General features: G+C 69.2%; 51 protein-coding genes and 4 pseudogenes. 24 read left to right on the forward strand and 31 right to left on the reverse strand.

Features of this window, described 5'->3' with window-relative positions:
- Window positions 1-454 precede the first annotated feature (454 nt).
- Window positions 455-1429 (forward strand): Ku protein, encoded by a 975-nt coding sequence (locus ACIGAN_RS31390; protein WP_399862638.1) that lies wholly within the window; start codon window positions 455-457, stop codon window positions 1427-1429.
- 96 nt (window positions 1430-1525) lie between these two features.
- On the opposite strand, the gene ACIGAN_RS31395 is transcribed toward ACIGAN_RS31390, so the two are convergent.
- From ACIGAN_RS31395 to ACIGAN_RS31425, 7 genes are all read right to left on the reverse strand, one after another.
- Window positions 1526-1735, reverse strand: coding sequence for a DUF6207 family protein (locus ACIGAN_RS31395; protein ID WP_351367698.1), 210 nt, complete (start codon window positions 1733-1735; stop codon window positions 1526-1528).
- A 175-nt stretch (window positions 1736-1910) separates the two neighbouring features.
- The gene (locus tag ACIGAN_RS31400) at window positions 1911-2948 is read right to left on the reverse strand and encodes an LLM class flavin-dependent oxidoreductase (RefSeq protein WP_399862640.1); all 1038 of its coding nucleotides are present in this window, start codon (window positions 2946-2948) and stop codon (window positions 1911-1913) included.
- Window positions 2949-3025: 77 nt separating this feature from the next.
- Window positions 3026-3943, reverse strand: a complete 918-nt coding sequence (locus tag ACIGAN_RS31405) for a hypothetical protein (RefSeq protein ID WP_399862642.1) — start codon at window positions 3941-3943, stop codon at window positions 3026-3028.
- Window positions 3944-3993: 50 nt separating this feature from the next.
- A complete protein-coding gene (locus ACIGAN_RS31410) occupies window positions 3994-4365 on the reverse strand; it encodes a DoxX family protein (RefSeq protein WP_399862644.1) in 372 nt (123 codons plus the stop codon).
- Window positions 4366-4459: 94 nt separating this feature from the next.
- The gene (locus ACIGAN_RS31415; RefSeq protein ID WP_399862646.1) at window positions 4460-5314 is read right to left on the reverse strand and encodes an SDR family oxidoreductase; all 855 of its coding nucleotides are present in this window, start codon (window positions 5312-5314) and stop codon (window positions 4460-4462) included.
- 25 nt (window positions 5315-5339) lie between these two features.
- A complete protein-coding gene (locus ACIGAN_RS31420) occupies window positions 5340-5981 on the reverse strand; it encodes an NAD(P)-dependent oxidoreductase (protein WP_399862648.1) in 642 nt (213 codons plus the stop codon).
- Between the two features lie 98 nt (window positions 5982-6079).
- Window positions 6080-7018, reverse strand: coding sequence for an NADP-dependent oxidoreductase (locus ACIGAN_RS31425; protein ID WP_399862650.1), 939 nt, complete (start codon window positions 7016-7018; stop codon window positions 6080-6082).
- A gap of 101 nt (window positions 7019-7119) precedes the next feature.
- Between ACIGAN_RS31425 and ACIGAN_RS31430 the strand changes: the two genes are divergently transcribed.
- On the forward strand, window positions 7120-7803 hold the full coding sequence (locus tag ACIGAN_RS31430) for a TetR/AcrR family transcriptional regulator (protein ID WP_399862652.1): 684 nt from the start codon (window positions 7120-7122) through the stop codon (window positions 7801-7803).
- A 53-nt stretch (window positions 7804-7856) separates the two neighbouring features.
- Here the strand turns inward: ACIGAN_RS31430 and ACIGAN_RS31435 are convergent, their stop codons facing one another.
- Window positions 7857-8666, reverse strand: coding sequence for a TetR/AcrR family transcriptional regulator (locus tag ACIGAN_RS31435; protein WP_399862654.1), 810 nt, complete (start codon window positions 8664-8666; stop codon window positions 7857-7859).
- Between the two features lie 143 nt (window positions 8667-8809).
- Here ACIGAN_RS31435 and ACIGAN_RS31440 point away from each other — a divergent pair, with 143 nt between their 5' ends.
- Window positions 8810-9844 carry a hypothetical protein gene (locus ACIGAN_RS31440; RefSeq protein ID WP_399862656.1) on the forward strand — a complete coding sequence of 345 codons (1035 nt, stop codon included), beginning with the start codon at window positions 8810-8812 and terminating at the stop codon, window positions 9842-9844.
- A 294-nt stretch (window positions 9845-10138) separates the two neighbouring features.
- Here ACIGAN_RS31440 and ACIGAN_RS31445 read toward each other — a convergent pair whose 3' ends face one another.
- The 14 genes from ACIGAN_RS31445 to ACIGAN_RS31510 all read right to left on the reverse strand — a co-directional run bounded on the left by ACIGAN_RS31445 (window position 10139) and on the right by ACIGAN_RS31510 (window position 23420).
- The gene (locus ACIGAN_RS31445; protein WP_399862658.1) at window positions 10139-10588 is read right to left on the reverse strand and encodes a MarR family winged helix-turn-helix transcriptional regulator; all 450 of its coding nucleotides are present in this window, start codon (window positions 10586-10588) and stop codon (window positions 10139-10141) included.
- A gap of 93 nt (window positions 10589-10681) precedes the next feature.
- A complete protein-coding gene (locus ACIGAN_RS31450; RefSeq protein WP_399862660.1) occupies window positions 10682-11548 on the reverse strand; it encodes a fumarylacetoacetate hydrolase family protein in 867 nt (288 codons plus the stop codon).
- Between the two features lie 32 nt (window positions 11549-11580).
- Window positions 11581-12621, reverse strand: a complete 1041-nt coding sequence (locus tag ACIGAN_RS31455) for a cupin domain-containing protein (RefSeq protein WP_399862662.1) — start codon at window positions 12619-12621, stop codon at window positions 11581-11583.
- 23 nt (window positions 12622-12644) lie between these two features.
- Window positions 12645-13859 (reverse strand): FAD-dependent monooxygenase, encoded by a 1215-nt coding sequence (locus tag ACIGAN_RS31460; protein WP_399862664.1) that lies wholly within the window; start codon window positions 13857-13859, stop codon window positions 12645-12647.
- A gap of 156 nt (window positions 13860-14015) precedes the next feature.
- Window positions 14016-14666, reverse strand: coding sequence for a CoA transferase subunit B (locus ACIGAN_RS31465; protein ID WP_399862666.1), 651 nt, complete (start codon window positions 14664-14666; stop codon window positions 14016-14018).
- Window positions 14663-15421 (reverse strand): CoA transferase subunit A, encoded by a 759-nt coding sequence (locus ACIGAN_RS31470; protein WP_399862668.1) that lies wholly within the window; start codon window positions 15419-15421, stop codon window positions 14663-14665. The genes ACIGAN_RS31465 and ACIGAN_RS31470 overlap by 4 nt, the downstream gene beginning before the upstream one ends.
- On the reverse strand, window positions 15418-16242 hold the full coding sequence (locus ACIGAN_RS31475; RefSeq protein ID WP_399862670.1) for an SDR family NAD(P)-dependent oxidoreductase: 825 nt from the start codon (window positions 16240-16242) through the stop codon (window positions 15418-15420). The genes ACIGAN_RS31470 and ACIGAN_RS31475 overlap by 4 nt, the downstream gene beginning before the upstream one ends.
- Window positions 16239-17000 (reverse strand): SDR family NAD(P)-dependent oxidoreductase, encoded by a 762-nt coding sequence (locus tag ACIGAN_RS31480; protein WP_399862672.1) that lies wholly within the window; start codon window positions 16998-17000, stop codon window positions 16239-16241. Before ACIGAN_RS31480 ends, ACIGAN_RS31475 begins: the two co-directional genes overlap by 4 nt.
- The gene (locus ACIGAN_RS31485) at window positions 16997-17968 is read right to left on the reverse strand and encodes a fumarylacetoacetate hydrolase family protein (RefSeq protein ID WP_399862674.1); all 972 of its coding nucleotides are present in this window, start codon (window positions 17966-17968) and stop codon (window positions 16997-16999) included. Before ACIGAN_RS31485 ends, ACIGAN_RS31480 begins: the two co-directional genes overlap by 4 nt.
- A gap of 405 nt (window positions 17969-18373) precedes the next feature.
- Entirely contained in the window at window positions 18374-19306 is a 933-nt protein-coding gene (locus tag ACIGAN_RS31490; protein ID WP_399862676.1) for a VOC family protein, read from the reverse strand.
- A 5-nt stretch (window positions 19307-19311) separates the two neighbouring features.
- Entirely contained in the window at window positions 19312-20310 is a 999-nt protein-coding gene (locus ACIGAN_RS31495) for an amidohydrolase family protein (RefSeq protein ID WP_399862678.1), read from the reverse strand.
- On the reverse strand, window positions 20307-21437 hold the full coding sequence (locus ACIGAN_RS31500; RefSeq protein ID WP_399862680.1) for an FAD-dependent oxidoreductase: 1131 nt from the start codon (window positions 21435-21437) through the stop codon (window positions 20307-20309). Before ACIGAN_RS31500 ends, ACIGAN_RS31495 begins: the two co-directional genes overlap by 4 nt.
- Window positions 21438-21459: 22 nt before the next feature.
- Window positions 21460-22422: a cyclase family protein gene (locus tag ACIGAN_RS31505; RefSeq protein WP_399862682.1), complete on the reverse strand. Its 963-nt coding sequence runs from the start codon at window positions 22420-22422 to the stop codon at window positions 21460-21462.
- Window positions 22419-23420, reverse strand: a complete 1002-nt coding sequence (locus ACIGAN_RS31510) for a fumarylacetoacetate hydrolase family protein (protein WP_399862684.1) — start codon at window positions 23418-23420, stop codon at window positions 22419-22421. Before ACIGAN_RS31510 ends, ACIGAN_RS31505 begins: the two co-directional genes overlap by 4 nt.
- 127 nt (window positions 23421-23547) lie before the next feature.
- On the opposite strand from ACIGAN_RS31510, the gene ACIGAN_RS31515 reads away from it, so the two are divergent.
- Window positions 23548-24477: a LysR family transcriptional regulator gene (locus tag ACIGAN_RS31515; protein ID WP_399862686.1), complete on the forward strand. Its 930-nt coding sequence runs from the start codon at window positions 23548-23550 to the stop codon at window positions 24475-24477.
- 426 nt (window positions 24478-24903) lie between these two features.
- Here the strand turns inward: ACIGAN_RS31515 and ACIGAN_RS31520 are convergent, their stop codons facing one another.
- A complete protein-coding gene (locus tag ACIGAN_RS31520; RefSeq protein ID WP_399862688.1) occupies window positions 24904-26013 on the reverse strand; it encodes a LacI family DNA-binding transcriptional regulator in 1110 nt (369 codons plus the stop codon).
- A 3-nt stretch (window positions 26014-26016) separates the two neighbouring features.
- Entirely contained in the window at window positions 26017-27030 is a 1014-nt protein-coding gene (locus ACIGAN_RS31525; RefSeq protein ID WP_399862690.1) for a LacI family DNA-binding transcriptional regulator, read from the reverse strand.
- Window positions 27031-27326: 296 nt separating this feature from the next.
- On the opposite strand from ACIGAN_RS31525, the gene ACIGAN_RS31530 reads away from it, so the two are divergent.
- The 4 genes from ACIGAN_RS31530 (at window position 27327) to ACIGAN_RS31545 (ending at window position 33188) form a co-directional block, all read left to right on the forward strand.
- Window positions 27327-28643, forward strand: a complete 1317-nt coding sequence (locus ACIGAN_RS31530; protein WP_399862692.1) for an ABC transporter substrate-binding protein — start codon at window positions 27327-27329, stop codon at window positions 28641-28643.
- 101 nt (window positions 28644-28744) lie between these two features.
- Window positions 28745-29629, forward strand: coding sequence for a carbohydrate ABC transporter permease (locus ACIGAN_RS31535; protein ID WP_399862694.1), 885 nt, complete (start codon window positions 28745-28747; stop codon window positions 29627-29629).
- A 110-nt stretch (window positions 29630-29739) separates the two neighbouring features.
- Window positions 29740-30543, forward strand: coding sequence for a carbohydrate ABC transporter permease (locus ACIGAN_RS31540; protein ID WP_399862696.1), 804 nt, complete (start codon window positions 29740-29742; stop codon window positions 30541-30543).
- Window positions 30544-30668: 125 nt separating this feature from the next.
- Complete coding sequence (locus ACIGAN_RS31545; RefSeq protein WP_399862698.1) at window positions 30669-33188, forward strand: family 78 glycoside hydrolase catalytic domain; 2520 nt, start codon at window positions 30669-30671, stop codon at window positions 33186-33188.
- 16 nt (window positions 33189-33204) lie between these two features.
- Here the strand turns inward: ACIGAN_RS31545 and ACIGAN_RS31550 are convergent, their stop codons facing one another.
- Window positions 33205-33381, reverse strand: coding sequence for a hypothetical protein (locus ACIGAN_RS31550; protein WP_399862700.1), 177 nt, complete (start codon window positions 33379-33381; stop codon window positions 33205-33207).
- Between the two features lie 350 nt (window positions 33382-33731).
- Between ACIGAN_RS31550 and ACIGAN_RS31555 the strand changes: the two genes are divergently transcribed.
- Together ACIGAN_RS31555 and ACIGAN_RS31560 are read left to right on the forward strand one after the other, a co-directional pair.
- Complete coding sequence (locus tag ACIGAN_RS31555) at window positions 33732-36143, forward strand: glycoside hydrolase family 3 protein (protein ID WP_399862701.1); 2412 nt, start codon at window positions 33732-33734, stop codon at window positions 36141-36143.
- 129 nt (window positions 36144-36272) lie between these two features.
- Window positions 36273-37538 carry an ABC transporter substrate-binding protein gene (locus tag ACIGAN_RS31560; protein ID WP_399862703.1) on the forward strand — a complete coding sequence of 422 codons (1266 nt, stop codon included), beginning with the start codon at window positions 36273-36275 and terminating at the stop codon, window positions 37536-37538.
- Here ACIGAN_RS31560 and ACIGAN_RS31565 read toward each other — a convergent pair.
- Together ACIGAN_RS31565 and ACIGAN_RS31570 are read right to left on the reverse strand one after the other, a co-directional pair.
- Entirely contained in the window at window positions 37520-37918 is a 399-nt protein-coding gene (locus ACIGAN_RS31565; protein ID WP_399862705.1) for a hypothetical protein, read from the reverse strand. The two genes, ACIGAN_RS31560 and ACIGAN_RS31565, sit on opposite strands and share 19 nt — an antisense overlap.
- A gap of 627 nt (window positions 37919-38545) precedes the next feature.
- The gene (locus tag ACIGAN_RS31570) at window positions 38546-39358 is read right to left on the reverse strand and encodes a helix-turn-helix domain-containing protein (RefSeq protein ID WP_399862707.1); all 813 of its coding nucleotides are present in this window, start codon (window positions 39356-39358) and stop codon (window positions 38546-38548) included.
- Between the two features lie 308 nt (window positions 39359-39666).
- On the opposite strand from ACIGAN_RS31570, the gene ACIGAN_RS31575 reads away from it, so the two are divergent.
- Window positions 39667-40641: an alpha/beta hydrolase family protein gene (locus tag ACIGAN_RS31575; RefSeq protein WP_399862709.1), complete on the forward strand. Its 975-nt coding sequence runs from the start codon at window positions 39667-39669 to the stop codon at window positions 40639-40641.
- Window positions 40642-41007: 366 nt separating this feature from the next.
- Here ACIGAN_RS31575 and ACIGAN_RS31580 read toward each other — a convergent pair whose 3' ends face one another.
- On the reverse strand, window positions 41008-42750 hold the full coding sequence (locus tag ACIGAN_RS31580) for an endo-1,4-beta-xylanase (RefSeq protein WP_399862838.1): 1743 nt from the start codon (window positions 42748-42750) through the stop codon (window positions 41008-41010).
- Window positions 42751-43294: 544 nt separating this feature from the next.
- Between ACIGAN_RS31580 and ACIGAN_RS31585 the strand changes: the two are divergent.
- Both ACIGAN_RS31585 and ACIGAN_RS31590 read left to right on the forward strand, forming a co-directional pair.
- Window positions 43295-43550, forward strand: a pseudogene (locus ACIGAN_RS31585) (transcriptional regulator); the annotation flags it as partial.
- 39 nt (window positions 43551-43589) lie between these two features.
- Window positions 43590-43802: pseudogene (locus ACIGAN_RS31590) on the forward strand (hypothetical protein); the annotation flags it as partial.
- Between the two features lie 88 nt (window positions 43803-43890).
- Here the strand turns inward: ACIGAN_RS31590 and ACIGAN_RS31595 are convergent.
- A complete protein-coding gene (locus tag ACIGAN_RS31595) occupies window positions 43891-44925 on the reverse strand; it encodes an SDR family oxidoreductase (RefSeq protein WP_399862711.1) in 1035 nt (344 codons plus the stop codon).
- 100 nt (window positions 44926-45025) lie between these two features.
- Here ACIGAN_RS31595 and ACIGAN_RS31600 point away from each other — a divergent pair, with 100 nt between their 5' ends.
- Window positions 45026-45892, forward strand: a complete 867-nt coding sequence (locus tag ACIGAN_RS31600) for a helix-turn-helix domain-containing protein (RefSeq protein ID WP_399862713.1) — start codon at window positions 45026-45028, stop codon at window positions 45890-45892.
- Between the two features lie 235 nt (window positions 45893-46127).
- Here ACIGAN_RS31600 and ACIGAN_RS31605 read toward each other — a convergent pair.
- Both ACIGAN_RS31605 and ACIGAN_RS31610 read right to left on the reverse strand, forming a co-directional pair.
- Window positions 46128-46549, reverse strand: a pseudogene (locus ACIGAN_RS31605) (transposase); the annotation flags it as partial.
- A 29-nt stretch (window positions 46550-46578) separates the two neighbouring features.
- Window positions 46579-46983 (reverse strand): winged helix-turn-helix transcriptional regulator, encoded by a 405-nt coding sequence (locus ACIGAN_RS31610; protein ID WP_399862715.1) that lies wholly within the window; start codon window positions 46981-46983, stop codon window positions 46579-46581.
- 42 nt (window positions 46984-47025) lie between these two features.
- On the opposite strand from ACIGAN_RS31610, the gene ACIGAN_RS31615 reads away from it, so the two are divergent.
- The 10 genes and pseudogenes from ACIGAN_RS31615 to ACIGAN_RS31660 all read left to right on the forward strand — a co-directional run bounded on the left by ACIGAN_RS31615 (window position 47026) and on the right by ACIGAN_RS31660 (window position 56355).
- Entirely contained in the window at window positions 47026-47877 is an 852-nt protein-coding gene (locus ACIGAN_RS31615) for an enoyl-CoA hydratase/isomerase family protein (RefSeq protein WP_399862717.1), read from the forward strand.
- Between the two features lie 64 nt (window positions 47878-47941).
- A pseudogene (locus ACIGAN_RS31620) lies at window positions 47942-48169 on the forward strand (IS5/IS1182 family transposase); the annotation flags it as partial.
- A gap of 620 nt (window positions 48170-48789) precedes the next feature.
- Window positions 48790-48915 carry a hypothetical protein gene (locus tag ACIGAN_RS31625; protein ID WP_399862719.1) on the forward strand — a complete coding sequence of 42 codons (126 nt, stop codon included), beginning with the start codon at window positions 48790-48792 and terminating at the stop codon, window positions 48913-48915.
- 247 nt (window positions 48916-49162) lie between these two features.
- On the forward strand, window positions 49163-49855 hold the full coding sequence (locus ACIGAN_RS31630; protein WP_399862721.1) for a restriction endonuclease: 693 nt from the start codon (window positions 49163-49165) through the stop codon (window positions 49853-49855).
- Between the two features lie 217 nt (window positions 49856-50072).
- The gene (locus tag ACIGAN_RS31635; protein ID WP_399862723.1) at window positions 50073-50843 is read left to right on the forward strand and encodes an AraC family transcriptional regulator; all 771 of its coding nucleotides are present in this window, start codon (window positions 50073-50075) and stop codon (window positions 50841-50843) included.
- Between the two features lie 233 nt (window positions 50844-51076).
- A complete protein-coding gene (locus ACIGAN_RS31640) occupies window positions 51077-52120 on the forward strand; it encodes an iron-siderophore ABC transporter substrate-binding protein (protein WP_399862725.1) in 1044 nt (347 codons plus the stop codon).
- Window positions 52117-53160, forward strand: coding sequence for a FecCD family ABC transporter permease (locus ACIGAN_RS31645; RefSeq protein ID WP_399862726.1), 1044 nt, complete (start codon window positions 52117-52119; stop codon window positions 53158-53160). Before ACIGAN_RS31640 ends, ACIGAN_RS31645 begins: the two co-directional genes overlap by 4 nt.
- On the forward strand, window positions 53157-54209 hold the full coding sequence (locus ACIGAN_RS31650; RefSeq protein ID WP_399862728.1) for a FecCD family ABC transporter permease: 1053 nt from the start codon (window positions 53157-53159) through the stop codon (window positions 54207-54209). The genes ACIGAN_RS31645 and ACIGAN_RS31650 overlap by 4 nt, the downstream gene beginning before the upstream one ends.
- A complete protein-coding gene (locus ACIGAN_RS31655) occupies window positions 54206-55054 on the forward strand; it encodes an ABC transporter ATP-binding protein (RefSeq protein WP_399862730.1) in 849 nt (282 codons plus the stop codon). The genes ACIGAN_RS31650 and ACIGAN_RS31655 overlap by 4 nt, the downstream gene beginning before the upstream one ends.
- 2 nt (window positions 55055-55056) lie before the next feature.
- Window positions 55057-56355 carry an MFS transporter gene (locus ACIGAN_RS31660; protein ID WP_399862732.1) on the forward strand — a complete coding sequence of 433 codons (1299 nt, stop codon included), beginning with the start codon at window positions 55057-55059 and terminating at the stop codon, window positions 56353-56355.
- Window positions 56356-56581 lie beyond the last annotated feature (226 nt).

Below are 56581 nucleotides of genomic sequence, written 5' to 3' on the forward strand. Positions count from 1 at the left end.
CGGGGGGGGGGGGGGGGGGGGGGGGGGCGGCGCCGGCGGGGGGGGGGGGCGCGCGGGCGCCCCCCCCCCCCCCCCCCCCCCCCCCCCCCCCCCCCCCCGGCCGGGGCGGCCGAGGGTGGTGTGTGGTTCACCCGTGTCCAGGTGAACAGGGGCAAGCCGAAAGTGATTGGTGTGTCGAACGGGGATCGGCCTGATGCACTTGCTGGAGCCGTGGCGGGGCACCCCCCACTGTGACGGCGAACGCTGGCGCCTGATCACCTGGACCGATGAAACAGGCCTCGCTCCTGCCCGGCGCCGCGCCGCACAGCGTGGGGCGCGGCAAGTGGCTGTTTACGATCCCCGGTTCTGCATAGCCTCGGGACCTATGCTGGCCGGGTGTCCGACGGCGCTGGGCAAGCCGGCGAGCGGGTCTGTGACGGCTGCGGTGAACGGATGAAGCCGGGAACATGGCCGGATGCCTTGTACTGCTCGGCTGCGTGTCGTGCCGCTAACCGACGGCATCCGGAAGATCAGCGTCTTCGGTGTCAGCCACCAGTTCACAAAGCTGGATGAAGCACTCGCGCTGAGACAGACGCCCATTGACGCGAACGAAGTACGACCGCTCCGAGCACCTGAACACCTCTCGCCGGACTACCTTCGAGACGCCACGGTCATAGGTGTTCCCCGCTTTTCGAAGCGCGGTCATCGCCGCCTCAAGGCTGCCGTCCAGTTCAGCAAGAGTGCGATAGCTGGATACTTCCCCATCGAGCCGCGAGGCGAGCACTATCCATCGAGTCATAGACGGGCCATCCCCCTCGGTTTACTGGTCAGGACTTGGGATGATCCTGACACTCCAGCAGCGACAAGCGGGACGCATTACGGCTACTACCTCCAGCCGTCCGGACAGGTCGCCCACAAGCCCTACAAGCTCCTCGCCCAGGCCCTCGGGCGCTCCGCCAAGGTCGCCGTCGCCAAGTACGCCTGGAGCGGGCGGGAACGCCTGAGCCTGCTGCGGGTGCGCGACGACGTGATCGTGCTGCACGCCATGCGCTGGCCCGACGAGATCCGTGACCCCGGCGAACTGCTGCCGCCGCCGGTGGAACTGTCCGACGAGGAGATCGAGGGCGCCCTGGCGCTGATGGACAGCATGACCCGCGAGGACCTCGAAGGCGCAGAGTTCCAGGACACCTACACCGAGGCCCTGGAGCAGATCATCGAGGCCAAGCGGGAGCACCGTGAGCCGCCGGCTCTGCCGGAGCCGGAGGGGGAGCCGGGCCAGATCGTCGACCTCATGGCCGCCCTGACCCAGTCCGTGCAGAAGGCGCGGGCGGACCGCGGCGAGGACGCCGACGTCCACGACATGCCGAAGAAGACGACGGCGAAGAAGCAGCCGGTCAAGAAGTCCGCAGCAAAGAAGACATCAGGGCGAAAACCGCGCAAGAGTGCGTGAACTCGATCGCCCCCGGGTCGTCCGGCCCGGCGAGCCCGGTGCGCCAACTGTGGGAGAAGCCCGGCTGGGCCGCGCGGAATGATCGCCCCCGCAGTGCTACGCGTCAGGCTCCTGACGCAGGTCCAGGAAGCAGCGCAGCCGGACACCGGGCTCGCCGGGTGCCCGGGTCGTATGGTCCGCTGGCGCGATGGCGCATCGCGCGCCGAGCAGCTCTTGGACGGCAAAGGCTGTGTCGTCATCGGCGGCCGCGACCTCCACGACCGCCAGGCCCGGCACTGCCACATGTGACTCGTTGATCTGCTTCATGCCTGGCACTACACCTGGGCGCCCCCGCAGGTTCTCCCGAGAGGGGGTCTTCACCCAACCGGGTACGCCGCCCTGCCCGGCAAGAGGGGCGCGTTGACGAAGCGCCCGCCCGGGCCCACCGCTCCATCACCGATGCCATGCGCTGACGCCGAGGACGCCTGTCGATCGCCTGGGCTCAGGTGTCCAGCTCGGCCCGGATCTGGGGCAGCACCTTGGTGCCCAGGAGTTCGATGGCGTGCAGAAAATGGCGGTGGGGCATGCCGCCGATGTCCATCTGGAGGATTTGGCGGGTGTGACCTAGCAGGCTGTGGAGGTTCAGGATGCGGTCGGCGATTTCGTTGGGGCTGCCGACGAAGACCATGCCGTTGGGGCCGAAGGCGGCGGCGCGGTCGGTGCGCGGGGGTGCGGGACGGCCGAGTTCGGCCATGCCCTCGGCCATCATGCGGTGTTCGTACTCCAGGTAAGTGGCGCGGGCGTCGTCGCCGGTGTCGGCGACGAACCCGTGGACGGCGACGGCAATGTTGGCCTGGTCAGCGGGGTGTCCGGCCTGGTCCCAGACGGCGCGGTACGCCCGGCCGTACTGGGCCCAGTGTTCGGGCGTGCCGCCGAGGATGCCGAGGAACATCGGCAGGCCGAGTTCGACCGCACGGTAGACGGAGTCGGGGCTCCCGCCGGTGCCCAGCCAGATCTTCAACGGCTGTTCGGGGCGCGGAAAGACAGTCGCGTTCTGCAGGGGGCGCTTGCGGTGGGGGCCGTCGAAGGTGACGTTCTCGCCGGCGTTGACGGCCATCAGCAGTTCGAGTTTGGAGACGTAGAGCATGTCGTAGTCGCGCTCGTCGTAATCGAACAGCGGGAAGGTGATGGTCGAGGACCCTCGTCCGGCGATCGCCTCAACACGTCCCGGTGCGATCGCAGCGGCGGTGGAGAGCTGCTGGAAGACGCGGATCGGGTCGTCGGTCGACAGGACGCTGACCGCGGTGCTGAGCTTGATCCGGCTCGTGGACGCTGCGGCGGCGTTGACGACGGAGGTGGGCGACGACAGCGGCATCGCGCGCATGTGATGCTCCCCGACACCAAAGAAGTCCAGTCCGACCTCGTCGGCGAGCTTGATAGCCTCCAGCACGTCCCTGATGGCCTGAGCGGTCGGGCCGCGGCGGCCACCGGGTATGCGGGGGGTGTTACCGAAGGAGTAGACGCCGAGTTCGAAGGTCATGGCCGGGTCCTGCGCTTTCGTTGCTGATGAAGGGGGCCGCCGGGGATGCGCGGCTCGGCGCGTCCCCGGCGGGTGGGTCAGGGGGTGTAGGGGCGGACGGTGGGGGCCCAGCCGTCGGCGACGAATTTGTGCCCCCACGCTTCCGAGGTGGAAGGGCTGGTCTGTACGAAATCGTCAGGCAGAAGTTCGCCGCCAGCACCGAACTCGATGTCGAAGCCGGTGGGCGAGCGCATGTAGAAGGAGATGAGGGTGTCGGACATGTGCCGGCCCAAGGTGACGGTGACGTCGATGTCGTCGCGTTCCTGCACCAGGTCCCAGGCGCGGCCGACGTCGTCGAGGTGGGTGGACTCGATCTCGATGTGCTGCACGCCGCGCATGCCGGGGACGCCGACATAACCGAGGGCGTGGGTGCGTGGGTTGCAGCGGTAGAACTGCGGACCCGCGATGCTGCCGTCGGGGGTGGCGGAGGTCCAGCCACCGAACAGCTCCAGGCCGAGCACGCCGGTGGCGAACTCCTCCAGCTCCGGGGTGATCTCGGGGACGACGAAGACGAGGTGACCGACGCCGTCGGTGCCGGCGACGAACTTCCCGGCCATCGGCTTGCCGGGCAGGAACGACCCGGCGGTGAACACGGGCCCGTAGAAGATCTCGTGTGGGAAGCCGAATGGGTCCTCGAACTTCGCGACGCCCTGCACCTGACGCTCGGCGCACTCGGCGCGGCCGCCGACTCGGGGCTTGTAGCCCTTGTCCGTAAGTTCGGTGACGGCCTCGTCGAAGGTGGCCTTGCCCGCCAGTTCCCAGCCCACGTACGACAGGCGTTCCTCCGTGCCGGGGTGTATGGACAGGCGGCGGTGGCGGTCGTCCATTCGCAGGTGCACCGCGCCGTCGGCGCCGCGCTCGCCGACCTGCAGCCCCAGGACCTCGGGCCCGAAGGTCAGCCATTTCTCGTAGCGGGGGGATTCGAAGCCGAGGTAGCCCAGCGCGTGGATCTTCACGTCATCTCTCCTAGCGGCAGCAGTGTGTGGGGATCGGACTGCGTTCGAGGTCAGAAGCTGTACGGGCCGAAGCGGCCCCAGGCCACGAGGGCGGCCAGGACGAGCAGGACGGTGTTGAAGGCGATCGCCGGGGTTTCCTTGCGGCGGGCGTGGGTGATCGCGGCCAGCAGCATGACGACGGCGAGTCCGGTGGCGGCCAGCGGGGTCAGGACGGGGGCTATGCCGGTGGCGGCGGGCAGGATCAGGCCGAGGGCGGCGGCGAGCTCGACGATGCCGATGAGGCGGACGGTGGCCGGGGAGAAGTCGGCCACCCACGGCAGCTTCTCGGCGAGTTTCGCCTTGGGCTGGGTCGACTTCATCACGCCGGCCATCGCGAACATGGCGGCGAGTACGGCCTGCACGATCCACAGGAAGACGTTCACAGGGCGGGGATCCTTCGGGGAGGCGAGGGGATGGTCATTGAGAGGGCGGAGGAGGCGTTGCGGGCCTCCTCCGCCGGTGTTGCGGGCTGGTTGGTCAGACCCAGGTCTTGAGGGTGGTGGCCAGCGGTTCGGTCGGGCGGCCGATGAGCCGGGACAGGTCACCGGGGGTGGGGGCCATGGCGCCGTCGCGCATGTTGGCGTTGAGCGTGACCAGGAAGCCGGCGGTGGCCTCGTCGAGGCCGACGGCCAGGAGCTGCTCGCGCTCCTGCTCGGAGGTGAGCGCCTGGTAGGTGACCGGGGTGCCGAGGACCTCGGCCGCGGTGTGGGCGAACTCCTCGAACGACCAGGCCACGTCACCGGACAGTTCGTAGGCCTTGCCCTCGTGGCCAGGGGTGGAGAGGACGACGGCGGCGGCTTCGGCGTAGTCCTTGCGCGGGGCGGTGGCGATACGGCCGTCGCCGATGCTGTTGGCGATGACGCCGCGCTCGCGGGCACCGGCGAAGTCCTGCAGGTGGTTCTCGGTGTACCAGCCGTTGCGCAGGAACGTGGCGGGGATGCCGGAGGCGGTGACGAGGTCCTCGGTGGCCTTGTGGTCGGCGGCCAGCTGAAGGATCGTCGTCGGCGCCTGGAGGCCCGAGGTGTAGATCAGGTGCGGCACGCCGGCCCGGCGGGCGGCCTCGATGGCTTGGCCGTGCTGGGCGACGCGGTTGCCGAGGTCGCCGAAGGAGACCAGGAGCAGCTTGTCGGCGCCGTCCAGCGTCTTGGCGGTGCCAGCGACGTCGTCCAGGTCGACGACGGCCGTGCGCAGGCCGCGGTCGGCCAGTTCGGCGAGGCGGTCGGCGTTGCGGCCGAGCGCGAGGATGTTGCCGGCGGGGACGCCGCGGTTGAGAAGGGCATCGATGGTGAGGGCGCCGAGCTTGCCGGTGGCGCCGATGATCGCGAGGGTCACGGGGTTTCTCTTCCGTCGTGGGGAGTTAGTTGCTGATGGCGGGGGCGCGGCCGATGTAGGTGGCGTCGTCGACCTGGGCGGCGGTGAACGCGGCGATGTCGGCGCGGCTGACGGCAAAGCCGAGCTTGTCCGTGCCGAAGAACCCGGTGCGCACCCTGGGCTGCTTGGGGGTGTCCTTCGGGGCGATGAAGCGCACGATGGTCCAGTCCAGGCCCGAGGCCATGATCTGGCGGCTCATGCCGGTGATCTCCTCGTAGGCACGCGGCATGAAGGTGCGCGGCATGAAGGCGATCAACCGGGTGACCGGAGTGGGCTTCTCCTGCGGATCCAGGATCGCGGGGGTGGCGTGGCCGATGTAGCGGCGCACGTTGTGGCGCTTCATGGCGGCGAGGATGTGGCCGGTGCCGGCGACGAGCGGCAGGCCGGTGACCTTGCGGTCCATGCTCGGCCCCAGCGCGCTGACGACGGCGTCCGCGCCGGCGACGGCCGAGTCGATGGCGTCCGCGTCGGACATCTCGCCGATCACGACGTGGACGCGGTCGCCCCAGGCGGCGGGGATCTTCTGCGGGTTGCGGGCGTAGGCGGTGACCTGGTGGCCGCGCTGGAGGAGCTCGGTGACGGTCAGGGAGCCGATCGCGCCGGTGGCACCGAAGACGGTGACGTTCATGCGATTTCGTTCCTTCGAAGGGGGCAGCGGGTGAGCGGCGGTGGCGGCCTGTCGGCGCGTCCGTGTTTGGGGGCGCCCGGCGCGGGACGGCGTGGTGGTCAGGCGCAGGTGACGGTGATCTTGCCGAGGGTCCCGTTCCGGAAGGCGTCGAACGCCTCCGGCGCCTGCTCCAGCGGGAACGTCGCGTTGACCGGGACGCGCAGCGCGCCGGTGGCGGCCTGGTCCGCCAGCGTCATGAGCGTCTGGGGGTTGGGGTCGGCCATGATCGAGTGGACGGTGACGTCGATGCCTTCGACGGCGTCCTGGGTCAGGCCGAGGGTGGAGGCAAGCCGTCCCCCGGGCCGCAGCAGTCCGGCGAGCGTGGCGCCATCTCCCGCCAGGTGCAGCACCGAGTCCACACCGCCGGGGGCGAGGGCGCGGACCTGGGCGACCAGGTCGCCGGTGAAGTCCACGACCGCGACGTCCGCGTCGGTCAGGCCGGTGACGAAGTCGGCCTCCTCGCCGGGGCGGGCGGTGGCGATCACGCGGGCGCCGCGGGCGGCGGCCAGCTGTACGGCCAGCGCGCCCACGCCGCCGGTGGCGCCGGAGACCAGCACCGTCTCGCCCTTCTCCGGGGCGACGGCATCCACACTGTTCAGGGCCGCGGTGCCGGCCAGACCGAGGGCGCCGGCGTCCTTGACGTCCAGACCGTCGGGGATGCGGGCGAGACCGTAGGCGGCGTTGACGGTGACGTACTCGGCCAGCGCTCCGCCGCCGAGGTACGGCTTCATCGCCACGCCGAAGACCGCGTCCCCAGGCGCGAAGCCCTCCACGCCCTCACCGAGCGCCTCGACGGTGCCGGCGAAGTCCATGCCCACCACGAGCGGGAACCGGTGCTCCATCATGCCCTGCAGGCGGCCGGACGTGACCGACAGGTCGAAGCCGTTGACCGACGACACGGCGACCCGGACCAGCAGTTCACCGGCCTCCGGGCGGGGGGTGTCCGTCTCGGCCACCGTGGGAGCAGACGGAACCTCGTTCAGCGTGACTGCACGCATCGCACTAACCTCTCATCAAATGGAACGGCCTTCCCAGTTCCACGTACGCCAAGCGTAACAACACAAGTGGGCCTCCTGTTCCACTTCGGTAGGATGAATGCATGACTTCTTCCGCAGCCTCCGACGCGACCCCGGATCAGCGGCCCGGAACGGGGCTGCGCGTCGACGCCGAGCGCAACCGCGACCGCATCCTCGCCGCCGCCCGCCGCCTCTACGCGCGCGAGGGCCTCGGCGTTTCCATGGCCTCCGTCGCCCGCGAGGCCGGTGTCGGCAAGGCCACCCTCTCCCGCCGCTTCGCCACCCGGGAGGAACTGATCAACGCGGTCTTCGCCGACCGGATGGACGCCTACGCGTCAGCCGTCACCGTCGCCCTCGACGACCCCGACCCCTGGCACGGCTTCACCGGCTACCTCCACGCCATCTGCGCCATGCAGGCCGCCGACCGCGGCTTCGCCGACGTCCTGACCATGACCTTCCCTGCCGCCAAGGCCCTGGAAGCCCGCCGCGCCGAGGCGTACAACGGCGTGCTGGAACTCATCTCCCGCGCCAAGGAGACGGGACACCTGCGCGAGGACGTCACCGACCGGGACCTGCCCATCCTGCTCATGGCCAACGCCGGCGTCGTCGGCGCCGCGGGCGACGCCGCCCCCGACGCCTGGCGCCGTCTGGTCGCCCACATGATCCGCTCCTACGCCGCCCCCGGCGCCCCGCTACCGCCGCTGCCGGACGCGCCGACCCCCAGCGCCCTCTACCGCGCCATGGTCCGCCTCGGCCGAACCGACTGACACGAAGGGGCCAGCGCCCGCCGACGCCGCTTCGGTCCGGCTGCACCCATGCGTCAGGGGCACCCGACAGCCCGAAGGAACATCTCAGCGAAGATCTCGACCGTTTCCTCCGTGGTGGGCAGGTCGGCGCCACCCGGATGCTCGGCGACGGGGCGCAGGAGGAGGTGGAACACCAGGGGACCGATCATCTGCTGGAGCAGGGGCACCACCGGCAGGTCACGGATGCGTCCGGCCTCGATCTCGCTGGTCAGCCAACGTCCGACACCGTCCAGCATGCGAGGGAAGTAGCGCTCGTGCAGCGCCTGGACGAGCGGGTCGCCGGGACGGGCAAGAGCGTCGGCGAGCATGGCCGGCAGCACCCGCGGTTCACGCTCAAGGGCGTCGGCCGTGAGGCGGTAGACGGTGCGGACGGTCTCGGGCAGATCCGCTTGCGGGCCGGCGAGCATGGTCTCGATGTCCAGCACAGGGCTGTAGCGCTCATACACGGCGAACAGCAGTTCGTTACGGCCGCCGAAGACGGCGTACAGGCTGGGCACGGAGCACTGAGCCTCGGCGGCGACCCGTTCCAGCGTGGCGGCGGCGAGACCGTACGCGCTGATGAGCGTCGCCGCCGCCTCCACCGCCCGCTCACGGACCGGCCGCTGCCCGCCCGGGTCCACACCGGCGGCCCGCACCGCCTCGTCCAGCGCCTGACGGGTGCCCCCCAGGCGCCGCAGCAAGGTGCTCCGGGAGATACCGGCCTCCGTCGCCACCACACTCACGGGGATGTCGGCGACGGGAACGCCTCGCTCCTCGGAGGCACGCAGCGCCGCGCGCACCACGTCGTCCAGGCCGGGCCCGGACCGAGAATCAGCATTTGACACAGGAATAACAGTACCCTGTAATCAAGTTTCACGCAGTGACACGGTACGCCGCGCCGACGCGCTGCCACCGCACTTCCCGTTCTGGCCCGCCCCGCCCGCTTCCCAGCGGCGAGTGAGCACGGCCGAAGGAGATCACGAACCACATGTCCGAACCTCTCACCCCCGCGCCCAGGGCCGCCGGCCGACAGCCCAGCGACACGCGCAAGCTCGTCGCCGTCCTGCTGGGACTGACCGCCTTGGTCACCCTGATGCTGTGCGCCTTCGCCCTGCCCAGCGTCAACAGCGGCCCGCACCAGATGCCGGTCGGCGTCACCGGCCCACGTGCCACCGCCCAGGAACTCGAGCACAAGCTGGACGGCTCCGAGTGGGACGTCACCTTCTACGACAACACCGACGCCCTCACCTCGGCCATCAAGGAGCGGGACATCACCGGCGGCATCGCAATGGCCGCAGGTCAGGTCGACGTCTACACCGCCACCGCCGGCTCCCCCATGGGCAGCAGCGCCCTGACCACCCTGGGCAACACCCTCGCCGCACAGCAGAACACCAAGGCCACCGTCCACGACCTGGTGTCCTTCCCCGACGACGACCCGCGAGGCGCCGGACTCGCCGCCGCCGCACTCCCGCTGATCTTCGGCGGCATGGTCCCCGCCGCCCTGCTCAGCCGCATCTTCCCCGGCCACGCCGGACTGCGCACCCGCCTCGCCGGCGCCGTACTGTTCTCGCTCCTCGCCGGCGCCGCCGTCACCGCGTTCCTGCAATACGGCACCAGGTCGCTCAGCGGCACCTACTGGCTCACCGCCCTCGGCGTCAGCCTCAACATGGCCGCCCTGTCCATGACTTTCATCGGACTCGAAGCCCTCATAGGCATTCCCGGCCTGGGGATCGGCGCCGTCGTCATGATGTTCATCGGCAATCCCCTGTCCGGGCTGAGTACCGGCCCGCACTGGCTGCCCGACGGCTGGTCCACCCTCGGCCAGCTCCTGCCACCCGGCGCCTCCGGCAGCCTCCTGCGCGCCAACGCCTACTTCGACGGAACCGGCGCCATGACCCCGGCCCTCGCCCTCACCACCTGGGTCGCCTTCGGACTCCTCCTCAACTTCACCGCCGACCGACGTGGCCCCAGGACAGCCGGCCAGGACACCTCGCCAGCACAGGCACAGCCCGTCGCGAGCTGACCGCATACGACAGGGCGTCACCTGCGCCCGCTCGGTCAGGTAGGGGCCGGGCACGTTTTCGACTTTCCGCTCACCGACAACCAGATCCAGGCCGCCACCGATTCCCCGGAGAACTGCTCGACTACCCATGTCTGAGCCGGCGTTACGGCGGAGGGGTGGGTGGCAGCGGACGGCAGTCGTGTATGAAACGGGCGCGATGCCAGCGCTGGTCGAGGGCGGCATCGGCAGCACGCATTGAGCCGGGCACGCACTGAACCATGCGGGGTACGGTTGCCCCGACCGGGCCCCTCCCGCTCACGGGCCGCCGTGGAGTGACTCGTCATCCAGCGAGGCTATTTTGCGGAGGATGTCGATGGCCTGCTGACGCTCCGTATAGGTCAGCGCATCGAGGAGTTGCTCGTTGATGTTCTTGGCCGGGCCGATGAGGGAGTCGAGTAGTTCGGCTCCCTGAACGGTGAGGCTCAGCAGGGTGCGTCGGCGGTCCTCCTCGTCGCGTACCTGATTGACGTAGTGCTGGTCGGTCAGCCGACGGACGATGTGGTTGACCGTCGAGCGGTCCAGTGAGGTGAAGCGCGCCAGGGTGCGCTGGTCGATGCCGGGGTCACGGCTGAGGGCGTTGAGGACGGCGAATTGCTGGGAGGTGATCTCCCTGGACACGTGTCGGTACCACAGGGCGGTGTGCACCTGTTCCGCGCGCCGGATCAGGTGCCCGACGTAGTTCTGCAGTTCCAGTGCTTGCGCCACAGTGCTCCGTCCGTCTGCCGCCGAGGTGGTACCGGCCGCAGCATGGCCGGTACGGGGAGTGTACGAGCGGACACCACCTGACGGCGGCCGCGGTCAGCGGCCGCGATGGCCGGGGCGCTGGTCGTAGGGGAGGGCACAGGAGCCGTCTACACCGACCTCCAGACGACCGATCTTCTCGATGTCCAGGATTACGCGGTCTCCGTGGCTGAGCGGTCCCACTCCGGCCGGGGTGCCGGTCGCGATCACGTCGCCCGGGTACAGGGTCATGACGGAGGAGGTGTACGCGATCAGCTCGCGGACGCCGAAAATGAGGTCCGCGGTGTTGGTGCGCTGCCGGGTGGTGCCGCCGACGTCGCAGCGCAGATCGAGCGTGTCCGGATCCGGGATCTCGTCGGCGGTCACGATCCAGGGGCCGAGCGGCGTGAAGGTGTCAAAGGACTTGCGGGTGGAGCGGTCCTCGCCGGAGCGGACGGTGATGTCCAGGACACAGGTGTAACCGAACACGTAGTCCAAGGCGTCGTCTGAGCTGACGTGCGATGCGGTGTGGCCGACGACGACGCCCAGTTCGCCTTCCTGATCGGTGCGCTTGTCGGAGTAGGGAAGGAGGATGTCCTCGCCCGGACCGATGACGGAGGAGTTCGCCTTGAGGAAGACGCCGAGGTCCGCGACCGAGGTGGTGTACTCCATCTCGGCCTTGTGGTCCAGATAGTTGACCGGCGCGCCGATGATCTTTCCGGGGCGGGGCAGCGGGGCCTGCAGGGCGGCCTCGGCCAGCGGGATCCGGGGCCGGCCGGTGAGGTCGAAGCGGACGGCACCCTCCTCGGCGACCGTCTCAATGTGACGTTGGAGTGCACCGGCGGGGCCGGCGGTGTCGGCTCCGCCGACCTGGTCGGTCACGTCGATGAGGTCGTCGCCGTCGACGAGTCCGAGGCGTCCCTTGTTGAACAGTGCCAGACGCATGCTGGCCTCCTTGTGCGTGTCGGGTGGGCGGATCAGGCGCCAGGGTCGGCGTCTTCGGTGCGGTAGAGGCCGAGGGAGCGCATGACCGGCTCGTCGCTGTAAGAGAACAGGACGGCGTCCCCGGAGGCCGAGGTGTTGACGTGGCGGTAGGAGGTCCAGCCGGGGACGGCGAAGGTGTCGTGCTCGGACCACTCCAGTCGCTCGCCGTCGACGATCGTGGCGCCCTCGCCGCGGACGACGTTGAAGATGGTTGAGGCCATGTGGCGGCGGCCGGCTCCCTCGAAGCCGGGGCGCAGCCGCTGGACGCGGCAGCCGATGGTGGGCATGACCGGTCCGCCGGTCCAGGGGTTGGTGTACTCCAGGACGATGCCGTCGACGTCGCTGCCGTCAGCGGTGTCGGCGATGGCGTCCAGGGCGCGCTCGGTCTCTCGCCAGGTGTAACGGGTGACAGGGGAGTTGGGCCCACTCTGGGTGAGCCAGGTGGGGGTGAGGCGGCCGTGCAGGAATTGGCGGCTGCCCGCGTCGTCGGGCTTGGTGACGGGCTGGAGGCGCTGGGGGTACTTCTCGTAGAAGCCGGCCTCCAGGGCGTTGACCAGGGGGTAGTCGAGGGCGTCGAGCCAGATCATCGGCGCGTCGCCCTCGTGGGTATGGTCGTGCCAGTGCCAGCCGGGGGTGAGGAGCAGGTCGCCGGGGGTCATGAAGACTCGCTCGCCGTTGACCGTGGTCCAGGCACCGTCGCCTTCCAGGATGAAGCGGAAGGCGTTGGCGGTGTGCCGGTGCGCCTGAGCCGTCTCACCGGGCAGGATGATCTGCAGACCCGCGTAGAGGGTGTTGACCGTGGCCGGCGGATCGGCGAGGCCGGGGTTGACGAGCATGAGGACCCGTCGTTCTGCCTCCTCCAGGGACAGGGTCTTGGAGAAGTGCAGGAGGTGGGGACGGAGTTCGCTCCAGCTCCAGCGGTAGGGGACGGCGCGGCTCTTGGGCTGGGCGGGGAACAGGTTGCCGTAGAAGCGCCACAGAGGAGCGGCGCCCAGGCCCTCCAGGGCCTTGTAGGCGAGTTCGTCGGTTGTCATGGTGTCCTCCTTGGCGAAGCGGGTCACAGGGCGGGAACAGGGGCGGGGTCGGGGGTCCAGACCCACGAGATGTCATCGAACGCCTCGGGGCCGCGTGACGAGAGGAGCATGTTGCGCAGGGTGGCTCCCATGCCTTCCAGGTGGCATATCTCGCCGAAGCGGCGGGCGTTGATCTGGATACGGGCCGCCCGTTCCCGGCGCCGGTCCGCGTACGCGGCGAAGGCGGCGACGGGGTCGGTGTGCTGGCCGAGGGCCTGGCCGAGCGCCACGGCGTCCTCCAGTGCCTGGCAGGCGCCCTGGGCGAGGTACTGGAGCATGGGGTGGGCGGCGTCTCCGAGGAGGGCGATCCGGCCGTGCACCCAGCTGGTGATCGGGGCGCGGTCGTACAGCGGCCAGCGACGGTCGCGGGAGACGAGCGGCAGCGCGTCGCGCACGGCCTCGCAGGCGCCTGCGAAGCGCTCCTCCAGCTCGGCCTCGGTCCCCCAGGCTTCGGAGTCCGGTGTGTAGTGGTCGCTCTCGAACACGGCGACCTGGTTGTACAACTCGCCGCGGCGTACGGGGTACTGCACCAGGTGCATGCGCGGCCCCGCCCACACCATGACCGCTTCCGAGGCGGCGTGCTGGGACATCCGGCCGGTCATCCTCTCGGTGGGCAGGGCGCCGCGGAAGGCGACGTAGCGAGAGCAGACCGGTTCACCGTCGCCGACCAGCGCCTGGCGCAGCCGGGAGTGCAGTCCGTCCGCGGCGACGACCGCGTCGGCGGTCAAGCGAACGTGGCGCTCCGCGAAGTGCAGGTGGACCCCGGAGCCGTCCTGCTCGGCCTCGGTGACGGTGTGTCCGGTGCGCAGTGTGACGGCGGGGTGCTCCTGGCAGGCGGCCAGCAGTGCAGCGTGCAGGTCCGTGCGGTGGGTGACCAGGTACGGGTGGGCGAAGCGGTCGGTGTAGGCCGGGCTGCGCAGGTCGAGGGAGGTGACCTCCTCCCCGGTGAGAGCGTCCATCATGACCAGCCGGGGCGGGGCCACCGCAGACGTCCGCACGGCCGGCAGTACGCCGAGTTCCTCCAGGGCGAGGGATGCGTTGGGGGCGAGCTGCAAACCGGCTCCGATCTCGCCGAAGCGGGCGGCTCGTTCCACGAGTGTCACGCGGTGGCCGGCGCGGGCAGTTGCCAGCGCGGCGGCCAGTCCGCCGATGCCGCCTCCGACTACGGCGATGTGGAGCGGAAAGGTGGTGACGGGCATCTGGCCTCCAAAAGTCGGCTCGGGAGGGCACCGGGAGCGGAGACGGTCGGGCCCGGCCTCCGATGATCCGTACACCAATCGTTGGTGTACGGATCATATTGTGAGGGTGTCTCCTCCGTGTCAATGGTTCGGTGCTAAAGCGTTTTCGGCAGCCGGTCAGCAAGCAGCGGAGACGCTGTCCAGTCGCAGGGCGGTGCCGGTGCGGGCGATGATGTCCTCGACGGTGACGCCGGGGGCGGTTTCGACCAGGGCGAGGCCGCCGGGGGTGACGTCGAGGACGCCGAGGTCGGTGATGACCCTGTGCACGCACGCCTCGCCGGTGAGGGGGAGGGTGCACTCGTCGAGGACCTTGGGACTGCCGTCCTTGGCGGTGTGCTCCATCAGCACGATGACGCGGCGGGCGCCGTGTACCAGGTCCATGGCGCCGCCCATGCCCTTGACCATCTTGCCGGGGATCATCCAGTTGGCCAGGTCGCCGCGGGCGGACACCTGCAGGGCGCCGAGGACGGCCGTGTCGATGTGCCCGCCGCGGATCATGCCGAAGGAGAGCGCCGAGTCGAAGAAGGCGGCGCCCGGCAGCACGGTGACGGTCTCCTTGCCGGCGTTGATCAGGTCGGGGTCGACCTGCCCCTCAGTGGGGTAGGGCCCGGTGCCCAGGATCCCGTTCTCGGAGTGCAGCACCACGTGGACGCCGGGCGGGAGATGGCCGGGTATCCGGGTGGGCAAGCCGATGCCCAGGTTGACGTACGAGCCGTCGGTGAGTTCGGCCGCGGCGCGAGCGGCCATCTGGTCTCGGGTCCAGCTCATGGACGTACGGTCCTCTTCTCGATGGGCTTGTCGGCGGCCTGTCCGGCGGTGAGTACGACGACTCGCTGCACGTAGACGCCGGGCAGGTGGATCTCCTCGGGGGCCAGCTCGCCGGGCTCGACGAGTTCCTCGACCTCGGCGACAGTGACGCGACCGGCCATGGCCGCGAGGGGGTTGAAGTTGGCGGCGGCGCGGCGGAAGACCAGGTTGCCGTGCCGGTCGCCGCGCCAGGCCCGGACGAGGGCGAAGTCGGTGGTGATGCCGTGCTCCAGGACGTACGTGCGGCCCCCGAACTCCCGGCTTTCCTTGGCCGGAGAGGCGACGGCCACCTGCCCCCCGCCGGGCGCGTACCGCCAGGGCAGTCCACCCTGCGCCACCTGGGTGCCGACGCCGGCCCGGGTGTAGAAGGCGGGGATGCCGGCCCCGCCGGCGCGCAGCCGTTCGGCGAGGGTGCCCTGCGGGGTCAGCTCCACCTCCAGCTCGCCGCCCAGGTACTGACGAGCGAACTCCTTGTTCTCGCCGACGTAGGAGCCGGTGACGCGGGCGATGCGGCCTGCGGCGAGGAGGACGCCGAGGCCGCGGCCGTCCACGCCGCAATTGTTGGACACGACTTCCAGACCGGTCGTGCCCTGCGCGTACACGGCGTCGATGAGGGCGACGGGAACGCCGCAGAGGCCGAAGCCTCCGACGGCGAGCGAAGCGCTGTCACGTATGTCGGCCACTGCCTCGGCGGCGCTGCCGCGGACCTTGTTCACGTGCTGTGTTCCTTCCGGGAGACGTGCCGGGGATAGGGGGGGCAGGCGAGGGCGCCGGGCAGGACAGCGGACCACCCGCCGTCGACGACGAGGTGGGCGCCGGTGATGTATGCGGCTTCGCCGGAGGTCAGGAACACGGCGGTGTTCACGACGTCGTCCGTGGACCCCACCCGGCCCAGCGGGACGTGGCAGGCGATGCCGCGCATCGGGTGGTCGTCGGCGAGCAGGTTCTCGCGCGAGCCCTCGGTGTCGATCGGTCCGGGACTGAGGCAGTTGACCCGGACACCGTGCGGGGCGCCCTCCGCGGCGAGCTGCCGGGTCAGCGCGATCACCGCCCCTTTGGCGGCCGAGTGCGCGGTGCGCGGGTTGGTGAGGGAGCCGGCCACACCGGCGGTCGAACCCACCGTCAGCACGCAGCCGCGACTGCGGAGCAGGTGCGGCCAGGCCGCCCGGACCGTCAGCCACACCGAGTCCAGCTCTGCACGCACAGTGAACGCGAAGTCCTCGTAGGGCTGCGAGCCGATGGTTCCGAAGCGGACGGCGCCGGCGTTGGCGTAGACGATGTCGACACCACCGAACGCGTCCACCGCCTCCTTGGTCCAGGACCGCACGGAGTCCTCGTCGGTGACATCCAGCGCGCCCGGAGTGAGAATCGTGCCGCCCTCGCGGGCCACCAGGCGCTGGGTCTGCAGTGCCTCCTCGTGCAGCAGGTCGCCGCCGACGACCAGCGCACCCTCGGCGGCGAAGCGCAGGGCCGCAGCCCGGCCCAGTCCTCGGGCGGTGCCGGTGATCAGGGCCACCTTGCCGTCGAGTCGCCTCATCCGCCAGCCTCGGCGGCGAGTAGCGCGTCGGAGACGGACTTGACCCCGCCGTGTGCGGTCAGGCCGCCGTCCACGGGGATCTCCGCACCGGTGATGAACGACGACTCGTCCGACAGCAGGAACACGACTAGCGGTGCCACCTCGTCCACGGTTCCGGTGCGCCCGAGCGGCGTTTCCCGGAGGTTGGCCGCGCGGAACGCGGACGCGGCGGAGGCCGTCATCTCGGTCTCGATGTAGCCGGGGTGGATGGTGTTGACGCGGATACCGCGGGGGCCCAGTTCCAGCGCGGCGGTCTTCGACAGACCCCGCAGTCCCCATTTGCTCGCGGTGTACGCGACTGGGTAGTGGGCGGTGAGCGCGGCTGAGGACCCGACGTTGACGATCGAGGAGCCGGGCGGCATCAGTGGGCTCAGGTGCTGGATGCCCAGCAGCGGACCGGTGACGTTGACCGAGTGCACCCGCTCGAAGTCCTCGGCCCGCACGTCACCGATTCGGGCTCGCCAGGTCACGCCCGCGTTGTTCACCAGGCCGTGTACCTTCCCGTACGTATCCCGCAACTCGGCGGCGAGCTCCGCCCACTCCTTGCTGCTGCTGACGTCCAGGCGGCGGCAGCCGGCGCTGGGCGTCACGTCGGTGGCGATGACCCGGGCGCCCTCGCGAGTGAGGGCCTCGGCCTCGGCGGCGCCCTGACCGCGGGCGGCGCCCGTGACGACGACGACCCTGCCGAGCAGCCGTTTCGGGCGCAGGTCGTCGTTCACGGCCGCTCCCGGCTGCGCCGGCGGCCGGCCGGCAGAGACACGGGTTCGATGCCGGGCACGACGGTGTTCACCAGGGTTCCCAGGCCCTCCACCGTGAGGGCGACGGTGTCGCCCGGTTTCAGCGGCGGCGGCGTCTGCTCGCCGCGCCGGCCCCACAGTTCGGCGAGACAGCCGCCGTTGCCGCAGGTGCCCGACCCGAGGACGTCACCGGGTACGACGCGGGTGCCGCGCGAGGCGTAGGCGATCATCTCCTCGAAGGTCCAGCTCATGTTGGACAGCAGGTCCTCGCCGACCTTCTCGCCGTTGACCTCGGCGGTCAACGCCAGGCGCAGGAAGCCGTCGGCGTCCCGGTAGCGCTCCAGCTCGTCGGCGGTAACCAGGTACGGGCCGAGGGTGGTGGCAGTGTCCTTGCCCTTGCAGGGGCCAAGGCCCACCTTCATCTCGGCGCCCTGGAGGTCGCGGGCGGACCAGTCGTTGAAGACGGTGTAGCCGACGATGTGGTCCCGCGCCTGCTCCGGGGTGAGGTTACGGCCCTCCCGGCCGATGACCGCTCCCACTTCCAGCTCGAAGTCCAGTGCGGCCGAACCGGGCGGTACCGGGATGTCGTCCCGGTGACCGTAGATTGCGTGCGGGTTGGTGAAGTAGAAGGTGGGCGCCGCGTACCACTGCTCGGGGACCCCGGCGACGCCGTCGACCGCGCGGCGTACGCCTTCGACGTGCTCCTCGAAAGTGACGAAGTCCCGTACCGACGCCGGCCGCAGCGGAGGCAGCAGCCGTACGTCGGAAACGTGAGGGCCCGGTGGGACGTCGAGGGCGGCCCGGCCGGCGGCGAGCAGTCCGGGCAGTCCGTCGGCCTGTGCGAGCAGATCGTTGAGCGAGGTGACGCCGGGCAGCGGGTAGAGGGTGCCGTCGTCCTCCACGATGGCCACCTGACGGCGGTGGCGGCGTTCGTAGGCGGCGAAACGCATGGTGCGGCTCCTGGGGAGGATGGTCAGTCGAGGGAAATGCGCATGAGGTCGTGGCCTACGGCGAGGTCCCCGGCCGTCGGCTGCGCGGGCGGAGGCGCGGGCCGCCGCAGCCCGCTGGCGTTCGGAGAGTCGGGCCGGGTGGGCCGGCGCGAGGTGAGTGATGACCACCCGGCGCGCCCTGGCGGCGGTGGTCCTGCCGTCCCCGGCGATGTCGGTGTGCACCTCGTGTATGCCCTTCTCGGTGGTCGTCTCGAGGAGGATCGCCACTGTGCCGGGCCGCGCCGACAGCTCGGTCACGTCAAGCAGGGTGATGCGGGAGCAGTGGGGGCGAGGGCGAGCGGGACCTGGGACGCGGCGGCGGGCGTCAGGGCGGGGCCGTGCCCCCGCGTCCCAGGAATCGGCGGTCTAGACCGGCGGGGCGATGAAGACGCCGCGGTCGGGGTCGTTGAAGGACTCCTTGGCGACGAGTTCGTTCATCGGGTTGGCCGTGCCCCACTGGTCGGTGACCTCGGGCTGGGAGAAGTCGTAGACGTGCGGGTGCCAGGTGTCCTCGTCCAGGCACTCCAGCTCGGTGGTGTACTCAACGGTGTTGCCGTGCGGGTCGAGGAAATAGGTGAACGTGTTGTCCCCGGCCATGTGCCGTCCCGGACCCCAGAGCTTCTTGAAGCCCGCCCGGATGACACGTCCCGAGCCGCGCATGTACTCGTCGATTCCCCGCATCTCGAAGGAGACGTGGTGCAGGGAGGTGTGCGGGCCCTTGGCGAGCGCCATGGAGTGGTGCTGGCTGCTGATCCGCATGAAGTGCATGACCTCGCCCATGTGCGGCGAGGACAGAGTGTCGGAGAGCGCGAAGCCGAGGTGCCGTTCGTACCACTCCCGCGTGCGGTTCAGGTCGGGGGAGTTGAGCACGACGTGGGAGAGCTTGACCGGGATGGACTCCTTCTCCTCGATCTTCCGGTGCCGGCGGACCTCTACGTCGGCGGAGACCTCGATGGTGCGGCCGTCCACGTCGAAGAACCGGAACCCGTAGCCGCCGCCGGGGGTGTCGACCTTGCCGGGTCGGGTGATCAGCTGCACGCCTCCGGCGAGGAGCCGCTCGGCGAGGGTGTCGACGTCGGCGCTGGTCGCGGCGCCGTAGGAGACGAGGTCGAGTCGCTTGTCCTCGGCCTTGCGCAGCCGGATCACGTACTGCTCGGGGGAGCCCTCGGCGGCCAGGAAGGAGATCCCCGAGTCCTCGGCGACCTTGGTCAGGCCCCAGACACCGGCGTAGAAGTCGAGCTGCTTGTCGTAGTCGGGCACGGCGAGGTCGACGTGCCGCAGGTGGGTCAGCAGGCGCATATCGGTCAGTCCTTCCGGAAGAGGGCGGCGGCGTTGCCGCCTCGTACGGCGTGGAAGTCGGAGTCGGTGAGGCCGGCCGCGCGCAGCGCGCCGACCGGGTCCTCGTTACCCATGTCGAAGGGGAAGTCGGATCCGAGCAGGACCCGGTCGGCGCCGGCCACCCGGACCAGCTCCCGCAGGACGTGCGGGTCGTGCACGAGCGAGTCGAACCACAGCCGCCGCAGATAGCTGCTGGGCAGATGCGCGCAGCCGCTGCCGGCGTCGGCGCGCACCGACCAGGCGTGGTCGGAGCGGCCGATGTGGGTGGGCAGGTAGCCACCGCCGTGCGCCGCGATCAGCTTCAGCCCGGGATGCCGGTCAAGGACCCCTGAGAAGATCAGGTGGGAGAGCGCGATGGCGTTCTCGGTGGGCTGCCCGACGGTGTTGGACAGGTACCAGCGGTCCAGCCGCTCATCGAGGGTGCAGCCGAAGGGGTGCAGGAACAGGATCGCCCCGGTCTCCTCGGCCCGCGCCCACAGGGGGGCGTAGTCGGGGTCGGACAGCTCCCGGCCCGCGGCGTGGCTGGAGATCTCCACGCCGAGCAGCCCTTGCTCCAGGGCGTGGTCGAGCGCTCGCACCGCCATTTCGGGGTCTTGGAGCGGCACAAGGCCCAAGCCGCGCAGCCGGTCCGGGGCGGTCGAACAGTGCGCGGCGGTCGCCTCGTTGGCGAGCCGGTACACCTTCTCGGCCGTCCGCTCGTCCGCCCAGTAGTGGTAGTGCGACGGCGAAGGGCTGACCAGTTGCACGTCCACGCCCTGCGCGTCCATCGCCGCCAGCCGGGCGGTGACGTCGGTGAGCAGCGGGATCCGTTCGCGTACCATCGGCCCGCTCACGGCGAGGGCCTCGGGGCCGTTACGGCGGGCGTCCAGGGCCCGTGCCTCGGCGTGCCCGGGCAGGCCGTCGACAAGTGCGTCGACCTCGGGCAGCAGGACGTGGGCGTGGACATCGACGGTGGGGACGGTCACGGCAGCTCCCGGAGCATCGTCATCGTGCGGCCCATCAGGCCGGGCACGTCGGCGTCGCGCACGCCGTCCAGTTGCCACTGCCCGATCTGCACCGACGCCTCGACCACCGGCCGGACGCGGGCGATCCGCCGCTCGTAGTACGTCTCGAACAGTGCGTCGTCCCAGGCGTCGCCGCCGGTGAGGAGCTGTGCCAGCACCCAGGCGTCCTCCAGGGACATCGCGGCGCCCTGCGCGAGGGTGGGCGGGCAGCAGTGCGCGGCGTCACCGACCAGCACGACCCGGCCGCGGTGCCAGGAGTCCTCGACGAGCATCCGGTCGAACCAGGTGTAGTTGACCTTCGCCGGGTCGGTGATGTGCGCGGTGATCTCCGGCCAGAACCCGCCGTAGTGCCGGGTGAGGCGGCGCATCTCGTCGGCGTACGACTCCGTGGGGATCGAAGCCCGGTCCCGGTTGGCCTCGACGACGTACGCGTAGAGGGTGGTGTCGCTCGTCGGGCAGTACCCGGCGATGTAGGCCGGGCCGCCGTAGGCCAGGTCGGTGCGGGTGACGCCGGCCGGGCGGGGCGCGGCGATTCGCCAGATGGCCATGCCGGTCGGCTCGGGTTTGTCCGTGATGCCGATCGCGGCGCGGGTTGTGGAGCCGAGGCCGTCGGCGGCGACCACCAGGTCGTAGCGGTCCTCGGTGCCGTTGCTCAGCCGGACGCAGACGCCGTCGGCGTCCTGGCGCACGATCTCGGCGGTGGTGCCGAGCTGCACGGCGGTGCCACTGGCGCGCACGGCGTCGATGAGGATCTGCTGAAGCCGCGGCCGCTGCATGCCGACGGTGGCGGGCAGGTCGTCGCCGCCGGTGCGCAGGTCGTCTTGAACGTGCAGGACGGTACCGTCCGCAGCGGTGATGCCGACCGATCCGAAGCCGAACCCGGACGCCTGAACCTGTTCCCAGACACCCAGTTCGCGCAGGACGCGCAGGGCGTTGCCCTGGAGGGTGATGCCGGAGCCGGCGGTGGCGTTCCAGTCGTCCTTGGCCTCGACCAGGTGCACCGTGCACCCGGCGCGGCGCAGCAGGATCGTTACGGCGTTGCCGGCGGCACCGCCACCGATGACGAGGATCTTGTGGGGTTGAGGCATGGGAACTCCCTCGTTCCTGCGATTACTTGACGGCGACCGGGTTGACGGGGGAGCCGACCGCACCGGTGATGGGCAGGGGAGCGGCGGTGAGCCAGAAGGCGTACTCGCCATCGGCGGCGCAGTCCGCGGCGAGAGCATCCAAGTCCCACATCTCGCCGATCAGCAGCCCGATGTGCGGGATGGCGATCTGGTGCAGCGGCTGGAAGGCGTGCTCGAACTCGTTCGGGCGGACCTCGAAGCCCCAGGTGTCGGTGGCGATCGCGGCGATCTCGCTGCCGTGCAGCCAGCCGGCCGTGGTGAACGAAAGGCCCGGCGCGGGTCCTCCGGCGTAGTCGCCCCAGCCGTCGCGGCGTGCCCGGGCGAGCTGGCCGGTGCGGACGAGGACGATGTCGCCGCGCCCCACCGCTACGCCGTGCGCCTCGGCGGTCGCGGCCAAGTGCTCCTGCGTGATGGCGAAGCCGTCGGGCAGTTCACCGTCCGCGCCGACGACCCGGCCGACATCCAGCAGTACGCCCCGGCCGGCGACGTGCGGGGCCATGTGCTCGATGCCGGTGACCAGGTCGCCCTCGGAGGTCACCACCTGCTCGGCGGGACGACCGTTCCACGCCTTGCCGTGGTCGAAGATGTGGCCGAGCCCGTCCCACTGGGTGGAGCACTGCAGCGGCATCGCGATCACGTCGTCGGCACCGCCGATCCCGTGCGGGAAGCCCTGAGTGCCGAGGGCGGCGTCGGTGCCGGTGTCCAGCATGGTGTGCACCGGGTTGGTGCGCCGCCGCCAGCCCTTTTGCGGGCCGTTCATGTCGAACCGCTGGGAGAGCGAGAAGCTGGCACCCCGTCGCACCAGCGCTGCCCCTTCGCGGCGCTTGCCCTCGTCCAGGAAGTTGAGGGTGCCGAGCACGTCATCCTCTCCCCACCGGCCCCAGTTGGAACACGCCTCGGCAGTCCGCGCTATCGCGCTCTCGGGGTCGGTGCGGTCCAGGGTCATCCGGCCGCCTCTGCCACACAGCGGGTGCGCTGCGCGCCGAGCCCGGTGATCGAGGCGTCCATGACGTCGCCGTCGCGCAGCAGACGGCCCCAGTGCATGCCGTTGCCGGCCGGTGAGCCGGTCAGGACCAGGTCGCCCGGAAGGAGCCGGGCTGTCTGTGAGGCGTAGGAGACCATCCGCGCCACATCGAAGATCATGTCCCGGGTGGACTCGTCCTGCATGGTCTCGCCGTTCAGCTTCAAGGTGAGGCGCAGGTCGCCGGGGTGGGCGACCGAGCCGGTGGGCACGATCCACGGGCCGAGCGGAGTGAAGCCGGGGGCGTTCTTGCTGCGCAGCCAGTCGGTGCCGATCTGCGGCATGTCCCGGCGGAAGACGGTGGCCCGGTCGGTGAGGTCGTTGGCGATGGTGTAGCCGGCGACGTACTCCAAGGCCTCCGCTACGGGCACCCGGTGCGCCGGACGGCCGATCACCGCCGCCAGCTCCAGTTCCCAGTCCGGCTTCTCGGCCCACGCGGGCAGCACGACGTCGTCGTACGGCCCGGTGATCGCGCTCGGCAGACCGATGAAGACGTACGGCAGGTCCTCCGCGGCCCGCCGGTCCATGATCTCCGCCGCCTCGGCGCGCCGCTCCGCCTCCGGACGGTCGTCCCCCGGAGCCGAGTGCGCCACGTGCAGGTCAATGACGTGCTGCCGGTAGTTCGCGCCAGACTGGAACACCTGACGCGGCTCGACCGGCGCGTGCACCCGGAAGGCCGAGAGCGGCTCGCGATCATCCGAGTCGCCTTCTGCCAGAGCGCGCATCCGAGGAAGAACGGCCCCCCAGTTCTCCAGCAGCGTCCGGACGGACAACCCGTCATCACCGAGGGCAACACGCAGATCGACCACCCGCGCGTCGGGGGTGACCAGGGCGGGGAACGCGGGCCCGTCCGGGAGCGAGAGCGTGGCGAGTGCGAACGGTCCGGCGAAGGGGGCGGACTCAGGTTCAGGTTTCACGGACATGTCCTCCTGATTGCAGTGCGACTAATCTGGCCCCCCCGCCTGCAATCAGGGAAATTTCTTCTATGGATGACTTTCATCCATGAAGTGGATTTTCACTGGTCAGCGCCTTACCGCAAAGGGAAACCTCGTGAATCTGGCTCGCCTCGACCTCAACCTCGTCGTCGCCCTGCGCGCCCTGCTGGAGGAACGCAACGTCACCCGCGCCGGACAGCGCGTCGGTCTCAGTCAGCCCGCCATGAGCGCCGCCCTGGCTCGGCTCCGCCGTCACTTCGACGACGACCTGCTCGCCCGGGTCGGCGGCCACTACGAACTCACCGCCCTCGGACAGGTCCTCCTCGACCGCACCTCCACCGCCTACGACGTCCTGGAACGCCTCTTCGCCAGCCAGGCCGCCTTCGACCCGGCCAAGGAGAGCCGCGAGTTCAAGCTGATCGCATCCGACTACGCCGTCTCCGTCTTCGGCACCGAACTGGCGCGCGTCGTGCACGAGGAGGCTCCGGGAGTCCGGCTGCGCTTCGCGCAGACCCCCACCACGGTGGTGGACGACACCGCCACCCTGCTCAGTACCACCGACGGCCTGTTCATGCCGCATGGGGTCATCAGTGACTTCCCCGCCACAGACCTCTTCAGCGACCGCTGGGTCTTCCTCGTCTCCCACGACCACCCCAGCGTCGACGGCCACCTCACCCGCCATGACCTCGCTCGCCTGCCCTGGGTCACCTATCAGCGCACCTACGACGCCCCCGCCGTACGCCAGCTCGGCATGCTCGGCATCGAACCGCGTGTCGAGGTCTCCGTCGACAGCTTCCAGCTCCTGCCCCTGCTGGTGGCCGGTACTCGCCGTATCGCCCTCATCCAGGCCCGCCTCGCCCGCCTCCTCGCACCGCTCGCCGCCGTCCGGGCTGTGGAGCCTCCTTATGAAGCGGTGCCGTTGCGCGAGGCGCTGTGGTGGCATCCGGTGCACACCCATGACGCGGGTCACGTCTGGCTGCGCGAGACGGCTGCCCGGGTCGGTCGGCGCATGGCCGAAACGGGGTACATCGCGCCGTCATCCTGATCCATGTCGCCCAGCCGGGCACCTCTTGCCGGCAGTGCTGCGAGCGCGTTTGAAGCCTTGCCCGAGGCGCGACATCCATGCGGTGGATGGACAGCATCTGCGATATGGATCACGCAAAGGGTGTGCGGCTTCGGACCGGGGACGCATAGTCGAAAAGCGCCCCCGCTGGCGCGCCTGAAGGGACCTCCCCGTCCCCCCGCCGGTTCCCTGCCTGCACATGCTCCGGAGTACCGTCATGCCCACACCACCTTTGCCATGCCTGGGCAACGAGGCTGTCATCCCGGTCCGTAGCGCATGCCGCTCCGTCTCGCGCCGCCTCGAATCGGTCCTCCGACACCCGGCAGGCCGGTACCCACAGGAGTGCGCCGGGTGCTGCTGCCCCGCCTGCGGGATGCGCCGGAGCGGCCATCCGCGGTGGCGCCGGAGTCAACGGGCAGGCGCTGCCAAGGTGGACTGGCGGACCACGAGCTCCGGCTGGAGAACGACGTGAGCGTGTTCGTGGGCGATGTCACGGGCGGTGTCCTCGATGAGCAAACGACCCGCCCGCAGCCCCATCGAGGCGGCCGGGCGTCTCACCGAGGTGAGCGGGACGACGGCGGACGCGGCGAATTCGATGTCGTCGTAGCCGATCACGGCGATGTCCTGCGGGACTCGCAAGCCGGCCACATACAGGGCCTGCATGACGCCCAAGGCGAGCAGGTCGTTGGCACAGAACAGCGCGGTCGGTCGGTCGGACAGCCCCAGAATACGGTGACCCGCGTCCCGCCCGGCGCTCACGGTGAGGGCCGGCCCTGTCACCTCGCGCAGCGAGCTCTTCGGCAGTCCGGCTTCCTCGATGGCGGCGAGGGCTCCCCGGTGGCGGTCGCGGACCTGCTGAAGGCGGTCAGGACCGCTCACGTAGGCAAGGTGCCGATGCCCCTGCTCGATCAGGTGACGGACCGCGGCGTGACCTCCTGCGATGTCGTCTATGCCAACCGAGCAGGCGCCGGGCTGCGGGGCGTTCTGGTCGGCGATGACGAAGGGGACCGAGTGACGGCGGAAGGCTGCCACGGTGCGCCCGGCTCCGTCCCCGGCGGTCAGCACCGCCCCCCGGACCTGGTGGGAGGTGATGAGGGCGAGATGACGGGCGGCTTCCGCGGGGTCGCGGGCCCCGGTCCCGACCATCACACCGAGATCCGCCTCGCGCGCCGCCTGTTCCACGCCGGTGGCCAAGGCGGTGAAGAAGGGATTGGCCAGATCATGGACGAGCACGGTGATGACGCGGGAGGTCCAGCCGCGCAGTTGCCGCGCCCCTTCGGCACGTATGTACCCCAGGGAGTCGATCACGGACAGGACGCGCTCCCGGGTGGCCTCCGCCACGATCTCGGGCCGGTTGAGCACATTGGAGACGGTACCGAGCGACACACCGGCCACCCGTGCGACATCCTTGATGCCCACCCTTCGAGGTGCCCGGCTGTTGTGTACCGCCGCGGTGTGCCGGCCACGGTCCGACGTGCGGTGCACCGTCGAATCCGTGGTGAACCCTTGCCGGTCCATGGGTCAACGGCTCCTCGGCGCTGCGGTACTGGAGCGCTCCACCAGCCGGGGTGCCATGGTCGTGCGCATGGCACGGTCCCGCTTGCCCTCCACCCGTTCGATGAGCATCCGGGCGGCTGTGGAGCCCATGGTGTGGCCGGCCTGGTCCACACTGGTGAGCTGGACAGGCGCCAGCGCGGCGAGCGCGGTGTTGTTGTACCCGACCAACGACACGTCGTCCGGGATGCGCAGTCCCAGTTCGTGGGCAGCCCGATACATACCGAGGGCGGCCACGTCCGCGCCGGTCATGACGGCGGTCGGCGGTCGGCTGGAGGTCAGCAGTGTCATCCCCGCCTTGAAGCCACCCTCGTCGGAGTACGCGGCGTGGTGCACTCGCGCATACTCGGCCAGGCCGTGCCGTTCCATGGCTTGGAGAAAGCCGTCGGTCAGCACGATCTCGGGGGTGCGCTTCCACCGGTTTGCCTTGGTGCCCGGGGCAGCGACGAGGGCGATGTCGCGGTGCCCGAGGGCGACGAGGTGGTCCACGACCAGGCCGGCTCCCAGATCGTCGGCGTCGACGACCGAATCGTAGGTGTCGGACGTGTCGTGGTGGCCGATGACGACAGTCGGAGTTGCCGCGGCGGTGGCAAGTACCTCATCACGCGAGGTCCCCGGTGCGATGAGGATCAGGCCATCCATCTGACGGTCCACCATGGACCGAATCGTTCTGGCCTGTTCCTCGGGTTCGAAACCGGCCGCGCCGATCAGAACGGTGTACTCGCTCTGCCTCAGCTCCTCCCGTACACCGTCGAGGATGTCTGCGAAGAAGGCGTTGCGGACGTTGTCCAGCAGCACGCCGATCGTGTACGTCCGGCCACGCATGCCGCGCGCGGCCGCGTGCGGACGGTAACCCAGGTCGGTTATGGCTGCGGTCACCTTCTCCTTCATCGCCGGGCTCACGCCATAGGCGTTGCGCAGCACCTTGGAGACGGCGGCGACGGAAACGCCAGCGTGCCGGGCGACATCCGTGATGGTCACACGTCTGTTCTGCCTGGGTGCCGCAGCCCCATCCGATGTCGCCACGTCGATCCTCCTGGGTTCAGGTGTAACGGTCTACACCGTAGCCCACTCGGGCGCTCAAGCCCTCCTCCTGATGAATTCAACGTTACACGGCTGTGTCTTGACGCGCTCGGTGTCGAGGTGCAGGGTGTTGCCCACTCACAGTAGAGAACGTTTTACACACTCTGTTCGTGCCGTCGTCGGGCCCACTCACTGCCCCAGGCACCCGCACCTGCTCTCCTCTCGCTTCCTCTGAGATCCTTCCGGGAGTTCCCGTGTCCGTACGCCTGCCCCGTACCCGTCACACACGCCTGAGCCTGCTCACCGCCGGCACCGCTTCCCTCGCGCTGCTCGCCACCGCCTGCGGCGGCAGTGGCGGGGGCGCCTCCGCGGCGCCCAAGGACTTCAGCTACCTGAGCGTCACCGAGAACACCACGGTGAAGACGGCTCTGACGACCATGTCCAAGGGCGCATGCCGGATGGCGAACGAGGCGCTGCCGCTGAAGGTGGAGACCGTGCCGCAGGCGAGCCTGGACCAGAAGCTGCAGCTGCTGGCCGGACAGAACGCGCTGCCGGTGCAGTTCGCGGCCGGCAATGCTCCGACGCTGACCCAGCAGCTCGCGAAGTCGGGCAAGGTCGCCGACCTGGAGGCGAAGCTGAAGCAGCTGGGCGTCGAGAACCAGCTCGAACCGGCCGCCGTGTCCACGATCAAAGCCCTCTACGGCGGCAAGCTCCTGGTACTGCCCTACGAGTACAACATCGAGGGCGTCTTCTACAACAAGAAGATCTTCGCCGACCACGGTCTGAAGGTGCCCGGCAGCTGGGACGAGCTGACGAAGGCGGCAGCGAAGCTCCAGGCGAAGGGCGTCCAGCCGTTCTCCGCCTCCGGTCAGCAGGGCTGGCCGCTGACCCGACTGATCAGCGGCTACCTCTACCGCAGCCTCGGCCCCGACGCGCTGCAGAAGGTGGCCGACGGCAAGGCGAAGCTGACCGACCCCGAGTACGTCAAGGCAGCCGAGGAGATCGCCGCACTCGGCAAGAAGGGCTACTTCGGCAAGGGCGTCGGCTCCATCGACTACGACACCGCGATGAACCAGTTCCTGACCGGCAAGGCCGCCATGTTCTACATGGGCAGCTGGGCGCTGGCCAACATCTCCGACAGTAAGCAGAACAAGGTGGGTGCCGACAACGTCGGCTTCATGCCCTTCCCCGCCGTCGCCGGGGGCAAGGGCTCGATCGACCAGTACCCCTCCAACGTCGGCCTGGGCATCACCCTCGGTGCCAAGTCCTTCGACGAGAAGACGGGGGACTGGGTCGCCTGCATCGCCAAGAACTACGGCAGCACCGCGCTGAAGGACCATGGCTCCATCTCGGGGTTCAAGGTCAACACCGAGGTGAAGGACGCCAACGAGGTCACCACCCAGGTCCGCGACACGATCAGCTCCTCGAAGCAGAACGTGCTGTGGTTCGAAGCCCTGTTCAGCACGAAGGCCACCACCGTGTCCCAGACCAACGCGGCCAGCCTGGTCGGCGGAAGCATGAAGCCCGAGCAGTTCATGCAGACGGTGCAGGGCGCGCTGGCCACCCAGTGACCGGCCGGGGGCGGCCCACCCCGGCAAGCCCCGCGTGAGCGGTGCGCCGCCCCCGGCCCCATCGGCAGGTCTCTTCAACGGAAACGAAGTGGACACCATCCATGCACCGCGTACTCGGTGACCGCAGGGCCGTCGCGATCCTGCTCGGTCCCGCCCTCCTCGTCTACTCACTGATCATGCTGGTCCCGATGGTGTGGTCGCTCGGGTACTCCTTCACCAAGGGCAACACCATCGACGGCTTTACCGGCAACGGCGTCGCCAACTTCTCCCGGCTCCTGGACGACCCGGCCGTCCACGACGCCCTGTGGTTCACCTTGAAGTACGCAGTCGTCGTCACGGTCGGGCAGGTCGTCGCCGGCTACCTGCTGGCGCTGCTGTACGTCTTCTTCCTCAAGCGCGCCTCGGCGCTCATCCGCACCCTGGTCTTCTTTCCCGTGGTCCTTCCCACGGTGGCGGTCGGACTGCTCTTCCAGAAGTTCTTCCAGGTCGCCCCGCAGACCGGCCCGGTCAACTCCCTGCTCAACGCGGTCGGTCTGGATTCGATCGACTTCTTCGGAGGTGCCGGCAGCGCGTTCTGGGTGCTGGTCGTGATGGACATTTGGCGCTCCATGGGCTTCTACGCCGTCCTGTTGTTCGCCGGTCTCGTCGACATCCCCGACGAGACCCTGGAGTCTGCCCGCCTGGATGGCGCTACCGGCCTGAAGCTGATCCGCCACATCGTGCTGCCGCTGTCCCTGCCGGTGCTGATGTCGTCGCTGATCTTCAGCATCAACGGCACGCTGAAGGTCTTCGACTCGATCGTCGCCCTGACCAACGGCGGCCCCGGCAACGACACGACCCCGCTGACCCTGTACATGTTCCAGACGTCGTTCACCTACAGCGACTACGGCTACGGCAGCACCATCGCGCTGCTGCTGACCGTGGTGTGCCTGCTGGTGAGCCTGGTCGTCTACCGCGTCTCGCGGCGCGACCTCACGGAGGGCTGACACACATGGCCACCATCGACACACCCGTGAAGACCTCCGCACCCGGCTCCGGACGCGCGCTCGCACGGGCTCCCCGCCCCCGGCGCGGCCGTCGAGGAAGCCGCCTCTGGGTGAAAATCGTCGTCGCCGGTCTGCTGGTCGTCGAGATCTACCCGCTGGTCTGGATGTTCCTGACCTCGCTGAAGTCCAACGACGACTACCTCAACAACTCCACCTGGAGCCTGCCCACCACGTGGGAGTGGGGCAACTACACCGAAGCCTGGACCACCGGCAACATCGGCCTGTACGTGCAGAACAGCCTGCTCGCCGTCATCCCCGCCCTCGCGCTCATGCTGCTGCTGGGCACCGCCGCCGGGTTCGCCCTCCAGATCATGGTGTGGAAGGGCCGCAGCCTCACCCTGCTGGTCTTCCTCGCCGGCATGATGGTCCCGCCGCAGATGATCCTGCTGCCGCTGTTCACCGTCTACTTCCAGGCGGGCCTGTCCGGCACCCTGTGGCCGCTGATCCTCACCTACACCGGCACCGGCCTTCCGCTGACCGTCTTCATGATGGCCACCTACTACCGCACCGTCCCGCGCGAGCTGTTCGAGGCGGCCACCATCGACGGCGCCGGCATCCTGCGCGCCTTCTGGACGATCAGCGTCCCGCTGGTCCGCAACGCCCTCCTCACCGTCGGCCTGGTGCAGTTCTTCTTCATCTGGAACGACCTGCTCATCGCCCTGACGTTCACCAACGACCAGGACCTGCGCACCATCCAGGTCGGCCTGCTCAACTTCACCGGCGACTTCGGCGCCACCCAGTACGGCCCCCTGTTCGCCGCCATCTGCATCAACGTCTTCGGCACCCTCCTGATCTACCTGTTCCTCAACCAGAAGGTCATGAAGGGGCTCACCTCGGGAGCGGTCAAGGGCTGACCCTCCCGATCCCGCCGACCCATCCGCGCCTCGACGAAAGGTTCCCTTTGCACCCCCCTCAGCCCTCCCCGGTGACCTTCGAGCACCTCCCGGACGCTCTGGGTATCGGCGTCTGCACACCCCGTTTGACGTGGACGCTGCCGCCCGGCTGCGGCTTCCAGGAGGCCTACGAACTGCGACTCGACCGTGACGCCGGAACAGTTCTGCGCACGGGACGCGTACAAGGGCCCGACCACGTCCTCGTCGCATGGCCGGGCGAACCGCTCATCTCCCGCGAACGCGTCACCGTCCGCGTCCGGGTCTGGTCAGCGGGCGCTGAGGAGCCCTCGGCATGGAGTGAACCCAGCGTCGTCGAAGCCGGCCTTCTGGAGCCGGCTCACTGGCAGGCCGTCCCCGTCGGCGCCGATTGGGACGAGGACCCGCAGGCCGAGCGCCGCCCGGCCCGGGTCCGCAAGGACTTCCGCCTCGACCGACCGGTGGCGCACGCCCGCCTGTACGTCTCGGCCCACGGACTGTACGAGGTGGAGATCAATGGCCGGCGCGTCGGAGACGAGGCCCTGGCGCCGGGGTGGACGGTCTACCCCCACCGGCTGCGCTACCGCACCCATGACGTCACCGGCCACCTCGCCCAGGGAGCCAACACCATCGGAGCGTGGCTCGGCGACGGCTGGTACCGCGGCGTGTACGGCTTCGACGGCGGTACCCGCAACATCTACGGCACCGACCAATCTTTGATCGCTCAACTGGAGGTGGTGTACGACGACGGCACCACCCTGGTCCTCGCCACCGACGGAACATGGACCGCCGGCCCGGGCCCCATCCTCACCAGCGGCCTGTACGCAGGGGAGACCTACGACGCACGGCTCCACGACCCCGACTGGTCCACGCCGAGCCATGCAGACTCCGCCGACTGGACGCCCGTACGCACCCATACCCGCGACCCGGCGACACTCGTGGCGCCCTCAGGCCCACCGGTGCGCTGCACCGAGGAAGTCCCCCCGGCCACCGTGACCCGTCTCGACGACGGCCGCCACCTGCTCGACTTCGGGCAGAACCTGGTCGGCCGACTCCGCCTCACCGTCGACGGACCGGAAGGTGCGAAGATCACGATCCGGCACGCGGAAGTCCTCCAGGGCGGGGAGCTCGCCACCCGGCCCCTGCGTGAGGCCTCTGCCACGGACACCCTCATCCTCTCCGGACAGGGACCGCTCACGTGGGAACCCCGCTTCACCCTCCACGGGTTCCGGTACGCCGAGATCACAGGCTGGCCGGGCAAGATGACGCCGGATTCGGTCACGGCCCGGGTGTACCACACCGACATGCGCCGCACAGGCTGGTTCGAGTGCAGCAACCCGCTGATCAACCGCCTGCACGAGAACGTCGTCTGGAGCATGCGCGGCAACTTCGTCGACATCCCCACCGACTGCCCCCAGCGCGACGAACGCCTCGGCTGGACCGGCGACCTCCAGGTCTTCGCCCCGACCGCGAGCTACCTCTACGACTGCGTCGGCATGCTTGACTCCTGGCTCACCGATGTCGCCCTGGAACAACTCCCCGACGGCACCATTCCCTGGTACGTACCCGTCATCCCCGGAGAACCGATGTGGACTCCGATCCAGCCCGGGGCCGCCTGGGGCGACGTCGCCACCCTCACCCCCTGGACGCTCTACCAGCGCTTCGGCGATCCCGGCCTGCTGCGCCGCCACTACCCCATGGCCAAGGCATGGGTCGACCTGGTCGAACGCCTCGCCGGTCCGAGCCGACTGTGGGACACCGGCTTCCAACTGGGGGACTGGCTCGACCCGGCGGCACCGCCGGACGACCCGGCAGCCGGCCGCACTGACCGCTACCTGGTCGCCACCGCCTACTTCGCGCACTCCGCACACCACCTCGCCCTGACCGCAGCGGAGTTGGGCGAAGCGCGGGACGCCGAGCACTACCGTGTGCTGGCACAAGAAACAGCCGACGCCTTCCGCCGCCGCTACGTCACCGCTTCCGGCCACATGACCAGCGACAGCCCCACCGCATACGCCCTCGCACTCGCCTTCGGCTTGCTGACGCAGCAACAACGCCAGGCAGCCGGTGACCGCCTGGCCCAGCTGGTCCTCGACGACGACGCCCGCATCGCCACCGGTTTCGTCGGCACACCGCTGATCTGCGACGCGCTGACCGAATCCGGCCATCTCGACGTCGCCTACCGCCTGCTGACCCAGACCGAGTGCCCCTCTTGGCTCTACCCCGTGACGATGGGAGCCACGACCATCTGGGAACGCTGGGACAGCATGCGACCCGACGGCACGCTCAACCCCGGCGGCATGACCTCCTTCAACCACTACGCGCTCGGCGCGGTCGCCGACTGGCTGCACCGGGTCGTCGGCGGCATCACCGCCACCGCTCCCGGCTACCGCGAAGTGGCCCTGCGCCCACGCCCCGGAGGAGGGATCACCTGGGCTCGTACCCGGCACGACACGCCCTACGGAACAGTCTCACTGGCGTGGGAGACGACCGATTCAGGACTGACCGTGCACGCCGAAGTACCCGAGGGCTGCCGTGCCACGGCCGAGCTGCCCGGCTGTCCCCCGGTCCTCCTGGGGCCCGGTCACCACGTCCTGGACTCCACGGAACTCGCCGCGCGCGCCGCCTGACAGGCGCGAAGGTCAGTCAAACAGAAAGCCCGCCGTATTTCCTCCCGGGGAAAACGGCGGGCTTTCCTGTTGCCTGTTCCTGGTTTGTGTATCCAGCGCGTGGATGCATGTCATTCATCACCTCGATGGCGGATCGTTCTTCGCCGTTTTTCAATTGAAATTTCAGCGGCCGTTTCAAACCCGCGAACTGCATCCTGGCTGTTCGTGGAGGGTTTCCCGAGAAAATGCTGCAGGCGGGTTGACCCGACTGAGAACAACACCTAGCTTTATCGTTCATTGAATTGTGCGCTTCTTCTAATCCCCGGTCTTCTCCGGCTTGGCATTCGCTCGCCTCGGGACGTGTCCAGCGAATGCTTCGGAAAAGCGGCAATTCCCCCATTGCTGGGGCCGGCCGTGAACCTGACCCCTCGGCCGGTCCCCTCCCCACTCGCGGCAGCCCTTCACCGGGCAGCCGCCCCATCCGCCCGGAGAGCCGCTGTGAACAGACGCAACTTCCTCTCGGCCGCCACTTTCACCGCCCTGGCCATGACTATGGCTCCGGCCATGAGCGACCAGGCAGCCGCTGCCTCCGGCACCACCCCGCGGCAGCGAGCCGACGCCCTGCTCGCAAAGATGACGGCGGCGGAGAAGGAGGCCCTCGTCCGGTGCGACTTCCCAGCCGTCGCCCACCTGGGCATCCCGGCGCTCGCCATGGTCGACGCCTCAGCCGGGCTCCGGGGCGAGAAGGGCGTCACCGCCTTCCCCGTGCCCGTCGCTCAGGCCGCTTCCTTCGACGAGGACCTGGCATCCCGTATCGGTCGCGCCATCGGCGCGGAAGGACGCGCCAAGGGCTACAACAACCTGCTCGGCCCCACCGTCGACCTCACCCGCACCTGGCACTTCGGGCGCCAGGCCGAGGCGATGGGTGAGGACCCACTGCTGGCCGGCCGCCTCGGCGCGGCCCTCACCGTCGGCATGCAGAGCCGGAACGTGACGGCCACCGTCAAGCACTTCGCCGCCTACACGCAGGAAACGAACCGCTTCTTCACCGACACCAAGGTGTCCGACCGCGCTCTGCACGAGATCTACCAGGCGCCCTTCCGCCGCGTCATCGCAGCCGCACCGGCCACCTCCGTGATGCTGGCCTACCCGAAGATCAACGGCACCTTCGCGACCGAACACCCCGCCCTGTTCAACGACGTCAAGAACCGGATCGGTCTGCAGGGCTACACCGTGCCCGACTTCTGGGCCGGCGCCGACCAGATCGCCGCCGCCCGAGCCGGCATGGACCTCGCCGGACTGGGCCCCGGTGCCGTCAAGATCCCCGCGGGGGCCCTCACCGGAGGTGCGATACCCAGCTCGCGCCTCGACGACGCGGCCCGCCGCATCCTGGTCACGATGTTCGCCAACGGACTGTTCGACCATCCCGTGCCCGCCCCGGCTGCGGACGCCAGCACCCCGGAGCACCGAAGCCTCGCCCACGAAGCCGCGATCGCCTCCACGGTGCTGCTCCACAACCGCTCCGCGGCGCTTCCCCTGCCCGCGGCGCTGACCTCGCTGGCCGTCATCGGCCCCGCCGGCACAGACGCCTTCCCCGGCGTCTCCGGCTCCACCTACGTCGACCCCGGCACCTGGACCACCCCCCTGCAAGCGATCCGTGCCCGTGCCGGCGGCTCCGTCAAGGTCACGCACGCACAAGGCACCAAGGGCGATGTCCCCCTGACCACCATCCCATCGTCAGCCCTGCGCACGGCCAACGAGACAGCCGGCCTGACGGGAACCTACTTCGCAGGCGCCGACGCCACCGGCACGGTCCTCACCACCCGCACCGACGCGACGGTCGACTTCACCACCACTCCCGTTGACGGCCTGCCCGGCGTCTGGTCCGCGAAATGGACCGGCACCCTCACTCCGACCGTCACCGGCCTGCACCGCTTCTCCCTGCTCCCCGCAGGAACCGCCACGCTCAAGATCAACGGCACGACCGTCGTCTCCGGCACCCGGCAGATGCGCCGCTTCTTCCTCGGCCCCTACGACTATCCCCTCCACGGCACCGCCGAACTGACCGCCGGGCGCCCCGTCCCCGTCGAACTGACCTACACCAACGCCACCGCCGAACCCGGCACCTGCGGCCTCACCCTCGGCTGGCAACCCGACTCCCTCATCCCCGCAGCGGTGGCGGCAGCCCGCACCGCCGACGCCGCGGTCGTCTTCGTCAACCGAGTCGCCGGCGAGGCGATGGATCACGAGCGCCTCGAACTGCCCGGAGACCAGAACCGACTCGTCTCCGCTGTCGCCGCCGTCAATCCACGCACGATCGTCGTCCTCAACACCGACGGACCTGTCGCCACGCCCTGGCTGGATGACGTGGAAGCCGTCATCCAGGCCTGGTACGGAGGCCGCGCCATGGGTACCGCCCTCGCCGCCGTCCTCTTCGGCGACGCCGACCCCTCCGGCCGCCTGCCCGTCACCTTCCCCGCCGACGCCGGCCAGGGACCGGGCACCACCCCCGCGACGTACCCCGGGACGAACGGCGCCGTCTCCTACGACGAGGGCATCGCCATCGGATACCGCTACTACGACGCCAAGGGCCAGCAGCCGCGCTTCCCCTTCGGTCACGGCCTGTCCTACACCACCTTCACCCACGGCTCACTCGAAGCCACCTACGACCGGACGGCCAAGCACCTCACCCTCAGCGTCACAGTCACCAACACGGGCCGCCGTCAGGGAACCGACGTCGTCCAGGTCTACGCCACCCTGCCGGCAACGGCGGACGCCGAACCCCGCCGCCTCGTCGCCTTCCACAAGATCACACTGCCCCCTGCCGCATCCCAGCGGATCACCCTCACCATCCCCGCGCAGGACCTCACGGTCTGGAAGGCGGGTACCTGGACGCTCGTGCCCGGCTCCTACACGCTCGCGACCGCCCGCTCCTCCCGCGACCTGACCGCGCAGCGAACCGTGACCATCGGCTGACCACAACCAGGCCCCTCCGCGTCACGCCCCCGCACCCGCGCGGGCGTGACGCACAGTCACACCCTCATTCCCCGTACTCCCTCGGCTCCCGCCGGCCGTGAGCCGCGCTCATCCCATCGGAGTCCACCCGTGTCAGTCACCGCCTACCTCTGCCGTTCCGCACTCGCAGTCACCGGCGCAACCGCACTGCTGGCCGGTTGCACCTTCGCGGACACAACCGACCACGACACGGCCGTCACCATCATGGCCAGCAACACCGACAAAGCCGCTATGACCAGCGTCATCGCTGCCTTCCAGCGCCACAACCCTGACATCCGCATCAAGGTCAGCTTCGCTGACATCAACACCCTCCAGAAAGCCATTCCCCACAAACTCCGAACCGACAAGGCACCCGACATCTTCACCGTCTGGCCCGGCAGCGGAAATCCGGCCTCCGTCGCCACTCTCGAACGGGACAACCTGCTGGAGGAACTGAACCTGCGCCCGTTCAGCCGAACCGTCCCACAAGGCGTCAAACCCGTGACCGACGTCCTCGGAATCACCTACGTGGTGCCCATGAGTTTCAGCGCAATCGGTGCCATCTACTCCCAGCGGACGCTCGACAAGATCGGCGGCTCCGCACCCACCACCTGGAGCGAACTCCTCCACCTGTGTGACACCGCTGAACAGCATGGCAAGGTGCTCTTCGCACTCGGCAACGCCACACCGTGGGTCACGCAACTCGTCGCCTACGCCCTCGTGGCCACGACCGTCTATTCCGACCAGCCCGACTTCGACGAACAGATGGCCCTGGGCAAACAGACCTTCGCCGAATCCGGCTGGCGCACCGCTCTGGAGAAATACCTTCAGATGAACGATCGCGGCTGCTTCAGCCGCCAGCCCTTGGACACCACGTACGAGGATGCTGTGGAACAGGTGGCGGAAGGCCGGGCAGTCGGTATGGTGCAGGTCGCCAGTACGCTCTCCGTTCTCCAGGCCACTGCGCCTAACCTGCATTTGCGCATGGACGCGCTGCCGGCCACCGACGATCCAGGGCAGACCCGGATGCCCGGCGCTGTGTCGGCCGCCTACGGGCTGAACACCAACACACCGCACCGCGAGGCCGCGATGAAATTCATCGACTTCCTGGGCTCGCTTGAAGGGCAAAACCTCTACAACCGCACCGGGGCCACCATCCCCGCCCTTCCGAATGACTCCTTCGACGTCAGCCGTGTGGTCAAGGAAGTCGCCGAACGTCAGAAGGCCGCCACCACCGTTCCCTTCATGGATCAACGCTGGCCCAATTCCGGCGTCCAGCAGACCCACTTCGAGCAGATCGAGAAACTGTTCGCCAAGAAGGCGAACATCGACGAGGCTCTAAAGGCACTGGATCTCAGCTACCAGGAAGAAAACTGACCAGGAAAGCCCGGGAGCAGGTTGTCGGCCGCGTCGGCGTGCTCGCGACGCTCCTGCCCGCCACCATCCAGCCCCAGCTCCACGGGCAAACCGGCATGCCTGCGGAGGCCCTGGAGCAGATCATTGAGGCCAAGCGGGAGCACCGCGAGCCACCAGCCCTGCCGGAGCCGGAGGCGGAGGGGGAGCCGGGCCAGATCGTCGACCTCATGGCTGCCCTGACTCAGTCCGTGCAGAAGGCACGAGCGGACCGTGGCGAGGACGCCGACGTCCACGACATGCCCCAGAAGAAGACGGCGAAGAAGCAACCCGCCAAGAAAACCGCAACGAAAAAGACGCCAGGGCGCAAACCGTGCAAGAGCGACGCCCGCATCCACGGTCATGCCTCGCTGCCCTACAGCGACTGGCGACGAGCGTCGTGTCGGGCTGGAGGCGAAGGGTCTCGCCCCGGAAGGACCGTGCCTCCAGCCAGCTAGACGGAAAACCTTGAACTTCGGTGACGGCCGGTAGAGTGACGGCTGGATGCCATATCCCGCTGTTGACCTGCGCTTCGACCATGTCCTTCGCTGACGTGCTTTCCGTTCTGACCAACTGAATCGACCTGGCTGTCTCTACCGCGGAGGGCCAGAGCCGGTGAACCTTCTCGGTCACGGCACTACCAGCCGTCATCGTCTTCGGCTTCAGCGAGCCGCTCCTCCTCTGCGAGCCGCCGCATGTCCTCGTCGATGCGCGTCGGTGCGGGCTGATTCGAGCGAGTCACCTTCGCCAGCCACATCGGATCAGGGCGGAGCGGCCGATGTGGCGCACCCGCTGGTGGGTGCCCGACGGCCATCAGCCCCCGCCGCTCCTGCTGACGACCCGGCCCTGCCCACCGAACGCACCGCATAGCCTCGGACCGAGATCACCGAGCGGCCGTCGATGCACCACTTCAGCGGACGTGACCCGGCCCACCGGTCAGTGCTGCCCCATGGGGGCCGGCAAGGTGGCAGTTGAGCCAAGACATCGCAGATTTACCGCACGGTCCTGGCATAGCCACCTGCACTCATGCCGAACTCCCGCCGAAAGTGCCGGTTGAGCTGGCTCTGGTCACAGTAACCAAGCTCGGCGGCGGTCTCTGCCACGGATCGTCCCGCTGCCAGCATGGACTTAGCGCCGGCCAAGCGCAACAGGGTCCGGTAATGGTGCGGTGGAACCCCGTAGGCCTGCCGGAAACTCCTGATCAAATGGCGTTTGCTGCAACCGGCGACTGCCGCGAGGTCGTCGAGTCTGATGTTGGAGTTCAGTTGGCTGTGGAGCATCTCTCGTACCTGACGAAGCGCTCGAGGACGAAGCGTAGGACTCACTGCGCCGGGAGCATCCGCATGCCTGGCGAGCAGAACGTTCAGCAAGCGAATCAGCGACGACTCGAGATCCAACTCGTCCTCGCCGTGCGCCAAACCCCTGTGTAGCGCAGCAATGCCATTGAAGAGGCCGGGGTCTGCATAGGTCGTCTTGTGAAAGCGCGGCCGATCTGTGCCGACTGGCATCAGATCGGCGTCAAGGAACATCAGGTGCAGGATGGCCTGGCCGTCAGCGGCGGCTTTGTGCTGATTGAGGCAGCTCACGACCTCATGGGGCTCGACCACCGTCACCGTGCCAGGAACAGGGGGGCCCTGGGTCCGCCCGAGGTACTGAAAAGGGGGCGCAGAACCGCCATGCGTGATCTTGATGGTGAACCCGCCGTGCACAGCGGTCGGGAAGTCATGATCGGCAACGCGTACAACCAGGCTCTCGACTCCGAACCGCACTCTCCTGCGGCGCGCATCGACTGCGGACTCAATCATGTCATTTTCGCCCTAGTTCGGTTCGTTCAGTTGATCTTACAGTTCCCGGCAAGACAAGTGCAGCCGTCGGGCTAGGGAGACATGACAGTCGACGGTTGAGCCAGTCGCCCTCCCCCTGCCGTCAGACCACGGGACGAACACCTGACGAGATCTGTGCACCGTTGCGGAGATCACCGTCCACACCACCCCAGGTGCCGGGCGGCCGTTGCTGGCCATGGTCCCTCAGGCTCGCGGCCACGACCGCCAGTTCCATGCCTACCGCCAGTGACGACAGGCGCCATGTCAACACCGATCTCGAAAGGGCTCCGATGAGCAAGCCGTACAGCGACGCCGCCAACATCCCGGTCAACGCGTCGCAACCCGTCCTCACCTACCACCCGGTCACCCTCGACGTTCCCGGCCGGCCCGTGCCGCTGGAAGTCAAGGTGTCGATCCCCGCGACCGGCACCGACCTGCCGCTCATCCTCCTGTCCCACGGGCACGGGCTGGCGAACTTCCTGTCCTCCTACAACGGCTACGGGCCGCTGGCGAACTTCTTCGCCGCCCATGGGTTCGCGGTCATCCAGCCGACCCACCTGGACTCGACGGCCCTCGGTCTGCGCGACACCGACCTCGAGGACGCGCCCCTGTTCTGGCGTGACCGCGCCACCGACATGCACAACATCCTCGACCGCCTCGACGACATCGAGGCCGCCGTCCCTGGTCTTGCCGAACGGCGGATCGACAGGGACCGTGTCGGTGCCGTAGGACACTCCCTGGGCGGCAACACCGTCTCGCTGCTCCTCGGTGCCCAGATGCTGGACCCGGACGACGAGCGGCCGAAAGACCTCTCCGACTCCCGTGTCAAGGCGGGAGTGCTCATCGGAGCTCCGGGCATCGGCAACGACGAGCACTTCGCCGAGTGGGCCAGGACCAACTACCCGGTGCTGTATTACACCGACTTCGAGCAGATGACAGGCACCGGCCTGATCATCGTGGGCGATCAGGACCTCAACCCCAACTTCTCCAACCGGCTCAGCTACCGTGCTGACGCCTACTCGGCCAGCCCCGGCGGCAACAAAACCATGGTGACCATGTACGGCGCTGGTCACATCTTCGGTGGCATATCCGGATACGACGCGGCAGAGACGGACGACGAAAATCCCGAGCGTGTGGCGACTCTGCGGGCTCTCGTGTGGGCCTACTTGCGCAGCCAGCTCTACTCGGCCGATCTGTCCTGGAAGAACGCGGTGAACGCCCTGGAGAACGATGAAGACCCGATGGCCAAGGTCGAAACGAGGTAGTTCCCCGAAGGCGGCGGCCGCACGACGGCCGCCGCTCACCGCACTTCATCGCACCGAGACCTTCCTACCGTCCGGACAGTGAGGGCACGGCTGTGTACTGCGGGTACACCGTCGAACACTTCGGCCTGCGCACGGCCTCTTGTCGACCAACAAGCAATGAGCACGGCGGAGATGATCGACTCCTTGGCGTACTCGCGGCAGTAAGGGCTGCCCATGCGGGGCAAGCGGCCGTAGGCGGCGATCCCGGTCAGTGAGAACAGGACCGCTGGCGCTGGGCGATCTCCCGCAGCGTGGTTACCCCGGTCGCGACCCACCCGGTGAGCACCGGCTGGAGTGGGCAGGCCGAGGGCCGGCGTGTTTGGTCGCTCAGGCCTCGTCAAGGGCTTCGAGCAGGCGCTCGTACGCCGTCTTCGGCCGCAGGGCCGCGTCCCACGGCAGGGAGTCGGCCGTGCGCGGGGGATAGGTCTCGGTGTCGGTGGTGGAGCCGTAGCGGTCGGTGAATCCCCATGTGGAGAACGAGGTGCAGTTCGGCTCTTCCAGGCAGACCCGCAGCTTGCCCGCCATCTCGTCGGCCTGGGTCTGCCGTCCGTTCTCTTCGTCCTCACCGATGGGGACGTCCATCTCCGACACCCGTGCCTGAACGCCGAGGTCCGCCAGGTCCTGTACATGGCTGCGGAAGGTTTCCGGGTCGATGCGGTCGGCGGGTGCGTACTCGTGGTTCTGGAAGCCCACGCCGTCGATGGGTACGCCGCGCTCCTTGAGCCGCTCGACCAGATCGTAAAGGGCGTCCCACCGCTCGCCTTCCTCCTCGATGCCGTACTCGTTGAGGAACAGCCGTGCCGTCGGATCGGCCCGGTGGGCGGCTTTGAACGCCTCGTCGATGTACTCCTCGCCCATGGCCTCGAACCACGGGCTCTGCTCGGAGCGCAGACCGAGGTCCCCGTTGGTGTAGCTCTTGTCGTCGTCGGACATGGGCTCGTTGACCACATCCCATTCCGCGACCTTCCCCTTGAAGTGCCCGGCGACCATGGCGATGTGCGAGAGCATGGTCCGGCGCACCTGTTCGGGGTCGTCGTTGACCCGCATCCAGTGGGGCAGAGCTTCGTGCCAGACGAGGGTGTGCGCGTGCACCTTCATGTCGTTCGCGCGGGCGAAGCGTACGAGTAGGTCCGCGTCGCGGAAGTCGTAGACGTCTCTGCGTGGGTGGAGGAACTGTGGCTTGAACGCGTTCTCCGGAGTGAGCATGGAGAACTGGCTCCCCGCGAGCGCCCGGTAGCGTGAGTCGGTGAGCAGCGGGTTCTCGGCCAGGGCGGTGCCGACGTCGAACGGCCGCCCCACGTCTGCGGCCCGCGCACGAAGCGAGTCGTCGGACTGCTCCTGGCGTAGCTGCGGCGCTTTGATCACCCGGAGCGAGTCACCGCTTGCTGCCCGCGCGATCAGCTGGGTCAGACGCCACCCCTCGCGCCGCTCGTCTTCGCCCGCCTCGGCCTCCAGACCGAACCAGACAGTGCCCTCGGCGAACACCCCCGGGTCCCGCACGGTTCCCAGCCGCCGCCCGTCGGCTGTCACGCGGAAGGTGTCACCGATGCTCGACACGGCGAGCGTCACCGTCCCGGAGCAGCCGCAGTCGAAATCCTCGGAGGTGGCCGGCTCATCGCCCTCGCCGTCCCAGATCTGTACCTTCACGTGTCCGTCGGCGGTCACGCCGACGCGGAGTGAGGGCCGCTCCTGCCGCCACTCGTCGTAGATGACCGGTACCCGTCCATACAGCCGCAGCCACGAGTCGCCGCCATCGTCACCCACACCGGACATGCGCGCGGTGACGGTGAAGTCGCCATCGGACTCAAGATGCGGGCCGGCCAGGTTCACCGGGGGGTTGGGCTGGCCGCCGGAGGAGTCCTGCTCCACGATGTGCCGATCCAACGCGCTGACCCGCAGGATGCCGTTGCGTGCGGTGGTGCCCGGCAGCTGTGTCCAGTCGTGGTTGCGCAGCAGGTCTTCGTCGTTCTCTCCGCCCGCGCCTTCGCCCTGCCCCGTACACCCGGCCGCCACCGCCATGACGAGCACCACGGCGGTCAGTCGCTGCCACAACCCCCCACCAAGGTCCACGGTCCCTCTCACTTTCTTGTGCGAGACGCGATCAGCGTCTCGCGAGCGCACCACAGTTCATCACATGTGAGGTACGGCCGTTCATCCCACGTGAGGTGCGACGGCCTTGGGTGGCACGAACAAGGCCCGGATCGAGGGCGGCGAGACGTTCCGCGGCCAGAAGCCCTCCAACCGGTGGTGCGGAGCCTCGTCGCCAGCACCCGTGCCGCCCGGTGAACTCCGATCGGATGGTGTGGCGACGACCACCGACCAACCAACCCTGCAAGGGATGGTCAAGACGACGACGGACGCCCGCCGGGGCTTGGCCTTCAGACCGCCGACAAGAGGGCCTTCCTCACGGTGGTTCAAGCCCGTGCGCACATCCGCGCGCGGGTCGGACGACCACCGATCCGTCGGCAGGCCGGAGGGACGAGGACACGGTGCCAGCCCCCGACCGGTCCGCCCCGTCCCGCAGCCTCGCGCGGCCGCGATCCTGGAGCGCGACCCCGCACATCGCCGCCCGGCCTGGCCGCGCCCGTCGCGTCAACTGCTGGGCAAGCCCTGGGGGATGGCGGTGCTCGCCGGCCTGCCCATCGAAGCAGGTCATGAGGCGATCGCCCTGACGGCGACCGACCGGCACGGGCTCTCCACCCGGACCCTGGTGCCGGCGCGGCCGGCGGAGCAGACGTGGGCCGGCACCATTGCCGGCGATGACCTGCGGGCCGCTGTCTCCACGGTCCGGCGCAGTGCGCTGGTCCACATCGAAAGCGGTGCCCCACGGGATCTGGCTACGCATGCCCGAGCGGGAGGACCGGCACTGCCACGGTCACGTACACGCCTGACATAGGCCGGTCGGCCCTGCCCCACGTGCGTTCCAGCGCGGTCTGGCAGCCCTCGCGCAGTGGGTCGAACGAGAAGGCGCGAATCGGCCTGTTCCGCGGAGCGCGGTCAAAATCTTGCCCGACGGAACCGAAACCAAGCTGGGCAACTCAGGTGAGAAACAAGGAAGATCTACACCCGACCACGCGGCTCGCTGGGTCAGGCCCAGCCGGGAAACCGTCGCCGGTTCGTGACCTAGGAGCCTGGCGTCCTGAGGAACCGTCACCCGGCATCATCGCCGGGCGACGGGATCTCAAGTCAGGGAGCCCGTGCGGTGCGCCGTTACTTCTTCACCAGTCCCTTTGTTACGAGGCTCCGTGCGGCAGCGATCACCGCATCGTGTGCGGGGCGCGGCTGCCAACCTAGGATGTGACGGGCCTTCGCATTGGACGGTCGCCTGACGTAACCGAGTTCCGGCAGGATGTGCCGCATCTCCGGGTTGAAGAGGGTTCCGGCCCGCACCACGGCGCTCGGAATTGCGCGCTTGGGCACGTGCGGAGCTGCCGCGCCGAGGTCAGCCCTGATCCATGCTCCGAGATCCTTCATGGCGATCGCGGGGCCGTTCGCGAGCAGGAAGCGCTCGCCTGCGGCTCGCTTCTCCGTCATTGCCAGAATGTGCGCGGTGGCGACGTCGCGTACGTCAACGACCGGGAAGTAGAGGTCGGGGAAGCCGGGAATGTCGCCGTCGAGGATCCTCTTCACCAGCATGTTGGAACCGGAGACGTCGTGGCCGAGGGCAGGCCCCATGACGGCCACGGGCAGCATGGTGACGAGCTCCGTCGGCCCTCCCTCGGACCGCACGAATTCCCAGGCAGCACGCTCGGCGAGGGTCTTGCTGGCCCCGTAAGGATCGACGTCGGGGGAGTCGACGACTGTCCAGTCGGCCTCGGTGAAGACGCGGTCGTCGTGTGGATGGCCCCAGCCGACGGCATGGAACGCCGAAGTGAGCACCACGCGTGCGACTCCGGCGTCGCGTGCTGCGCGCAGTACGCGCAGGGTGCCTTCGCGGGCCGGAATGATGAGGTCATCCCCGTTGTCCACGACTCCGGGGCGTACTGGCGAAGCGACGTGAAGTACGAAGTCCGTGTCGGCAACGGCTGCTGGCCACCCGGCGTCGTCCATCAGGTCGGCCTCGACGAATGTCAGGGCGTCGCCGTTCCGCATCCCGGCGTCGGCCAGGACGGATCGGACGGTGGCCTCGCGGCTCAGGGACCGGATCGTGGTACGGACGAGATAGCCCTGCTGGAGGAGTTGGAGGATGCAGTGACCGGCGATGAATCCGGAGCCACCAGTGACAAGTACGCGCTTTTGACTCATGTATCGATCTTCGCTGAGCTGGGGGAATCAGCCAGTTCCTCGGCTTCCCTGGTAGCAGCGGGGACAGGCTGAAGCGCGAGCGGATGGCTACCCTGGAGATATGGACGATCAACCGAATGCGCTGGGAAACTTCCTACGTGCCCGACGCGACCTCATTACGCCGGAAAAGGTCGGCATTGCCATGTCTGGTACGCGGCGAGTTCCTGGGCTGCGTCGCGAAGAGGTCGCGATGCTTGCGGGTGTCAGCGCCCAGTATTATCTGCGCTTGGAACAGGGACGTGACCGCAGGCCGTCCGCTCAAGTCCTCGAATCCATTGCACATGCTCTTCTGCTGGATGACGAGGCGCGTGATTACCTTGCCGCTCTCGCTACTGACCGGCCTCGCCGCCGTCGGAGCCAGTCAGCAGTCAAGGAGACTGTTCCGTCCGGAACCTCCAAGCTCCTTCGCACCCTTGGTCAGCCAGCATTCGTGGAGGGGCGCTATATGGACGTGCTTGCGGCCAACTCGCTTGCCGTCGCGTTTTCTCCGCAGCTCACAGTTGGCGCCAACCGCCTGCGTGATCTTTTTCTCAATCCTGCCGAGCAGGCTTTCTTCTCGGACTGGGAGGGTGCGACCCGGCAATTCATCGCAGGTTTCCGGAATTCTGTCGGGGCTGATATAAACGACCCCCGGTTCATCGAACTCGTCGGAGAACTGTCTCTGGCCAGTCCGCGCTTCCGTGCCCTGTGGGCGCGTCAGGACGTGAAAAAGCTCCAGGGGGGACGTATGCGCTCCGATCACCCGCAAGTGGGTTCGCTGGACCTGAACCATGAAAAGCTGGCAATCCCCGGGGCAGGGAACATGATGCTCGTCATCCTGCACCCGGACCCCCAGAGCCAGGACGCTGAGAAGCTCTCGCTCCTGGCCTCGGCGTCGCTCGAATCACCTCACCCCGAGGAACTCGGCGCCCGATCACACGAAGCGTGAGAGCCGTTCTTGAAAACTGCCTCCCTCGTCGACGATCCCGGTGACAGCCCGTCTGCACCACCTCAGTGCCCCTCCCTCGACGGCCCGCTCACCTTCACCGGCGGGCCCACTGCCGAGGTTGTCGGGCGACGGCGCCGACGGGGTCCTCGGCCACGACGGCGCGCAGCGCGCCATCCGTGGCGGAGGGGGTGGCAAGGGCCCGTTGCGTGGAGTTCTCCGGGAATGTGTCGAGGGGGCGCCGGCCAGGCCGAGCGCCTGATGGAGCGGTCCGGACGACACCTGATCTGTCCCGGACGTGCGAGTCGTCGACTGCGGCGTCCTCCATGTCCGGCAGGCCGGCTTGGCGGAGTTCCGCGAGGAGGATTTCGTGCAGGCGGGGCCGGACGCCGACCTCGGTCCAGTCCCGCAGGCGCCGCCAGCGCGTCACCCCGCTGCAGCCGATCGTCTCGGTCGGCGCATCCGCCCAGGTCACACCCGTGCGCAAGACGCAGATGATCCCGCACAGAGCCGCACGGACATCCACCGGCAGGCGGGCCGGATACCGCCGACGCCGCGGCGGACGAGGAGGGAGCAGCGGCGCGACACTTCCCACAGATCGTCAGGCACAAGATCATCCGACACCTGGACCACTGTGCCGCCACCGGATCCGATCGCCAAGCCCTCACACCGAACTCATCCCGAAGAAATCACTGAAGGGTGTCCGCGCCTGCGTCAAATGCCTCCCTGTGTCGTTCGACCTCGGGGAGGTGGTCGGCGGTCCAGGAGCGCAGGATCGAGAAGGGCTCCTCCAGCGTGCGGCCCAGCGGTGTGATCCGGTACTCCACCGCAACGGGGCGTTGCATCAGTACCCGGCGCTCGACCAGGCCGTTGCGTTCCAACCGTCGCAGTGCCTGCGTCAGCGATTTTTGAGTGATGCCATCGAGTTCTCTCTTGAGCTCGTTGAAGCGTCGCGGCTGTCGGCACAACGCGGCCAGCAGCAGATGACCCCACTTGTCCAGCAGTTGATCCAGGAGTTCGCGCTGCGGGCCAACGATGGTCTCGTGACCGTCCCTATCTTCGCGGATACCAGGTTTCTTTGAAGTACCTGCCATGCACCAGGTATACCAGAGATACCGGCAACCCGAAGGAATCTCATGACCGAACGGTCCCTGCCCAGCCTCGCTCTCAAGCGCCAGGACGGAGTGCTTTGGGTCTCGATCGATGTTCCGCCCGTCAACCTGATGACGGCGCAGCTCATGCTCGACCTGGACGCCGTCGCCGCATCGGCCGAGAATGATCCCGATCTGCACGTCATCGTGGTCCAGAGCGCTAATCCGGAGTTCTTCCTGGCGCACGGCGACCTGTCATTCGTGGAGGACCCCGCGACCTACGCCGCTCTCCCGGTCGCGGAGGAGACGCTTGTCGGGACGGGCCCGATGATGCGGCTTCATGAACGCTGGCGGCGTCTGCCTCAGACCACCATCGCCAAGGTCGCGGGACTCGCCCGTGGCGGTGGAGCCGAGCTGGTCTCCAGCCTGGATCTGCGATTCGCGGCCCTCGAGACTGCGGCGTTCGGCCAGTTCGAAGCATTGATCGGCATCGTCCCCGGAGCCGGTGCAACTGCCCACCTGCCCCGCCTCGTGGGTCGCGCTCGCGCTCTCGAGATCGTGCTGACGGGCGGGCTCGTCGACGCGGCGACTGCCGAGCGGTGGGGTTGGGTGAACCGAGCTCTGCCCGCCGCAGAACTGGATGAATATGTTGAGTGGGTCGCACTGGCCATCGCGTCTCTGCCCGACGGTGTCCGCGCCGCGGCTACCGAAGCAATCGACGCGGCCGACGGCACGCTGGAGGACGCACTGCGCGCGGAAAACCGCCTGCTCGGCGAAACGTTCACTCCCGCGGCTGGAGAGCTTGCCCGGGCAGCGCTCGCGGCCGGGGTTCACACGCGCGAGGTGGAGCTGAACCTCGAAAAGGTCCTGCGCGCGAACCTCGTCCGGCATTCCTAACGAATCGCCCTGCGCGGGTGCAGGGCAGGAGTTGTCCGTACGGTCCGTTTGGTCATTCGGGTCGAACGGCTCGCACGTTCGAGCCCTCATAGGAGGGCTCACACCGGGCCTTCGACGGTGGACCGCGCACGGCCGGGCAGCGAACGCCATCTGATCGTCGACCGATGCGGCACCCCGCCCGCCGTCACCCTGACTGGCGGAATCAGGCACGACGTCACCCAGTTGACACCCCTGCTGGACGCACCCCCCGCGCCGGGGAGTTGGCGGACGACCGGGGCACCGGCCCGGCCGCGCTCGACGAAGAGTGCTTCGAGAGCTGGACGCCGCCGCCAGTACGACCAGCCGGTCAGGTCACTCTCGGCCTGGTGGAGCAGGTCGAGGGCGACGTAAGGCAGACCCGCCTCCCAAGGCGCAACCTGCCGCCATAACGTTCACGTTATCGAACACCGGACATCTTCTATCACCGGCTGGCTGACACCCCGCGCTGACCGTGTGATAGTCGGTCGACGGGCCATCGCCTGGTGACTCAGGCGGCAAGCCCAGGAAGCAGCAATCCGTCTGCAAATCAGAGACGCATGCCGAAGCAACAGTGACTTTCAGAAGGAGGAGACGTGCGGAGAGCCGTATTGGGCTTGTTCGTCGCCCTGACGGCCGTGCTCGCGGCAGCACCCCTTGCCGGCGCCGGTCACGCCGAAACCGTCGCCTGCTGCGGCCCGCTCCCGCCCAGCTGGCCGTAACGGGCACTCGGCGACGGGCTGAATGAGCCTGCCCGGCTGTGCTCGCGGTACCACCGTTCATCAGCGCCAACCCGACTCAGCCTGTCGCCTGCTGCGGTCCGTTCCTGTTCGGCCCTTCGTGGGGCGCAGGGCAGCAGCTTTCTCCGGCTCACTTTCACATCCGCAAGGAGATGCCATGCGTAAGGCCGTGCTCGGCTTGGTCGTGGCACTGGCAGCGGTGCTCGCGGTAACGCCGCTCGCCGGAGCCGGCCAGACGTTGACCGTCGCCTGCTGCGGCCAGCCGCACCCCGGCTGGCCGTAAGGCGCTCGCCACTTGCCTGATCATGCACAGGGTCCGTCGGCTTGCCGGCGGACCCTGTGCCCATCGGTGGGGGTGGCCGACCGTGAGCGTGTGCGCTGTCGTTGCTTCCGCGCCTGCCCCTGACCTTGCCTGCTGCTGAAGGGGGAGCACTCGGGCACCGGGTTGTGGGTGCCGTCCAGTTGCACGCCAGCGCTGTCACCGGCCGAGTTCTCACCGGGCAGGCCTTCGGATTGCATTACTCTTGCTAATGGACACCTCCGTCAGTACCGCTGCCGCCAAGCAGCGGGGGCGGGCTGTAGCGTCGCGTCCTGGACGTTCATCAATCCCGGGTGGGTGGCGCCGTCAGTGCCGACCCGGCATTTCACCGTGGACGTCCGCTGCGATAACGCACTGCCCGGTGCTCCCGGCCAGGTCGGTTGCGTGGATCTGCAGGCCTGCCGGTGATCGGCTACAGCGTGACCGGGCCGTGGCCGGAGGTCGCCCAGCACATCAAGGACGCCCAAGCCACTGGCCTTCTGGGCAAGTACGGCACGAACGACTACGACACGGCTCACCGACCGCAAGAAGAGCAGGGAGAACCGGGGGAACCGTCCAGGTCGGCGGGCAGGGCGACCTCGGCGCGGACGTGAAGGCCACCGACCCCTTCGGCCGGCGCTGGGTCATCCAGTGCAAGCACCGCAGGAACGGCAGCCAGGGGGCGGCCGTGGGCACCCCCGAACTGCAAGTCCTCAACGGCACGGGCCGCCCCGTCCACAAAGCGGATGTTGTCGTCATGGTCACCAACGGCCGCATCACCCAACCCGGCCGCGCCTTCGCCAGCCAGCAGCGCCTGCACCTCGTGGACCGTCAGGTTCTGGCGCAGTGGGCAGCCGGCTCGCGCCCCTTGTGGGAGCTGCTGGGTGCGGTGCCGCCACCGCGACGGCCGGCGGCCCGGTCATGACGTGGCGCTTGAGGCGATCGACCTGTTGTGGGCTTGGCAGGCTTCTGCTCTTGCCGCGTGCGGGTGGCCTGCCGGCTGTCAGCGGGGAGCTCTACGACGCCACGGGCAGCGGGACGCCCGGAGGAAGGGCCGGGCCGGGTGGTGAAGCGTGCAGGAACAGGTCCGCAGGGTGCTCGGGGTTGACGTCGGCGGATCGGGCTGCGGTTAGCCTGAGTGTATGCGTGTCACCAGGGACCTGCCGACGCTCGCCGCCGGTGAGGTGGACGTGCCCTTCGTCATCCAGGGGTACGAGGAGGTCGTCGACGCCGACACCGCGTGGAGCGAGCACTCGCATCCGTGGCACGAACTCCTGTGGAACGAGCACGGCACGTCCACCGCCGTGGTCGGCTCTCAGGTGTGGTGCATCACACCGACGTTGGGACTGTGGATGCCGGCCGGGCAGCTGCACTCCGCCTCCGCGGTCGCGGGCACCTCCTACCGCGCCCATTTCTTCCGTCACGGCACGGAGTCGGCGTTGCCCGGCGTGCCGGTGGCCGTGGAGATCACCCCGCTGCTGCGGCTGCTTTTGGAGCGGCTTGAGGAGGTGGAACTGCCGCAGCGCTCCCGGGCCGTGACCGAGGCGATGGTGCTCGATGTCCTGCGGCCGTCGCCCCGGGCGCTGCTGGTGCAGTTGCCCACGTCCTCGTTGCTGCGGCCGATCGTGGACGCGGTGCGGGCCGACCCGGCCGGCCAGCGGACACTGGACGGCTGGGCCGCCGCGCTGGGCTGCAGTGCGCGCACGCTGGCCCGTGCCTTTCGTGCCGAGACGGGCACGAGTTTCGCCCGCTGGGTCGCCTCGGTCCGGGCCCAGCACGCGGTGCAGCTCCTCTCCCTCGGACACGAGGTCGAGGTGGTGGCCGACGCGGTCGGCTACCGCTCGGCGAGCGCCTTCGGCGCGGCCTTCCGGCGCACGACCGGCATGACGCCCGGCACGTTCCGGGCGCGCTGAGGAACCCCCGGGGCGAACGTCTTCCCGGGCGGTTCAGGCACCGCGTGCGTGTCCCGATCGCTACAAGGGCTGTCGAAAAGGCTCGATTGATCAACGCGCCTTCCCTCCATACTCTGTGCAGGTAAGCCTTACCTAACCTGCTGTGCCAAGCTTGGTGCCCCGCTCCACGACCCACAGTCCGCGGTCCGGACGTGCGAGTCCCGGCACCCGCGACCGAAAGTGAAACCGGGTCGATGACAACCCCACGCCTGCGTGCGCTTGCCCTTGCGGCGGCACTCCTGTTCGCACTCACCTCCTGCGGCGACGGATCCGCGGACAAGGACGACAGCGGTTCCGCCGGTGCCGACGGTGCCGGCCAGTTCCCGCTGACGATCAAGCACGCGCTCGGGACCACCGAGATCCCCTCCAAGCCCCGGCGCGTCGCCACCGTGAACTGGGCCAACGACGAGGTGCCGCTCGCCCTCGGCGTCGTCCCCGTCGGCATGGCCAAGGCCAACTTCGGCGACGACGACGGCGACGGCGTGCTGCCCTGGGTCGAGAAGCGGCTCAAGGAACTGAACGCCGAGACCCCGGTGCTGTTCGACGAGACCGACGGCATCGACTTCGAGGCCGTCGCCGACACCAAGCCCGACGTCATCCTCGCCTCGTACTCCGGACTGACGGAGCAGGACTACGAGACGCTCAGCCAGATCGCCCCCGTCGTGGCCTACCCCGAGGCCGCCTGGGCGACCCCGTGGCGCGACATCATCCGCCTCAACAGCAAGGCCATCGGACTGGCCGACGAGGGCGACGAACTGATCGCCGACCTGGAGGGGCAGATCGAGAAGACCGCCGCGAAGTACCCCCAGCTCAAGGGGAAGACGGCGATGTTCATGACGCACGTGTCGTCCAAGAACGTCAGCCAGGTCGGCTTCTACACCACCCACGACACCCGCACGCAGTTCTTCACCGACCTCGGCCTGAAGATCCCCGCCAGCGTCTCCGGACCGTCCGGGGCGACGAAGAAGTTCGTCCTCACCAAGAGCGCCGAGCACATCGACGACTTCAACGACGTCGACATCATCACCGGCTACGGGGACGACAAGGGCGAGCTGCTGAAGGCCCTCAAGAAGGACCCGCTCACCTCCAAGCTGGCCGCCGTGAAGCGGGACTCCATCTACCTGCTGCCCGGCAGCACCCCGCTGGCCACCGCCGCCAACCCGACCCCGCTGTCCATCCCGTACGTCCTTGAGGACTACGTGAAGGCGCTCGCCGAGGCCGCGGACAAGGCCGCGTGACCGTCACCGAGACCCCGCCCGCGCCGGACACCGCCCCGCTGCGGCGTCCGGCGCGCGTGCGCGTCATCTGGCTCCTCGCCGTCGCCGCCGTCCTGCTGGCCGCCATGACGGCCTCCCTCGCCTTCGGCTCCCGCGACGTCGCCTGGGCCGACGTCTGGTCGGCGCTCGGCGGAGCGCAGGCCAGCCTGGAGGAGGCCGCGGTCGCCAACCGCGTACCTCGCTCCCTCCTCGCCGTCGTCGTGGGCGCCGCCCTGGGCCTGTCCGGCGCGGTGATGCAGGGCGTCACCCGCAATCCGCTGGCCGACCCCGGCATCCTCGGCGTCAACATGGGCGCCTCGCTCGCCGTGGTCACCGGCATCGCCTACTTCGGCCTGGCGTCGGTGTCCGGATACATCTGGGCGGCGATGACCGGAGCGGCCGTGACCGCGGGCTTCGTGTACGCGGTCGGCTCGCTGGGCCGGGGCGGCGCCACCCCGCTGAAGCTGGCCCTCGCCGGTGCCGCCACCTCGGCCGCGCTCGCCTCACTGGTCAGCGCCGTCGTCCTGCCGCGCAACGACGTCTCCGACACCTTCCGGTTGTGGCAGATCGGCGGCGTCGGCGGCGCCACCCACGCCCAGCTCGGCAGCGTCCTGCCGTTCCTCGCCGCCGGCTTCGTCGTCTGCCTGGCCTCCGCCCGCGCCCTCAACTCCCTCGCTCTGGGCGACGAGCTGGCCGCCGGACTCGGCGAGCGGGTGGCCCTCGTGCGGGCCGCCGCCGCGCTCGGCGCGGTCGTGCTGTGCGGCGCGTCCACCGCCGTCGCCGGGCCCATCGCCTTCGTCGGACTCGTCGTACCGCACGCCTGCCGGCTGCTGGTGGGCGTGGACCACCGCTGGCTGCTGCCGTTTGCCGCGCTGAGCGGCGCCGTCCTGCTGACGGTCGCCGACGTGGTGGGGCGGGTCGTGGCCCGGCCGTCCGAGATCGAGGTGGGCATCGTGACCGCGTTCGTCGGCGCCCCCTTCTTCATCCACATCGTCCGCCGGCAGAAGGTCAGATCCCTGTGAGCGCCCCCGTCGTCACCGCCCCGCCCACAGTGCACACGGTCACCCGCGCGCGGGTCCGCCGCGCGTACCGGCGACGGCTGACCGTCTGCGCCCTGCTGGTCCTCGTCGTCGCCGCGTTCGCCACCACGCTCATGGCCGGGCACACCTTCTACCCGGCCTCCGACGTGCTGCGCGTGATCACGGGCGAGCAGGTGCCGGGCGCCTCCTTCACCGTCGGCACGCTGCGGCTGCCGCGCGCGGTGCTCGCCCTGACCGCCGGGTTCAGCTTCGGCATGGCCGGCGTCACCTTCCAGACGATGCTCCGCAACCCCCTCGCCAGCCCCGACATCATCGGCATCAGCGCAGGGGCGAGCGCGGCGGCGGCCATCGCCATCGTCACCTTCTCGCTGAGCGAGACCCAGGTGTCCGCGCTGGTGATCGCCGCCGCGCTCGGGGTGGCGCTGCTGGTGTACGTCCTGGCGTTCCGCGACGGGGTCGCCGGCACCCGGCTCATCCTGATCGGCATCGGCATCGCCGCCCTGCTCGACAGCGTCACCTCCTACGTCCTGTCCCGGGCCGGTGAGTGGGATCTCCAGGCGGCGATGCGCTGGCTCACCGGCAGCCTCAACGGCACCACCTGGGCCGAGACCGTGCCCACCGTGCTGGCCGTGCTGGCGCTCGGCCCGGTGCTGCTGTTCCAGGGCCGCAACCTGAGCGCGCTGAGCCTGGGCGACGACACGGCCTCCGCGCTCGGCGTCCGCGTCGAACGCACCCGCGTCACCGTGATCGTGGCCGCCGTCGGGCTGATCGCGTTCGCCACGGCGGCGGCCGGACCGATCGCCTTCGTCGCGTTCCTCTCCGGGCCCATCGCCGCCCGGCTCACCGGAGTCGGCGGCTCCCTGCTGGTGCCGGCCGGCCTGGTCGGCTCCCTGCTCGTCCTGGTCGCCGACTTCACCGGCCAGTACGCCTTCGACACCCGCTACCCCGTGGGCGTCGTCACCGGCGTCCTCGGCGCCCCCTACCTCGTCTACCTGATCGTCCGCACCAACCGGGCCGGAGGCTCACTGTGACCGCGTCCCACACCCTCGCCACCGAGGACCTCACGCTCGGCTACGGCGACCGCGCCGTCATCGAGGGCCTGGATCTGACCCTCGCGGCCGGGCGCGTCACGGTCATCGTCGGCGCCAACGCCTGCGGCAAGTCGACGCTGCTGCGCTCGATGTCCCGGCTGCTCGTCCCGCGCGCCGGCCGGGTCGTCCTGGACGGCAAGGAGGTCCACCGCACCCCGGCCAAGGAACTCGCCCGCACCCTCGGGCTGCTGCCGCAGTCACCGGTTACCCCCGAGGGCATCACCGTCCTCGACCTGGTCGGCCGGGGCCGCCACCCCCACCAGCGGGCCTTCTCCCGCTGGACGGCCCAGGACGACGCCGCGGTGGCCGCCGCGCTGGAAGCCACCCACACCACCGAACTGGTGGACCGGGCCGTCGACGAACTCTCCGGCGGTCAGCGCCAGCGCGTGTGGATCGCGATGGCGCTGGCCCAGCAGACCGACCTGCTGCTGCTCGACGAGCCCACCACGTTCCTCGACATCAGCCACCAGATCGAGGTCCTCGACCTGCTGACCGACCTGAACCGGACCCGCGGCACCACCATCGTCATGGTCCTGCACGACCTCAACCTGGCCGCCCGCTACGCAGACCAGCTCGTCGCCCTGACCGCCGGCCGGCTGCACGCCACCGGAACGCCCGAGGAGGTGATGACCGAGGACACGGTCCGGGCCCTGTACGGCATGGACAGCCGCATCATCGAGGACCCCCTCTCGGGCAAGCCCCTCGTCCTGCCGCTCGGACGCCACCACACGAGGACCGAAGGCCCAAAAGCCGCCCCCGCGTCGCAGCCGGCCGGGAGCCGCTGACCGTGCACGCCAAAATCGCCGCCGTACTGCCCGACCTCTCGCCCTGGCACTCCTCCCGCGACTTCCGCCTGCTCTGGACGCAGGGCGTCGTCACCTACGTCGGCAGCGTCATGGCGCTGATCGCACTGCCGTTGCAGATCAAGGAACTGACCGGCTCACCGCTCGCGGTGGGCACGATGGGCGCCGTCGAACTGGTGCCGCTGATGGTCTTCGGCCTGTACGGCGGGGCACTGGCCGACGCCGTCGACCGGCGCAAGGTCATCGTGCTGACCGAGGCGGGACTGGGACTGCTGGCCGCCGTCCTGCTGCTGAACGCGCTGCTGCCCAGCCCCATGCTGTGGCCCCTGTACATGGTCGCAGCCGGTGTCGCGGCACTCGCCGGACTCCAGCGGCCCGCCCTGGACTCACTGCTGGCCCGGATCGTCCCGCACGACCAGCTCGCCGCCGCAGCCGCGCTGAACTCGCTGCGCTGGCAGACCGGCGCGATCGCCGGACCGGCGCTGGCGGGCCTCGTCGTCGCGTACGCGGGCAACAGCACCGCGTACGCCATCACGGTGGCGAGCTTCACGGTGTCGGTCCTGATGTGCCGCCGGCTGTCCCCGGTGCCACCGGTCGAACAGGCGGCCAGGCCCTCGCTGCGCGGCATCGCGGAGGGGGCCCGGTATGCCTGGTCCCGGCCGGTGCTGCTGGGCACCTACGCGGTGGACCTGGCGGCGATGTTCTTCGCCTTCCCCAACACCGTCTTCCCCTTCCTCGCCGACGAGCTCGACGCCCACTGGTCGCTGGGCTTGATGTACGCGGCCGGCTCCGTCGGGTCGCTGCTGGTCAGCCTGACCAGCGGCTGGGTGACCCGGACACGGCGACACGGCCAGCTGGTGGTCTTCGGCGCGGCCGGCTGGGGCCTGGCGATGGCGGCGGCCGGCTGGACGTCGAACGTCTGGCTGGTGCTGCTGTGCCTCGCACTGGCCGGAGCGGGGGACATGCTGAGCGGCCTGGGCCGCTCCACCATCTGGAACCAGACCATCCCGGACCGGCTGCGCGGCCGGCTCGCCGGCATCGAGGTCCTCTCCTACAGCGTCGGCCCGCAGCTGGGCCAGGTCCGCGCCGGGGCGATGGCCGGCTGGACCGGCGTCCGCCCCGCCATCTGGACGGGCGGACTCGCGTGCGTCGCGGCGGTAGGCCTGCTCGCCGCCGCTCTGCCCAAGCTCATCAGCTACGACGCCCACACCGACGAGGACGCCCACCGCCACGCCGCCGAGAGCACCGAACCCGCACCGGGCCGCGAAGACGCCGACCGGTAGCCCGCTGCCCCCTCCCGGCCGGTTCAGCAGGCCGACTCCGCCGGCGGCTGCCGGCTGTGCTCCCGCGAGAACCCGCAGGAGTGGTGGTCGGGGTCGGGGATACCGCCGGTTCCGCTTCACGGTGTGGGACAAGAGAAGTCTTCGGTTTCGACGCTGCTCCGCCGGTACGGCGTCTTCGACGCATGTGGGGACGCCGCCAAGAGGCGCTGCTCGCCGCTGCGCTCCA

The organism is Streptomyces sp. NPDC085931 (assembly GCF_044540565.1).
Taxonomy (GTDB): Bacteria; Actinomycetota; Actinomycetes; order Streptomycetales; family Streptomycetaceae; genus Streptomyces.

Bases quoted from the DNA above. Each gene is read 5' to 3' on its own strand.
- ACIGAN_RS31390 (WP_399862638.1), top strand. From the start codon at position 455: ATGCCTTGTACTGCTCGGCTGCGTGTCGTGCCGCTAACCGACGGCATC.
- ACIGAN_RS31395 (WP_351367698.1), bottom strand. From the start codon at position 1,735: ATGAAGCAGATCAACGAGTCACATGTGGCAGTGCCGGGCCTGGCGGTC.
- ACIGAN_RS31400 (WP_399862640.1), bottom strand. From the start codon at position 2,948: ATGACCTTCGAACTCGGCGTCTACTCCTTCGGTAACACCCCCCGCATA.
- ACIGAN_RS31420 (WP_399862648.1), bottom strand. From the start codon at position 5,981: ATGAACGTCACCGTCTTCGGTGCCACCGGCGCGATCGGCTCCCTGACC.
- ACIGAN_RS31425 (WP_399862650.1), bottom strand. From the start codon at position 7,018: ATGCGTGCAGTCACGCTGAACGAGGTTCCGTCTGCTCCCACGGTGGCC.
- ACIGAN_RS31430 (WP_399862652.1), top strand. From the start codon at position 7,120: ATGACTTCTTCCGCAGCCTCCGACGCGACCCCGGATCAGCGGCCCGGA.
- ACIGAN_RS31440 (WP_399862656.1), top strand. From the start codon at position 8,810: ATGTCCGAACCTCTCACCCCCGCGCCCAGGGCCGCCGGCCGACAGCCC.
- ACIGAN_RS31450 (WP_399862660.1), bottom strand. From the start codon at position 11,548: ATGCGTCTGGCACTGTTCAACAAGGGACGCCTCGGACTCGTCGACGGC.
- ACIGAN_RS31455 (WP_399862662.1), bottom strand. From the start codon at position 12,621: ATGACAACCGACGAACTCGCCTACAAGGCCCTGGAGGGCCTGGGCGCC.
- ACIGAN_RS31460 (WP_399862664.1), bottom strand. From the start codon at position 13,859: ATGCCCGTCACCACCTTTCCGCTCCACATCGCCGTAGTCGGAGGCGGC.
- ACIGAN_RS31465 (WP_399862666.1), bottom strand. From the start codon at position 14,666: ATGAGCTGGACCCGAGACCAGATGGCCGCTCGCGCCGCGGCCGAACTC.
- ACIGAN_RS31475 (WP_399862670.1), bottom strand. From the start codon at position 16,242: ATGAGGCGACTCGACGGCAAGGTGGCCCTGATCACCGGCACCGCCCGA.
- ACIGAN_RS31485 (WP_399862674.1), bottom strand. From the start codon at position 17,968: ATGCGTTTCGCCGCCTACGAACGCCGCCACCGCCGTCAGGTGGCCATC.
- ACIGAN_RS31490 (WP_399862676.1), bottom strand. From the start codon at position 19,306: ATGCGCCTGCTGACCCACCTGCGGCACGTCGACCTCGCCGTGCCCGAC.
- ACIGAN_RS31500 (WP_399862680.1), bottom strand. From the start codon at position 21,437: ATGCCTCAACCCCACAAGATCCTCGTCATCGGTGGCGGTGCCGCCGGC.
- ACIGAN_RS31505 (WP_399862682.1), bottom strand. From the start codon at position 22,422: ATGACCCTGGACCGCACCGACCCCGAGAGCGCGATAGCGCGGACTGCC.
- ACIGAN_RS31510 (WP_399862684.1), bottom strand. From the start codon at position 23,420: ATGTCCGTGAAACCTGAACCTGAGTCCGCCCCCTTCGCCGGACCGTTC.
- ACIGAN_RS31520 (WP_399862688.1), bottom strand. From the start codon at position 26,013: ATGGACCGGCAAGGGTTCACCACGGATTCGACGGTGCACCGCACGTCG.
- ACIGAN_RS31535 (WP_399862694.1), top strand. From the start codon at position 28,745: ATGCACCGCGTACTCGGTGACCGCAGGGCCGTCGCGATCCTGCTCGGT.
- ACIGAN_RS31550 (WP_399862700.1), bottom strand. From the start codon at position 33,381: ATGCAGTTCGCGGGTTTGAAACGGCCGCTGAAATTTCAATTGAAAAAC.
- ACIGAN_RS31555 (WP_399862701.1), top strand. From the start codon at position 33,732: ATGAGCGACCAGGCAGCCGCTGCCTCCGGCACCACCCCGCGGCAGCGA.
- ACIGAN_RS31565 (WP_399862705.1), bottom strand. From the start codon at position 37,918: ATGACCGTGGATGCGGGCGTCGCTCTTGCACGGTTTGCGCCCTGGCGT.
- ACIGAN_RS31570 (WP_399862707.1), bottom strand. From the start codon at position 39,358: ATGATTGAGTCCGCAGTCGATGCGCGCCGCAGGAGAGTGCGGTTCGGA.
- ACIGAN_RS31575 (WP_399862709.1), top strand. From the start codon at position 39,667: ATGAGCAAGCCGTACAGCGACGCCGCCAACATCCCGGTCAACGCGTCG.
- ACIGAN_RS31595 (WP_399862711.1), bottom strand. From the start codon at position 44,925: ATGAGTCAAAAGCGCGTACTTGTCACTGGTGGCTCCGGATTCATCGCC.
- ACIGAN_RS31600 (WP_399862713.1), top strand. From the start codon at position 45,026: ATGGACGATCAACCGAATGCGCTGGGAAACTTCCTACGTGCCCGACGC.
- ACIGAN_RS31610 (WP_399862715.1), bottom strand. From the start codon at position 46,983: ATGGCAGGTACTTCAAAGAAACCTGGTATCCGCGAAGATAGGGACGGT.
- ACIGAN_RS31615 (WP_399862717.1), top strand. From the start codon at position 47,026: ATGACCGAACGGTCCCTGCCCAGCCTCGCTCTCAAGCGCCAGGACGGA.
- ACIGAN_RS31625 (WP_399862719.1), top strand. From the start codon at position 48,790: ATGCGTAAGGCCGTGCTCGGCTTGGTCGTGGCACTGGCAGCGGTGCTC.
- ACIGAN_RS31630 (WP_399862721.1), top strand. From the start codon at position 49,163: ATGGACACCTCCGTCAGTACCGCTGCCGCCAAGCAGCGGGGGCGGGCT.
- ACIGAN_RS31635 (WP_399862723.1), top strand. From the start codon at position 50,073: ATGCGTGTCACCAGGGACCTGCCGACGCTCGCCGCCGGTGAGGTGGAC.
- ACIGAN_RS31640 (WP_399862725.1), top strand. From the start codon at position 51,077: ATGACAACCCCACGCCTGCGTGCGCTTGCCCTTGCGGCGGCACTCCTG.